General features: G+C 45.6%; 52 protein-coding genes (2 of these 52 cut by a window edge). 17 read left to right on the top strand and 35 right to left on the bottom strand.

Features of this window, described 5'->3' with window-relative positions; translation table 11 throughout:
- The 10 genes in view from gspL to gspC are tightly spaced (at most 59 nt apart) and all read right to left on the bottom strand, a layout consistent with a single transcriptional unit that may run on beyond the window.
- A protein-coding gene (gene gspL, locus R7Z10_RS16815) for a type II secretion system protein GspL (RefSeq protein WP_047103744.1) crosses the window boundary here: on the bottom strand, nucleotides 1-757 show its 5' portion. The gene continues 446 nt to the left of window position 1, outside the view; only the first 757 of its 1,203 coding nucleotides appear in the window; it begins with the start codon at nucleotides 755-757; its stop codon lies beyond the left edge, outside the window.
- Nucleotides 726-1,736, bottom strand: coding sequence for a type II secretion system minor pseudopilin GspK (gene gspK, locus R7Z10_RS16810; protein WP_005382999.1), 1,011 nt, complete (start codon nucleotides 1,734-1,736; stop codon nucleotides 726-728). The genes gspL and gspK overlap by 32 nt, the downstream gene beginning before the upstream one ends.
- Nucleotides 1,729-2,406, bottom strand: a complete 678-nt coding sequence (gene gspJ, locus R7Z10_RS16805; RefSeq protein WP_047103742.1) for a type II secretion system minor pseudopilin GspJ — start codon at nucleotides 2,404-2,406, stop codon at nucleotides 1,729-1,731. The genes gspK and gspJ overlap by 8 nt, the downstream gene beginning before the upstream one ends.
- A complete protein-coding gene (gene gspI / locus R7Z10_RS16800; protein WP_017820691.1) occupies nucleotides 2,393-2,782 on the bottom strand; it encodes a type II secretion system minor pseudopilin GspI in 390 nt (129 codons plus the stop codon). The genes gspJ and gspI overlap by 14 nt, the downstream gene beginning before the upstream one ends.
- Nucleotides 2,769-3,368 carry a GspH/FimT family pseudopilin gene (locus tag R7Z10_RS16795; RefSeq protein WP_017635010.1) on the bottom strand — a complete coding sequence of 200 codons (600 nt, stop codon included), beginning with the start codon at nucleotides 3,366-3,368 and terminating at the stop codon, nucleotides 2,769-2,771. Before R7Z10_RS16795 ends, gspI begins: the two co-directional genes overlap by 14 nt.
- Before the next feature lie 29 nt (nucleotides 3,369-3,397).
- A complete protein-coding gene (gene gspG / locus R7Z10_RS16790; RefSeq protein WP_005379298.1) occupies nucleotides 3,398-3,841 on the bottom strand; it encodes a type II secretion system major pseudopilin GspG in 444 nt (147 codons plus the stop codon).
- Nucleotides 3,842-3,900: 59 nt separating this feature from the next.
- The gene (gene gspF, locus R7Z10_RS16785; RefSeq protein WP_005379297.1) at nucleotides 3,901-5,118 is read right to left on the bottom strand and encodes a type II secretion system inner membrane protein GspF; all 1,218 of its coding nucleotides are present in this window, start codon (nucleotides 5,116-5,118) and stop codon (nucleotides 3,901-3,903) included.
- Nucleotides 5,118-6,620: a type II secretion system ATPase GspE gene (gspE, locus tag R7Z10_RS16780; protein ID WP_005379296.1), complete on the bottom strand. Its 1,503-nt coding sequence runs from the start codon at nucleotides 6,618-6,620 to the stop codon at nucleotides 5,118-5,120. The genes gspF and gspE overlap by 1 nt, the downstream gene beginning before the upstream one ends.
- Entirely contained in the window at nucleotides 6,620-8,638 is a 2,019-nt protein-coding gene (gene gspD / locus R7Z10_RS16775; protein WP_005379295.1) for a type II secretion system secretin GspD, read from the bottom strand. The genes gspE and gspD overlap by 1 nt, the downstream gene beginning before the upstream one ends.
- Nucleotides 8,639-8,674: 36 nt before the next feature.
- On the bottom strand, nucleotides 8,675-9,601 hold the full coding sequence (gene gspC / locus R7Z10_RS16770; protein WP_005379294.1) for a type II secretion system protein GspC: 927 nt from the start codon (nucleotides 9,599-9,601) through the stop codon (nucleotides 8,675-8,677).
- A 253-nt stretch (nucleotides 9,602-9,854) separates the two neighbouring features.
- Here gspC and hslR point away from each other — a divergent pair, with 253 nt between their 5' ends.
- From hslR to R7Z10_RS16750, 4 genes are all read left to right on the top strand, one after another.
- Nucleotides 9,855-10,241, top strand: coding sequence for a ribosome-associated heat shock protein Hsp15 (gene hslR / locus R7Z10_RS16765; RefSeq protein ID WP_005379292.1), 387 nt, complete (start codon nucleotides 9,855-9,857; stop codon nucleotides 10,239-10,241).
- 31 nt (nucleotides 10,242-10,272) lie between these two features.
- The gene (gene hslO / locus R7Z10_RS16760; protein WP_258480476.1) at nucleotides 10,273-11,148 is read left to right on the top strand and encodes an Hsp33 family molecular chaperone HslO; all 876 of its coding nucleotides are present in this window, start codon (nucleotides 10,273-10,275) and stop codon (nucleotides 11,146-11,148) included.
- A gap of 336 nt (nucleotides 11,149-11,484) precedes the next feature.
- The gene (gene pckA / locus R7Z10_RS16755) at nucleotides 11,485-13,113 is read left to right on the top strand and encodes a phosphoenolpyruvate carboxykinase (ATP) (protein WP_225466417.1); all 1,629 of its coding nucleotides are present in this window, start codon (nucleotides 11,485-11,487) and stop codon (nucleotides 13,111-13,113) included.
- Nucleotides 13,114-13,303: 190 nt separating this feature from the next.
- Nucleotides 13,304-15,421, top strand: coding sequence for an AsmA family protein (locus R7Z10_RS16750; protein WP_258628024.1), 2,118 nt, complete (start codon nucleotides 13,304-13,306; stop codon nucleotides 15,419-15,421).
- Here R7Z10_RS16750 and R7Z10_RS16745 read toward each other — a convergent pair.
- The 3 genes from R7Z10_RS16745 to R7Z10_RS16735 all read right to left on the bottom strand — a co-directional run bounded on the left by R7Z10_RS16745 (nucleotide 15,407) and on the right by R7Z10_RS16735 (nucleotide 17,781).
- Entirely contained in the window at nucleotides 15,407-16,324 is a 918-nt protein-coding gene (locus R7Z10_RS16745) for a bifunctional GNAT family N-acetyltransferase/hotdog fold thioesterase (protein ID WP_005379283.1), read from the bottom strand. The genes R7Z10_RS16750 and R7Z10_RS16745 overlap by 15 nt on opposite strands.
- A gap of 106 nt (nucleotides 16,325-16,430) precedes the next feature.
- Nucleotides 16,431-16,865, bottom strand: a complete 435-nt coding sequence (dtd, locus tag R7Z10_RS16740; protein WP_005379282.1) for a D-aminoacyl-tRNA deacylase — start codon at nucleotides 16,863-16,865, stop codon at nucleotides 16,431-16,433.
- Nucleotides 16,837-17,781 carry a virulence factor BrkB family protein gene (locus R7Z10_RS16735; RefSeq protein WP_005379281.1) on the bottom strand — a complete coding sequence of 315 codons (945 nt, stop codon included), beginning with the start codon at nucleotides 17,779-17,781 and terminating at the stop codon, nucleotides 16,837-16,839. Before R7Z10_RS16735 ends, dtd begins: the two co-directional genes overlap by 29 nt.
- 34 nt (nucleotides 17,782-17,815) lie before the next feature.
- Here R7Z10_RS16735 and R7Z10_RS16730 point away from each other — a divergent pair, with 34 nt between their 5' ends.
- Entirely contained in the window at nucleotides 17,816-18,457 is a 642-nt protein-coding gene (locus R7Z10_RS16730) for a DUF2959 domain-containing protein (RefSeq protein WP_005382972.1), read from the top strand.
- Nucleotides 18,458-18,488: 31 nt separating this feature from the next.
- Here R7Z10_RS16730 and R7Z10_RS16725 read toward each other — a convergent pair whose 3' ends face one another.
- Both R7Z10_RS16725 and typA read right to left on the bottom strand, forming a co-directional pair.
- A complete protein-coding gene (locus R7Z10_RS16725) occupies nucleotides 18,489-19,031 on the bottom strand; it encodes an AAA family ATPase (protein ID WP_005382971.1) in 543 nt (180 codons plus the stop codon).
- Nucleotides 19,032-19,103: 72 nt separating this feature from the next.
- Complete coding sequence (typA, locus tag R7Z10_RS16720; RefSeq protein ID WP_005379276.1) at nucleotides 19,104-20,933, bottom strand: translational GTPase TypA; 1,830 nt, start codon at nucleotides 20,931-20,933, stop codon at nucleotides 19,104-19,106.
- A gap of 530 nt (nucleotides 20,934-21,463) precedes the next feature.
- Between typA and glnA the strand changes: the two genes are divergently transcribed.
- The 6 genes from glnA (at nucleotide 21,464) to add (ending at nucleotide 30,090) form a co-directional block, all read left to right on the top strand.
- Nucleotides 21,464-22,873, top strand: coding sequence for a glutamate--ammonia ligase (gene glnA, locus R7Z10_RS16715; protein WP_005379275.1), 1,410 nt, complete (start codon nucleotides 21,464-21,466; stop codon nucleotides 22,871-22,873).
- A 195-nt stretch (nucleotides 22,874-23,068) separates the two neighbouring features.
- Nucleotides 23,069-23,650: a DUF4124 domain-containing protein gene (locus R7Z10_RS16710; protein WP_047103732.1), complete on the top strand. Its 582-nt coding sequence runs from the start codon at nucleotides 23,069-23,071 to the stop codon at nucleotides 23,648-23,650.
- A 132-nt stretch (nucleotides 23,651-23,782) separates the two neighbouring features.
- Nucleotides 23,783-24,829: a nitrogen regulation protein NR(II) gene (gene glnL, locus R7Z10_RS16705; RefSeq protein ID WP_017821940.1), complete on the top strand. Its 1,047-nt coding sequence runs from the start codon at nucleotides 23,783-23,785 to the stop codon at nucleotides 24,827-24,829.
- Between the two features lie 56 nt (nucleotides 24,830-24,885).
- Entirely contained in the window at nucleotides 24,886-26,289 is a 1,404-nt protein-coding gene (glnG, locus tag R7Z10_RS16700) for a nitrogen regulation protein NR(I) (RefSeq protein WP_005379267.1), read from the top strand.
- Nucleotides 26,290-26,391: 102 nt separating this feature from the next.
- Nucleotides 26,392-28,938: an EAL domain-containing protein gene (locus R7Z10_RS16695; RefSeq protein WP_262631836.1), complete on the top strand. Its 2,547-nt coding sequence runs from the start codon at nucleotides 26,392-26,394 to the stop codon at nucleotides 28,936-28,938.
- A gap of 147 nt (nucleotides 28,939-29,085) precedes the next feature.
- The gene (gene add / locus R7Z10_RS16690; RefSeq protein WP_005382965.1) at nucleotides 29,086-30,090 is read left to right on the top strand and encodes an adenosine deaminase; all 1,005 of its coding nucleotides are present in this window, start codon (nucleotides 29,086-29,088) and stop codon (nucleotides 30,088-30,090) included.
- Between the two features lie 69 nt (nucleotides 30,091-30,159).
- Here the strand turns inward: add and hemN are convergent, their stop codons facing one another.
- From hemN to R7Z10_RS16665, 5 genes are all read right to left on the bottom strand, one after another.
- Nucleotides 30,160-31,551 (bottom strand): oxygen-independent coproporphyrinogen III oxidase, encoded by a 1,392-nt coding sequence (gene hemN / locus R7Z10_RS16685; protein ID WP_025768296.1) that lies wholly within the window; start codon nucleotides 31,549-31,551, stop codon nucleotides 30,160-30,162.
- Between the two features lie 184 nt (nucleotides 31,552-31,735).
- The gene (locus R7Z10_RS16680; protein ID WP_005379254.1) at nucleotides 31,736-32,224 is read right to left on the bottom strand and encodes a DUF2489 domain-containing protein; all 489 of its coding nucleotides are present in this window, start codon (nucleotides 32,222-32,224) and stop codon (nucleotides 31,736-31,738) included.
- 7 nt (nucleotides 32,225-32,231) lie between these two features.
- Nucleotides 32,232-32,774, bottom strand: a complete 543-nt coding sequence (gene yihI / locus R7Z10_RS16675) for a Der GTPase-activating protein YihI (protein ID WP_005379252.1) — start codon at nucleotides 32,772-32,774, stop codon at nucleotides 32,232-32,234.
- Nucleotides 32,774-33,412 (bottom strand): class I SAM-dependent methyltransferase, encoded by a 639-nt coding sequence (locus R7Z10_RS16670; protein ID WP_005379250.1) that lies wholly within the window; start codon nucleotides 33,410-33,412, stop codon nucleotides 32,774-32,776. The genes yihI and R7Z10_RS16670 overlap by 1 nt, the downstream gene beginning before the upstream one ends.
- 839 nt (nucleotides 33,413-34,251) lie before the next feature.
- Nucleotides 34,252-34,869, bottom strand: a complete 618-nt coding sequence (locus R7Z10_RS16665; RefSeq protein WP_005379248.1) for a cytochrome c — start codon at nucleotides 34,867-34,869, stop codon at nucleotides 34,252-34,254.
- Nucleotides 34,870-35,028: 159 nt separating this feature from the next.
- Between R7Z10_RS16665 and yihA the strand changes: the two genes are divergently transcribed.
- Nucleotides 35,029-35,688: a ribosome biogenesis GTP-binding protein YihA/YsxC gene (gene yihA / locus R7Z10_RS16660; RefSeq protein ID WP_017635019.1), complete on the top strand. Its 660-nt coding sequence runs from the start codon at nucleotides 35,029-35,031 to the stop codon at nucleotides 35,686-35,688.
- A gap of 747 nt (nucleotides 35,689-36,435) precedes the next feature.
- Here the strand turns inward: yihA and polA are convergent.
- The 3 genes from polA to hemB all read right to left on the bottom strand — a co-directional run bounded on the left by polA (nucleotide 36,436) and on the right by hemB (nucleotide 41,465).
- Nucleotides 36,436-39,222 carry a DNA polymerase I gene (polA, locus tag R7Z10_RS16655; protein ID WP_132936672.1) on the bottom strand — a complete coding sequence of 929 codons (2,787 nt, stop codon included), beginning with the start codon at nucleotides 39,220-39,222 and terminating at the stop codon, nucleotides 36,436-36,438.
- A 619-nt stretch (nucleotides 39,223-39,841) separates the two neighbouring features.
- Complete coding sequence (locus tag R7Z10_RS16650; RefSeq protein ID WP_005379245.1) at nucleotides 39,842-40,276, bottom strand: GNAT family N-acetyltransferase; 435 nt, start codon at nucleotides 40,274-40,276, stop codon at nucleotides 39,842-39,844.
- A 127-nt stretch (nucleotides 40,277-40,403) separates the two neighbouring features.
- Complete coding sequence (gene hemB / locus R7Z10_RS16645) at nucleotides 40,404-41,465, bottom strand: porphobilinogen synthase (protein WP_031777176.1); 1,062 nt, start codon at nucleotides 41,463-41,465, stop codon at nucleotides 40,404-40,406.
- A gap of 184 nt (nucleotides 41,466-41,649) precedes the next feature.
- Here hemB and R7Z10_RS16640 point away from each other — a divergent pair, with 184 nt between their 5' ends.
- On the top strand, nucleotides 41,650-42,411 hold the full coding sequence (locus R7Z10_RS16640; protein ID WP_047103721.1) for a TatD family hydrolase: 762 nt from the start codon (nucleotides 41,650-41,652) through the stop codon (nucleotides 42,409-42,411).
- A 460-nt stretch (nucleotides 42,412-42,871) separates the two neighbouring features.
- Here the strand turns inward: R7Z10_RS16640 and tatC are convergent, their stop codons facing one another.
- The 7 genes from tatC to rmuC all read right to left on the bottom strand — a co-directional run bounded on the left by tatC (nucleotide 42,872) and on the right by rmuC (nucleotide 49,060).
- A complete protein-coding gene (gene tatC / locus R7Z10_RS16635) occupies nucleotides 42,872-43,624 on the bottom strand; it encodes a twin-arginine translocase subunit TatC (protein WP_005379234.1) in 753 nt (250 codons plus the stop codon).
- A gap of 68 nt (nucleotides 43,625-43,692) precedes the next feature.
- Entirely contained in the window at nucleotides 43,693-44,091 is a 399-nt protein-coding gene (tatB, locus tag R7Z10_RS16630) for a Sec-independent protein translocase protein TatB (RefSeq protein WP_017635021.1), read from the bottom strand.
- A 3-nt stretch (nucleotides 44,092-44,094) separates the two neighbouring features.
- The gene (gene tatA, locus R7Z10_RS16625) at nucleotides 44,095-44,340 is read right to left on the bottom strand and encodes a Sec-independent protein translocase subunit TatA (protein WP_005382958.1); all 246 of its coding nucleotides are present in this window, start codon (nucleotides 44,338-44,340) and stop codon (nucleotides 44,095-44,097) included.
- Between the two features lie 52 nt (nucleotides 44,341-44,392).
- A complete protein-coding gene (gene ubiB / locus R7Z10_RS16620; protein WP_005379226.1) occupies nucleotides 44,393-46,027 on the bottom strand; it encodes a ubiquinone biosynthesis regulatory protein kinase UbiB in 1,635 nt (544 codons plus the stop codon).
- Nucleotides 46,024-46,659 carry an SCP2 domain-containing protein gene (locus tag R7Z10_RS16615; RefSeq protein WP_005379213.1) on the bottom strand — a complete coding sequence of 212 codons (636 nt, stop codon included), beginning with the start codon at nucleotides 46,657-46,659 and terminating at the stop codon, nucleotides 46,024-46,026. The genes ubiB and R7Z10_RS16615 overlap by 4 nt, the downstream gene beginning before the upstream one ends.
- An 11-nt stretch (nucleotides 46,660-46,670) precedes the next feature.
- Entirely contained in the window at nucleotides 46,671-47,450 is a 780-nt protein-coding gene (gene ubiE, locus R7Z10_RS16610) for a bifunctional demethylmenaquinone methyltransferase/2-methoxy-6-polyprenyl-1,4-benzoquinol methylase UbiE (RefSeq protein ID WP_005379210.1), read from the bottom strand.
- Between the two features lie 77 nt (nucleotides 47,451-47,527).
- Complete coding sequence (rmuC, locus tag R7Z10_RS16605) at nucleotides 47,528-49,060, bottom strand: DNA recombination protein RmuC (RefSeq protein WP_005379209.1); 1,533 nt, start codon at nucleotides 49,058-49,060, stop codon at nucleotides 47,528-47,530.
- Between the two features lie 168 nt (nucleotides 49,061-49,228).
- Here rmuC and R7Z10_RS16600 point away from each other — a divergent pair, with 168 nt between their 5' ends.
- Nucleotides 49,229-50,134, top strand: a complete 906-nt coding sequence (locus R7Z10_RS16600; protein WP_047103718.1) for a DMT family transporter — start codon at nucleotides 49,229-49,231, stop codon at nucleotides 50,132-50,134.
- A 194-nt stretch (nucleotides 50,135-50,328) separates the two neighbouring features.
- Nucleotides 50,329-52,776, top strand: coding sequence for an EAL domain-containing protein (locus R7Z10_RS16595; RefSeq protein ID WP_047103715.1), 2,448 nt, complete (start codon nucleotides 50,329-50,331; stop codon nucleotides 52,774-52,776).
- Between the two features lie 18 nt (nucleotides 52,777-52,794).
- Here R7Z10_RS16595 and R7Z10_RS16590 read toward each other — a convergent pair whose 3' ends face one another.
- From R7Z10_RS16590 to R7Z10_RS16575, 4 genes are read right to left on the bottom strand one after another with little or no spacing between them, the layout of a single operon-like run.
- Nucleotides 52,795-53,865 carry an AI-2E family transporter gene (locus R7Z10_RS16590; protein WP_005379202.1) on the bottom strand — a complete coding sequence of 357 codons (1,071 nt, stop codon included), beginning with the start codon at nucleotides 53,863-53,865 and terminating at the stop codon, nucleotides 52,795-52,797.
- A gap of 45 nt (nucleotides 53,866-53,910) precedes the next feature.
- Complete coding sequence (locus tag R7Z10_RS16585) at nucleotides 53,911-54,237, bottom strand: hypothetical protein (protein ID WP_005379200.1); 327 nt, start codon at nucleotides 54,235-54,237, stop codon at nucleotides 53,911-53,913.
- Nucleotides 54,227-54,739: a phage holin family protein gene (locus R7Z10_RS16580; RefSeq protein WP_047103713.1), complete on the bottom strand. Its 513-nt coding sequence runs from the start codon at nucleotides 54,737-54,739 to the stop codon at nucleotides 54,227-54,229. The genes R7Z10_RS16585 and R7Z10_RS16580 overlap by 11 nt, the downstream gene beginning before the upstream one ends.
- A 48-nt stretch (nucleotides 54,740-54,787) precedes the next feature.
- Nucleotides 54,788-55,036, bottom strand: a complete 249-nt coding sequence (locus R7Z10_RS16575) for a hypothetical protein (RefSeq protein WP_005379196.1) — start codon at nucleotides 55,034-55,036, stop codon at nucleotides 54,788-54,790.
- Between the two features lie 361 nt (nucleotides 55,037-55,397).
- Here R7Z10_RS16575 and R7Z10_RS16570 point away from each other — a divergent pair, with 361 nt between their 5' ends.
- Nucleotides 55,398-55,835 (top strand): DUF2383 domain-containing protein, encoded by a 438-nt coding sequence (locus R7Z10_RS16570; protein ID WP_005379194.1) that lies wholly within the window; start codon nucleotides 55,398-55,400, stop codon nucleotides 55,833-55,835.
- Between the two features lie 148 nt (nucleotides 55,836-55,983).
- Nucleotides 55,984-56,382, top strand: a complete 399-nt coding sequence (locus R7Z10_RS16565; RefSeq protein ID WP_005379193.1) for a hypothetical protein — start codon at nucleotides 55,984-55,986, stop codon at nucleotides 56,380-56,382.
- Nucleotides 56,383-56,584: 202 nt separating this feature from the next.
- On the opposite strand, the gene R7Z10_RS16560 is transcribed toward R7Z10_RS16565, so the two are convergent.
- On the bottom strand, nucleotides 56,585-57,671 hold the 3' portion of the coding sequence (locus R7Z10_RS16560; protein WP_047103710.1) for a diacylglycerol kinase family protein. The gene runs 578 nt beyond the window's last position; the window shows 1,087 of its 1,665 coding nt (coding positions 579-1,665); its start codon lies off the right edge, out of view; the stop codon is at nucleotides 56,585-56,587.

Genomic DNA, 57,671 nt, shown 5'->3' with positions numbered 1-57,671 from the left:
CAATGGTGGCTTTTTGCCAGAGCTTCCAGTATTTACCCCAAGAAGATTTCGGCTTGAAGATCCCAGTCAGCAAATTGACTTTGCTTTCTGTCACCCCCTTCGCCAGTAAAGCCATCGTCATTTCTTCTGGTTGCGGCTCCCATATTTCAGGTAACGCAGATTCCGGGACCGAGCTATAGCAATCGAGCTTCCAACCTTCATGATTTTGTAGATAAGAAGAGAGGTAAAGGTCTAACCAAGAAGCGTCGACAACCGCGCCCTCTGTCGCAGAGTGACGAATTAGCCATTGCTCGCCAATCATTGCAGCACTGCTGTGATCTCCACGAACCGGTAACGCAAGCACATCGGGTAAAATGCGTTTAATGGCGATACCTTGGCTTGAGAAACGTTGCAGTACAGTCTGAATCCAAGCACGTTCAACTGCGCAAATCTGCGCTTTATCCGCTTGTTTACCCAACACGCTAAAGTGCAGGCCATCAACGTCCTGAGCAACTTCGTCTTCCACTAAGTACGGTAACATCGCCTCGAATTGGCGTGTTGCACCAGGCGGTATATCCACTTGCGTCAGGACCACATCATTACTCGCCAACAGCGCCACAACTTGGCGCTGACCAGCATATGAGACCAATTCATCTAAGTGTTCCCACCCGGCGATTTCACCGCTAGCAATCACTTCCTGTTGATCTGTCGACCACACCACCCAAGGAATGGTACTTTGTTGTTCGCTACTCAGCCGAACGGTCAGAAACTCGCTCACTGATCCCTCCAAAACGACGGCGAACTACGGTCACCGTTTCTCTATTTGTACTTTGCAAAAGGCTTCGGATACGTACACGTGATTCATCCACCAACACTTGTGCATCCAATTCAAAAAAGGCGCTATCCACACCCAAATAGCCTTTGGCGTTTTTCTTTACATCTTCACTTAAGCCAGCCATTTCTGACTCTGCTAAAAATTCATCAATGCTATCCCACCCATCAAATGGGCGTTTTTCAATTAGCTGAATCGCATCACTACTGCTTAAGTTTGGTGAGAACATTGCCACCAAAATCGGAGTTTGCTCAACATCAATCGTATTCACGTTTAAACGCCAGTCATCACTTGGCAATGCACAGACCAACGGCTCCAATTTTTGGAAAATTTCACCACTCACCTGATAGACAGCCCGTAACTCGGAAGCATCTGCCATCCAACCATTTGATGCCAAATAGGAAGGTTTCATCGCTTCATATGTGCTGTCTTCAACCCCAGTAGTCGAACGGACAGAGTCATCAGCATCAATGTATTCCCAAGTAGAGTCTGCAATGATTTCTGCTTGATATGGCTCGACATCCAACTCTTCTAATAGGCGCTGCAATACATTCACTAAATATGGTCTTGTAATTTGCTGACCCGTTGGTTGCACACGACTCAATACATTTAGATTAAAGCACGCTTGCTTGTCTCTAATTCGTCCCGCCGCTTGACCATAATCTAACGGATAGACTTGCTCTTTTATCGCCCACGGTTGACTCATATTAATCGTGTCGGTGTCTTTATAACTTTGTTCGATACCCACTTTTGCTAGCGCCTCGACGCCAAGGCTGTACCAGTACGCTTGCTGGTAATTGATTTGATTAGCGCCTCGCTGAAACTGTAAGAACAAACGTTCCGACATGCTGGCGGCAACCGTCGCCATAATCGCCAGCAACATCAACACTATAATCAAAGCAACACCGCGCTGACGGTTAACCATTATTGCTGTCTCCTGAACTTTCCTCTTTCTGACTCAATGTGCCATCAGGAGTGAGATAAGTGCGGGCAATTTCTCCATAGTCTTTGAGAGTGAGAACAACAGAAACCGCTTTCGGCAGCGCTTTTTCTTCAGCCCACTCTTTTTTCCATTGCTTACCATCATAGAAACGCATATCAAATGACTCGACCTGCGTTAGCAATGGAGTAACAGTACCTTGTTGCCCAACCGGCGTATCAGGATAGCGCCACCATACTCGCTGCAGTGTTTCTTCTTTTAAGCGATAGCCAACCTTGGTTACTTCTCCACGAGGGAACTGCTGCTGAGGGTTGTGCCAACCTAAACGGGCAAACATCAGTCCTTTGGTATCGGAGTCCAACAGGTAATCGGACCAAAAAATTAGCCGGCTAGCAGGCTCTTCACCATTAGTACGTGTTTGACGCATCGCCATTTGACGAAAATCGTTATCCATCATCACCATGGCACGCTGAATTTCGTTTAAGCGTTGGGTTCGTTCTTGTGATAGCGCATTGCTACGCTGTACTTGCGATACCACTTGGTACGCAGCGACACTTAAACTGGCAAAGATGGCAATCGATACCAACACTTCAATAAGTGTAAAACCTTTTACCCTTTGGCGCGTATTTGCGCGGGGATTATTATTGCGCCACATAGCTTCGTACCGTTACTACAGGGCTCGCGCTTTTCTCTACCGAGACGCTCACATCAAATGCTTTCAGCAATGGCTGCGTCGTGGCGACTGGCGTGACTTTCCAGAACCAAGTGCGTCCTGCCAGCTCTTCTGTGCCGTTTTTCGCTTTGAGTTCTCCGGTATTCAACATCACATTTGCCATCTGATTATCCACAACCATGGCTGCAAACATTTTTTCTTCTAAATAACTGATTGTATTAATATGCTGGCTCACGGAGCGAATGACACTGATGGCAGCGGTGGCGAAAATTGCCAGTGCGACCAATACTTCCAGTAAGGTCATGCCTCTCGTCCGGCGATGACTCAAATTTGGGTGAGCTTGCTTAAAATTGCGCATTCTCATCCTCTTTCACTTCTTCGCCCGGAGCTAATAACAAAATTTGTCCACTTTCTTTGCCAATGACTCGCCAACCGTCATTAAAGGCATCACCATTTTGCGGAAAAAAAGACAGGGTAAATGGCGTGACTTCGGCGCTGGAAAAGATAAACACTTGCGGTGGCTCAATTTTCTTTTCGTCCTCTTCTTCTGCGAACATGTCTTCATCAAAAAGAGAACCTGGTTTGAATAAGCGCTCATCATTATCCCAAGCACCACCTCCGAGCTCGAGTTGTAGCGTAATATCTTCTTCTAGCTTGGTTTTGCTCGGAATCTGCTTTAATTTCAGAGGCTGCCAACCTTCTGAGGTTAAACTCAGTAGAGCGTAGGTCGATTTGGCATCATCCACTCGAACGCCAAAATCTTTACCGCTCAGCACCGCTTCTTCATTGAGCAGCTGTAAACGCTGAAAAAAGCTTTGAGCATACTGTTTGGAAAGATCTTTTTGGCTAGTCGGTAACGTCGAGATCACGGCCACAGCCGTAAGAGATAGCAAAACCAGCACCAATAGAATTTCTATCAATGTAAAACCGTTATGTTTTCGCATTTGTTTCATTAGTGCTGGCTTAGGCTCAATTATTGGAAGTCTTGCATGTTCCAGTTGCCAATATCTGCAGCTGGACCTTCTCCACCCTCTTGGCCATCTGCGCCTAGAGTGAAGATATCGATTGTACCGTTATCACCTGGGCTTAAGTATTGGTACTGGTTGCCCCAAGGGTCATTAGGAAGACGTTTGATGTAACCACCATCACGGTAGTTGCGTGGCTCTGGGTTAGATGGCTTGCTAACCAATGCTTCTAGACCTTGGTCCGTTGTTGGGTAAACGCTGTTGTCCAACTTGTACATATCTAAGGCATTTTCCAACGCGACAATGTCCGTAATCGCTTTTTGTTGGTCTGCCTTCTCTTTGTTACCCAATAGGTTTGGAACAACAAAACTTGCCAAAATACCCAGGATAACTACAACAACCATCACTTCTAAAAGTGTAAAACCCTGTTGTTTACTACGCTTAAACTTCATTTTTTTCTCCGAAAGTTAGATTAAAGCCATGCCGTTAGTAGACACGTCTTAATTCGAAATTATCCGCTCATCAAGTTATTCATTTCTAGCATTGGCATCAAGGTCGCCATCACAATGAACAACACTAATCCAGCCATTAATGCAATCAGCGCAGGAGTAAACACACCCAGAGCAATATTGACTGTTGATTCAAAGTTTTGATCTTGGTTATCGGCTGCCCGCGTCAACATGCTCTCTAATTCACCACTTTGCTCACCACTGGCGATCATGTGTAGCATCATTGGTGGAAACAAGCGAGTTTGGTCCAACGCCTTACGCAAACTAGCGCCCTCTCGGACGTTATCCGCTGCAAGCAAGACTTGCTGCTTCACATAACGGTTAGACATAACATCTACCGCAACGCGCATACCCTCGAGAATTGGAATCGCACTGGAAGTACAGATCGAAAGTGTTCGTGCGAATCGTGCGGTATTCAAACCTCGAGAGATCTTACCTATTAGCGGTAAGCTCAAGATTTTTCTGTCCCAAGCTAAGCGAAAGTCTGGCTTTTGCAACGCCAGTTTGAGGCCATAGAAAAGCGCCACCAGCACAACGAAAATAATCAGCCCCCAATCTTGCACAAACTCACTGGCTGCCAGTAAAAATTGCGTCGATTGAGGTAACTCTTGGCCCATCTGAATGATGGGTTCAATGATTTTAGGAACCACTGTCGCCAATAAGAACGAAACGATGACAACCGCGAATACCACCAAAACTACAGGATAAATCATGGCTTGAAGCAATTTAGATCGCATCTTTTGGCGGTTTTCGACATAGTCTGCCAAACGCTCTAATACGGTATCGAGGTGACCTGATTTTTCGCCCGCCGCAACCATAGAGCGGTACAGTTCATCAAACACGTGTGGGTAATCGGCAAAACTGTCGGCGAGCGGATAACCCTCGGTTACTTTCGAGCGAACCGCAGCCAACATAGAACGAATCCTCGGCTTTTCAGCCTGCTCAGAGACCGCACGCAAACACTCTTCCAAAGGCATACCTGATTGGACTAGCGTAGACAATTGCCGTGTGATGAGTGCCAGCTCAGATGTTGAGACGCCGCGCTTAAAGCTGACTGAACCTGAAGACTTAGCCGATTTAGCTTTCGTCTCAACCACTTCAATCGGGATCATCCCTTGCTCTTTGAGTCGCTGGCGCACTTGTCGGGCGTTGTCCCCTTCTATCGTGCCTTTTTTATGCTTGCCTTTTGCATCTAGCGCTTTGTACTCAAATGCCGCCATTAGGTTTCCTTCGTCACTCGCATCACTTCTTCAAGTGACGTAATGCCACGACGCACTTTGCTTAAACCATCGCTGCGAATACTTGGCGTATGGGCGCGAACGGCTCTCTCAATTTCTTGCTCACCAGACTCTCGGTGAATCAACTCTTGTACTTGCTCATCAACCATAATGAGCTCGTGGATACCTGTTCGACCTCGGTAGCCTTTTTGGTTACACGCTTCACAGCCTTTTGCTCGGTGCAGTTCTAACGGTTCATGCGCTTCCATACCAAACAGTTTTTTCTGTTCCGCATCGGCTTCATACGGCTCTTTACAGCTTGGACAAAGCGTTCGAACTAAGCGCTGCGCTAGCACCCCTAATAACGAAGAAGAAATAAGGAATGGCTCAATACCCATATCACGTAGACGCGTAATCGCACCCACTGCGGTGTTGGTGTGGAGAGTAGACATTACCAAGTGACCCGTTAAGGACGCTTGCACTGCAATTTGTGCGGTTTCTAAGTCACGGATCTCACCGACCATCACCACATCCGGGTCCTGACGCAGAATGGCACGCAAACCACGCGCAAAAGTCATGTCAACCTTTGGGTTCACCTGAGTTTGACCGATGCCATCAATATCAAATTCGATCGGGTCTTCAACCGTTAAAATGTTGCGTTCGTTGCTATTGATCTCTTGCAAGCCAGCGTACAAGGTGGTTGATTTACCAGAACCTGTCGGGCCCGTCACCAAGATGATACCGTGAGGGCGGCCAATCAAGTGACGGAAGTTGTCATGCACTGAAGGTGTCATGCCCAAACTATGTAAATCAAGACGAGTCGCGTTTTTATCCAACAAACGCATTACCACGCGCTCACCATGTGAGGACGGCATCGTAGATACACGCACGTCCACCGCACGACCACCGATACGCAACGAAATACGGCCATCTTGAGGCACACGCTTTTCTGCGATATCTAGTTTAGCCATAACCTTCACACGAGAAACTAGCAAAGGCGCTAACTTACGACTTGGGGTCAGAACTTCACGCAATACGCCATCGACACGGAAACGAATCGAAAGGGTTTTCTCGAACGTCTCAATATGAATATCCGACGCACCTTCTTTGATCGCTTCGCCCAACATGGCGTTGATCAATTTGATGATTGGCGCATCGTCTTCCGATTCTAATAAGTCTTCATCGTGCGGCAGTTCTTCAGCCAAAGAGAAGAAATCATCGCTATCAGCACCAATATCTTCCATCAACTGACGCGCTTCAGACGAGTCGCGTTGATATGCTTCGGTCAGCTTTTTATCAAAGGCTTCTTTATCGATAGGTTGCGGTACGAAGCTTTTCTTTAATACACGACGGACTTCAACCAGAGCCGCAGGGTTAAGCGGCTCGACATAGTAAAGAATAGGTGGACGCTCAGGATGCTCTGTCTCCAGCACCAGTTTAAAGCGGTTGGCAAAACTGAATGGCAGACGACGCATACTTGGCGCTGTGTCTAACATATCAACCATTAGTTGTTTTCCATTTGATCAATAAACGCTTGAATCTCTGTTGGGTGCTGACGCTCCTGGCCAAAGGCTGGCATAACCGGGATCTTCTCGTCTGCCATCAACTTCAACCCTTGATCCGCTTTATAAAGCTGTTCTGCGCGAATAAAGTTGTATTTACGCTGCGTAATACCGTCAGCCGTCACACCATCGCGAATAATCGTCGGCTTGATGAACACCATCAAGTTACGTTTTTCTGTTTGCGTGCTAGTTGACTTGAACAGGTGACCCAGTACCGGAATGTCACCCAATAGCGGCACTTTAGACTCACTTTCAAGTGCGCGTTCATCGACCAAACCACCAAGAACCAACATCTGACCATCTTGGATCATGACAGAGGTGTTTAACTGTCGTTTAGCAAAGCGAACGTCAACCGCACCGTTTGCGCCTAATACGTTGGAAACTTCTTGTTCAATGTTTAACTGTACAGAGTCACCTTCGTTAATTTGTGGCACTACTTTGAGTTTGATACCGACTTCTTTACGGTCAACCGTTTGGAATGGGTTGTCGTTGTTTGAGCCAGCCGTAGAGCCCGTAATAACCGGAACCTCTTCACCCACAATAAATGATGCTTCGCCATTATCCATTACGGTAATACTCGGAGAAGATAGAATGTTTGAGTTGGAGTCAGAAGCAACAGCACTAATTAGCGCTGTCCAGTCACCCATGACAATACTCATTGCCGCACCATTTACTCCGCTAAGCGCTGACGCTAGCGTAGAGTAGTCACCTGATTCAGTAACATCATATGGCGTTCGTTCGCCATTAGAGTTGGTATAGTATTCAGTGCGGGTTTGATCTTTTGCTTCTTCTAGACCAACCATCACCTGACCAATCGGGGCTCCTGAGTTACCGTACTGAATTACAGCACCCGTTTCTAATGAACCCCACTGAACACCTAGGTTAATACCATCACCTTCAGACATTTCGACAATTAACGCTTCAATAAGAACCTGAGCACGACGAATATCGAGTTGAGAAATGACGTCTTGTAATGCCATCATAATATCTGGTGGCGCTGTTAAAACTAACGAGTTAGTTGCAGCGTGAGCAGCAATGACGACCTCACCACGCGATGCACCTGATGTTTTCTGACCAGCTTGCTTTTCAGCTTGCAGGTTATCGGAAACACCTTTCAATACATCCACCAAGTCTTCAGCTTTCGCATTTTTCAGGTACACAACTCGGTTGTTACCTTTTGTCGCCATTTCAACATCAAGTTGACGAATCAAACGTTTCAAGCGGGCTCTTACTTTTGGATCACCAGAAATTAAAATCGCGTTAGTACGTTCATCGGCCACAATTTTAGGTTCAAGGAACTCTGGCGTGCTTTTCTGATTCGCACTTTTATTCAGTGCTTCGACAATGCGTACCATTTCAGCAGCAGATGCATTACGCAGCTCCACCAATTCAATTTCTTTATCGCCGGCTTGGTCAACACGCTTGATGATCTCTGCTAAGCGATTCACTACTGCCGCACGACCAGTAATCAAGATAATATTCGCTGGATCATAATGAACCACGTTACCGGCACCGGCGTTATCAATCAGCTGACGAAGTAGAGGAGACAACTCACGGACCGACACATTACGCACCGCGACAACTCGAGTGATAACACTATCGCCTTGCGCGCTACCATCACCTAACACAGGGATTGCTGAGGTTTTTGAGTCTTTTGCTTTGATAACCTTAAGTACCCCATTGTCCATCTCTACGACTGCGTAACCGTATACTTCAAGGACATTAAGGAAAAAGCTGTAATATTGCTCTTCGTTAAGTACGTCATAGCTGCGGACATCGATCTTACCGCGTACTGAAGGATCAACAATGATGGTCTTTTCGAGGTTACGACCCACTATGTTGATGAATTCTTGAATATCAGTGCCTTTAAAGCTCGCACTAAATTCGTTTGCCATTGCACCTGGTACGCAGAGTAAACTTCCTGCTAGTAGCCAAGCACTTTTGCTGAACCAATGTTTCACGTATGTCTCCCTGAACTTACGCCGGTTGCCTAAGTCTTACAATTGGATATAGATATCGTACTGTTGGCCGTCTCGCTCAACAGTTAAATTTAATTCTTGCGGATCGCTCATCACTTGCATCAGTTGTACTGAAGAAGACGGATCACTTAAATCGATCCCGTTCAGTTGAACCGCAATATCGCCAGGTTGTAGTCCTACATCATTAAATAATGCGGCATCACGACCAGGTGATACTCGATAACCAACAATGTCTCCGTCTTTTTTGACGGGTGAAATGGTGATGTATTTAAAAACGCTTTGTGGATCTTTCGCAATTTCCTCGCGGATTTGCTCTAATTTCTCTCCAACGTCAGACGTCGCTGCTTCTGCTCGCTGAGCTTGCGCCCTAGCTACCTGCGGCGATTCAGATAGCTTCTTATATTCTATACCTTCCATCATTAAGGTCTCGTCTCGACCTTGGTTATCAATGATGACGCGATCCACCAATACCGCTTTTAGTGTCGCACGTGTCCCTTCGATTTCTTCACCCAAACCGTACGTAGCTTGCTTACCTCGGTTAGCAATAACAGCAAGGCTGGTGTTGGCATCACTACTTGCAACCGCACCGACCAGCGTAAGGTTAAGGCGCGTCTTAGGGGCGTCTTTAACAATAGGCTGTTCTACAACCGCCGCTTTTTGCTCAGTGTATTTACCGAATAGGTTGGCATTCTGAAGGGCATTAAAATCTATCGCGTCGCCTTTATTGCTCGCAGCAACGCTACTCGCCGATGGACGCCATTGCGGCACTTCCGACGATTGAGGTATGGCTAACCACACAATTTTGCCAAGTATCCATCCGGTTATCGCAATAAACAGACAGGTAAGCAACAAGCTAAGTTTGGCTTGAATGGTATAATGATTGGACTTGATCTGAGCCAGTAGCGGTCTGCTTGATAATCCTGCACTTAGCTCTAAACGTTTCACTGAATGGATTCCTTTATTCTAACGTCCGTCATTTAAGCTATAACGATAGCTATCGACTTTAAATTGCTAAATTTGCAATAAAATTATTACTCAACAAAGAGCAGTGAACTATATCACAAGTTGTCTTTCATACCTTTTTCTTATGCAGTTTTTGCCAACTCCCTTGAAAAAAATACGCCTTGACTCCATCTGTAGGTGAATAATCCATCACTCATTGCTGTATTCGGGCAGTGATTAGATAGCGTAGTGTTCTATGAGTTCCCTAAATGAAGCCGTTAGGCTAGATAAATGGCTATGGGCCGCAAGATTTTACAAAACCCGCTCCATCGCGCGTAACATGGTCGATGGCGGTAAAGTCCACTATAATGGCCAACGAAGCAAGCCGAGTAAAATCGTTGAAGTGGGCGCTGAAGTCAGACTTCGTCAAGGCAACGAAGAAAAAATCGTGATCATCGAACAAATCTCAGATCAACGCCGAGGCGCTCCCATCGCACAAACCTTATATCGCGAAACCAATGAGAGTATCGCGAAACGTGAGGAACACGCGACTCAACGTAAGCTTAATGCCCACAACCCAAGTCCGGAACGCCGCCCAGATAAAAAGCAGCGCCGAGACATCATTAAGTTCAAACACCAATAAAAGCCGGAATTACCAACGAGGAAAGCACTCCATGGCAAATAATGTTTTAAACCGCTACCTATTCGAAGATCTTTCAGTACGTGGCGAGTTGGTACAATTGGATGAAGCGTACCAACGTGTTATCTCCAGCAAGGAATATCCGGCAGCAATAGAGAAACTGCTGGGTGAGCTACTCGTTTCAACTACTCTTTTAACTGCCACTCTTAAGTTCGAAGGTTCGATCACCATCCAGCTACAAGGCGACGGTCCCGTGTCTCTTGCCGTTATCAACGGTGACCATAACCAACGTGTTCGTGGCGTAGCTCGCTGGGAAGGCGATGTTGCCGATGAAGCAAACATTCACGATCTAATGGGTAAGGGCTACCTTGTGATCACCATCGAACCGAAAAACGGCGAGCGTTACCAAGGCGTCGTTGGATTAGAAGGTGACACTTTAGCAGAAGTGCTAGAAGGCTACTTTGCAAACTCAGAGCAGTTAAAAACGCGCCTATGGATCCGCACTGGTGAGCATGAAGGCAAAGCACACGCAGCAGGTATGTTGATTCAAGTGATCCCTGACGGCACTGGCTCTCCAGATGATTTCGAACATCTAGAGCAGCTCACTGATACAGTAAAAGATGAAGAATTGTTTGGTTTAGAAGCGAACGAGTTATTGTATCGACTATATAACCAAGACAAAGTACGTCTGTACGAGCCGCAACCTGTCGAGTTCCATTGTGGCTGTTCTCGTGAGCGTAGCGGTGCAGCAATCATCACCGTTGAGAAAGCTGAAATTTATGACATTTTGGCAGAAGTTGGATCAGTTTCTTTACATTGTGATTACTGTGGCACAACTTATACGTTCGACGAATCTGAAGTCACTGAACTGTATGCACAAGCTTCTACAGACAAGAAAACCCTGCATTAATTTACATAGCTTATCAAGCACGTAATTTACCCTACAAAAGGCCAGCTTAATGCTGGCCTTTTTGTGATCAACCCCTCGTAATAACTAGCCTCAAGCGTAATAAAACAACTGCTTAATTTTAAACAATTAATAATGATTTTGCCCTAGCGCAAAGGATTGCGTGCACGATAGACTATTCCCACCAATATGTGACGGGTTACCTAAAACCTTATTGAAATCATGGGCAAATTTTGAGCTATCTCCCTGTTTTCTCCCCGCCCCGTTGCTAGCATGGTGAGCAGATTAAAATTAAAACATTCTTACAAAATCCCTACAAAATCCTTATAAGGAGCACCTATGACCGTTATGGAACATACTAAGGCTGCAACACTTGATCTAACCAAGCACGGACTGCATAACGTAAAAGAGGTTATTCGCAACCCAAGCTACGAAATGTTGTTTGAGGAAGAAACGCGTGAAGACCTAACCGGTTATGAGCGCGGCGTGGTTACTGAACTAGGTGCGGTTGCCGTTGACACTGGCATCTTTACTGGTCGCTCACCAAAAGATAAATATATCGTCAAAGACGCTACGACAGAAGAACATATGTGGTGGACGTCTGATCAAGTGAAAAATGATAACAAACCAATCACTCCTGAAGTGTGGGACGAGCTAAAAGAACTGGTCACAAACCAGCTTTCTAACAAACGCTTGTTTGTTGTTGACGGTTACTGTGGTGCAAACCCAGATACACGTTTGAGCATTCGTGTTATCACAGAAGTCGCATGGCAAGCGCACTTCGTTAAAAACATGTTTATTCGCCCGACGGAAGAAGAGTTAGCGATATTTGAACCAGACTTCGTAGTAATGAATGGCGCAAAATGCACTAATCCAAAATGGGAAGAGCAAGGCCTGAACTCAGAAAACTTCACCGTATTTAACCTAACCGAGCGCATGCAACTTATCGGTGGTACTTGGTACGGCGGTGAAATGAAGAAAGGTATGTTCGCCATGATGAACTACTTCCTTCCACTAAAAGACATCGCATCAATGCACTGTAGCGCTAACATGGGCAAAGATGGCGATGTAGCGGTATTCTTCGGTCTATCTGGTACGGGTAAAACGACCCTGTCGACTGATCCTAAACGTGCGCTAATTGGTGATGATGAGCACGGCTGGGATGATGACGGTGTCTTCAACTTCGAAGGTGGTTGTTACGCAAAAACCATCAAACTTTCGAAAGAAGCGGAGCCGGACATCTACAACGCAATTCGTCGTGATGCACTGCTAGAAAACGTAACAGTACGTGGCGATGGCTCTATCGATTTTGATGATGGTTCGAAAACAGAAAACACACGTGTTTCTTACCCTATCTACCATATCGATAATATCGTTAAGCCAGTATCAAAAGGCGGTCACGCGAATAAAGTGATCTTCCTATCAGCCGATGCATTTGGCGTACTGCCTCCAGTATCTAAATTGACACCTGAGCAAACTAAGTACCACTTCCTGTCTGGCTTTACCGCCAAACTAGCGGGAACAGAGCGCGGTATTACTGAGCCAACACCAACTTTCTCTGCTTGTTTCGGCGCGGCGTTCCTAACGCTCCACCCAACAAAATACGCGGAAGTACTGGTTAAACGCATGGAAGCAGCAGGCGCTGAGGCTTACCTAGTGAACACAGGTTGGAACGGTACTGGCAAACGTATCTCGATTCAAGATACACGCGGAATTATTGATGCGATTCTTGATGGTTCGATTGAAGATGCACCAACTAAGCACATTCCTATCTTCAATCTTGAAGTACCGACTTCACTACCAGGTGTGGATCCTAGCATTCTAGACCCTCGCGACACGTACGTTGACCCACTTCAGTGGGAAAGCAAAGCGAAAGATTTAGCAGCGCGCTTTATCAATAACTTTGATAAGTACACAGACAACGCTGAAGGTAAATCTCTGGTTGCGGCTGGTCCTCAGATTGATTAAATCGAGTAACAGCGACGTCGCGTAAACTCAGTGAAAAGTTGGCATTAACTTATCACCTTTACGTAGGCCAAGTTACAAAAATTGCTTCAAGCCCCTCTTTTGAGGGGCTTTTTATTGAATACCACAGAATATTGATACAAGCTAAAGCCTATCTAGTTTTATTTAATAACACACGTAGGTTCTAGCAAAGATGAAAACAGCGCGTCGAGTTCTACTTCTGTTACTGGTTATCTTAGTTGCCATTCCGGCCGCTACGATTGCGCTGCTAACAACATCTTACGCGGACGCAACCTGGCGCTTGCTGTCAAACACCTTTTCTCTTCCCTTCCGGGCCGGAAGCGTGCGTTATGGCTTTCCCTATCACCTAACTTTACAACGCGTGAACACCAGCGGAGACGATGCGTCTTACATCGAGCAAGTCGATTTATGGATGAATCCCGATGTTTATCGCGATGGTAAATGGATCGTTGATAGTTTATTGATTGATGGTATGAGCTTGCAGTATGGCGCACCAAAGCTCCCACCTTTAGACAACGTTTTATTCCATCAAATCGCGCTCAAAAATATTGATTACGCCGACGAGCAGTTCTCTGCCAATGGCATTGACCTTCAAATTCAATCACCACAATGGAATGGTCAATTAATACCATATGGCGAAGTTCAACTTGCGGCCGACCAACTCTATTGGAATGGCGAAGCCTTTAATCAAGTCTTAGTCGATATAGACTACAAACCGCAAGACAGTACGCTTTATGGCACCTCTTTTAACTGGCGTAACAGTCAAATATCTGGGCAAGGGGAGCAGTATCCTCAAGGCTGGTCTTTAGTAAATGTGACCATCAACAAGCTGAAACTGAGTAATACGCAGCGCCAATCACTGCTTGCAAAACCTTGGCACGATCTACCATTTAGCATTAATCATATTAATAGCTTAGATTTGCTTAACGCCGATATTGAATGGGGCGACTGGCACTGGCAGAACTTGGATCTTTCTGTGGAAAACGCCACACTGCCACTGTCTCTCTGGAAGACAAAAGCTCAAGTGTCATTGCAGGCGGATAGCGTTCGATTCCAGCAGCAAACCGCAATAGAGCCACGTTTGAGTGCCGCTATCGAGCCAGGAGTAATCCAGCTCAACGAGCTCAGCTTAGATTGGCAGCAAGGTCGAGTGCAAGTTTCTGGATTGTTCACGCCAACACAATGGAAGCTCAAAGAAGCCTCTATTCAAGGCCTCAAGTGGGCAACACAGCCAGAAGACAACCTAAATTGGTGGCACGCCGCCACCAGCGAGTTAGAGCATGTTGCAATCGAACGACTCGACATTGAGCGCAGCCAAATTATCCAGCTATCTCACGAACCTTATTGGCAACTTTCCGGTTTAAATATCGAAGGGCAACAGCTTGATATTAAACAGTCGGCTCAACGTTGGGGCCTTTGGCAAGGCGAATTGGAAGTCAGCGTTGTCAACGCCAGCTATGACCAAATACTCACGTCTCACGCAGCACTTGCCATGCAAAGCAAAGATGGCTTTTGGCAATTGACTCGCCTTTTTGCGCCACTCGAGCAAGGCTACGTAGAAGGCATCGGACAAATAGATTTGAGTACCCCGAGCCAACCTTGGGCGCTCAACGTCAATGCTGATGGTATTCCCTTATCGCTCTTCCACGATTATTTTTTACCCGACACACTGGCTATTGATGGTTTTTCCGATCTCAGCCTCGATCTACAAGGGTTATCAGGTGATCGCAACATGCTGGCCTACAGCTTATCGGGTGAAGTGGAAGCCAATCTCCGAGATACCCGCTTGAAGTCCCAAGCGGATCATTCGCTCAAAGCCATTACCTTAAGTCCACTGCGTTTAAGCGCGCAACGAGGGGAAGTTGCCATAAAGCCGGTCACCATCTCAGGAAAAGCCATAAGTGGTAAGGTTTGGGGAACATTTGATATGGCCAACAACCCGCTAAGTGGCATTACTTATCAATTGGAAGAGTCGTGCGGAAACATTGAAGGCGATCTACTAAGTGGCGAAACCCACCGTAATGAGTGCGTGAACGCATCAAAACTGGCCGAGCCTATTGATATTGAGACTCCACAGAAAAATGAACCTTCCATCGAGCAGCCAATCGTAATTGATAACATCAATTTGGAGACTCAAGAGGAAGAGCTTTACGAAGAAGTTATCGAAGAAGATGAAGTACCCGACACGAATTCCGCAGCAGAACAAACCCTCTCACCGACAGAGCAAGAAGGTGAAACAGATAAGCGCCCAGCAGATCAGTCGGCGCTTACCCCATCAGCAACTGAGTAACTGCGAGTAGTTCGGTATCAGCATATAGGTACCGACAAAATCAACAGCTGGCGTGTCACCACTATAAATCACTACGTGAATAACGATGCGTGCTTTGCGTCCCGACTCCAATCGGTCTAGGTCACCACTGATCCCATCCAACGAAGTACTCGCCACGGGGTTTTGTTCGACTGGTTGACGATAGCGAATCGAGCTGTCGGCCAACACAATATCACCGTGCAGCCCACGCTCTTTAAGCAGCAGCCACGTCATCCCCCACCCTGTCAGGGTTGCTAAGGTAAAAGCTGACCCAGCGAACATGGTGTTATGCGGATTAAGGTTAGGATTAAGCTGCGCACAGCATTCAAACTGGTAACCCGTGTACTGGTTAATCTTGATCCCCATTTTGTCGCTAATTGGGATTTGTTGCTCCCAGCGCTGTTGAAGCTCAGTACACCATTCAGGGCGACGTAACACATTGGCCATCGGATCCAGTTGCTTCACCATTTGCTGATGGCGCACAGGGCCACGCTCATCGGTCAGCTCACCTCGACGCTCAAAGCCATTTTTTTCATAAAAGGCGATGGCATCTTCACGGGCATTACACACCAAGCGTTTCGCTCCTTCCTGGCGTGCTAACGACTCTAGTGCAACCAAAACCAGCGAACCCATCCCTTTGCTACGGCGATTATTTTTAACCGCCATATAGCGGATCTGGCCATCATTGTCCGGCGTAATGTATAAACGGCCAATCGCCATAGGACGACCTCGACCATCAACAATCATGCGGTGATGACTCATTTCGTCGTATTCATCGCGCTCTGAGCCGATCGGCATACGCCATGGCTCACGAAGCAGTTGCCAGCGAAACTGATAATACTTGTTTATCTGATTATCGGTTTTGGGAGTAATGAGTTTGAACATATCAATCCTTTGAAAGCACAACACTAATCAGTGTCGGAAAAATTACTCCAAGCCAATTCCATGAGCTTGGAGTTAAAGCTTAGACTATGGCGCCTGTGTTACCAGATTAGACCTGCAACCAAAACGTCACTGGACCGTCATTCACCAAAGACACTTTCATATCGGCAGCGAAGCGGCCACGCTGTGTGGGTAAGACTTCTTCACACAAGTCAGAAAAGTAATCATACAAGCGCTCTGCATCAACAGGATGCGCACCGCGAGAAAAGCCAGCTCGCGTGCCTTTTTTTGTATCCGCAGGCAGCGTAAATTGAGAAACCACCAGCACTTTACCTTCCACCTGTTTAACGTTCAGGTTCATCTTGCCTTCGTCATCTTCGAACACACGGTAGGTTGTAACACGCTCCATTAAACGCTTTGCTTTAGCTTCATCGTCGTCCTTCTCTACGCCCAATAAGACCAGCAGACCACGATCAATTTCTCCTACGACTTCACCATCCACACGGACGGCTGCTTCACTGACTCGTTGAATTAGCGCTATCACTACTCTCGCTTCCTTCATCTGTTAACTGAGATTCAGCGGTCGAGTGTATCATGTCTAAATCTTCACTCCAGTGCTCTCGCTCACCAAGCGCAGCCGTAACTTCCGCCCCCAATAACACGATCATCCAGCATAAATACACCCAAACAAATAAGATAGGAATCGCCGCTAACGCGCCGTAGATGAGCTGATAAGACGGAAACTGAGTGATGTAGAGTGCAAAGCCTTTTTTACTCAACTCGAACAGTATCGCGGCGACTGCTGCCCCCATGGCACCATGAGCGAGGTGTACTTTTTTATTCGGCACTAGAATATACAAGCCAAGAAAAGCAAAAAAGGACAGCAACAACGGTAGCCAACGCAGAAATAAATTAAACGCACCAGATAATGTCTCGTTCTCTAAAATTTGCAGCGAAGTCACGTACGACGTTGCCGCAATACTCGCACCGACCATGATCGGCCCTAACGTGAGTACCATCCAATACATAGAGAATGAAAAGACTAAACGGCGCTTGTCTTTAACTCGCCAAATGTAGTTTAAGTTCTTATCAATGTTGGAAATCAGCATGACCGCTGCGATGAATAAAAACCCACCGCCAACCGCGCTCATTTTGCCCGTATTCGCCACAAATTCCTGTAATGCCGTATGTACAGCTTCTCCAGAAGCTGGCACAAAATTCTCAATAATGTAGCCTTGCAGCACTTCACCAACGTTCGCAAAAACGGGAAATTTCGACAATATTGATAACAATACCGTCAGCATTGGCACGATGGATAACAAGGTAATGTAGGCAAGATAGCCCGCGTTCACATTCACACGGTCATGCGTTAATCGCTTAAGAAGATACTTAAAAAACGCGACGCAACTTGGCAGTAGATTGATTAATCTCGCCTTGTAACTCTCTGATAACTGGTTCATAGTTCATCCCATAATTAGCGCCGAGGACATAAGAATGCCTTATTTATTAGCAATTGTACTATCAATTTTCACTTTAACAGGGTGTCAATCTGCTTATTACTCAGCAATGGAGCAGGTTGGGTATCATAAACGAGATATTATGGTCGACCGCGTCGAAGATGCCAAAGAATCTCAACAAGATGCACAAGAAGAATTCACCAGTGCACTTGAAGCCTTGTCTGCGATCACCAACTTTGATGGTGGTGAGCTAGAAAATGTCTACAACAACATCAATGACAAATACGAAGATAGCGAAAAAGCGGCTCAAGACGTACGTGACCGTATTGCTGCGATTGAAGACGTATCCGGCGCACTGTTTGATGAGTGGCAAGATGAGCTAGAGCTGTACTCGAGTGCGAAACTGCGTCGTTCAAGCGAGCAAAAACTACGTGAAACCAAAGCCTCGTACAAAACCATGCTTAGCGCTATGAAGCGTGCAGAGAAAAAGATGACACCGGTACTGGATACGCTACGTGACAACACGTTGTACTTAAAACACAACCTTAACGCCAGTGCGATTGGTTCTTTGCAAGGTGAGTTCTCTAGCTTAGAGAAAGACATTCAGTTTGCGATCAAACAAATGAACGAAGCGATTGCAGAGTCCGATAAATTCCTACAAAAGCTCAATCAAAAGTAAATGATTTAGACCTCCTCCTAGTGAGGAGGTTTTAGTCGGCGACCTTACCGAGTAAACCGATGACTCTTCGAACAAAGCCTACTCTCTCTGGCACAGTTCCCCATGGTACTTCTATCACTTCATAACCCAACTCAGTATAGACACTCACTAACGACTGATGAATCTCCAATGCTTCTTCAAAGCTGTGCGGACGCACTTCATCTTGTACGTAAATGGATGCTTCAGGTCGACAAGTAAACACCTGACTATGGTACCCAGCGCTTTCGGTTAAGAAAGCTTGGTCAACCTTACAGCCGCCCACTTGTAGGTATGCAATGATGTCGGGGATGGCGCGATCAACAAACGCAACATCATGACAACGCGCATCACTCTTTTGTTTGTCCATCAACCCAAGGCATAACTTGGCAAACTCAGGTAAATTCGTCCACGGCAAAATACCATTTTCTAACTGGCTTTGCTGCTCAATCAAGTCGCGGGACCCTTCAGGAAACGTGGCGTAACCACACGCGTCTAGCGCATTCAGCAGTGTTGTTTTTCCCGCACCAGGCCCACCGGTGATAATAATCGGGTTCATATTCAACTCCAGAAAACAAAAAGCCCCGAGCATAACTCGAGGCTTCTTCTTAATTGAATCGCTTAACGAAAATTATTTCGCGCCACGAGAAGCACGCTTACGGTCGCTTTCCGTTAGGAACTTCTTACGGATACGGATGCTTTCAGGCGTTACTTCTACTAGCTCGTCGTCATCGATGAATTCTAGTGCTTGCTCAAGAGTCATCTTGATTGGCGGAGTAAGAACCTGTGCGTCATCGGTACCTGATGCACGAACGTTGGTTAGCTGCTTACCTTTCAGTGCGTTTACCGTTAGGTCGTTGTCACGGCTGTGAATACCGATAACCATACCTTCGTAAACTTCAACACCGTGACCGATAAATAGACGACCACGCTCTTGAAGGTTGAACAGTGCGTTAGTTAGCGCTTTACCCATCGCGTTCGCGATTAGTACACCGTTTACACGTTGACCGATGTTACCGCCTTTGTGAGGGCCGTAGTGATCAAACGTATGGTAAAGAAGACCTGAACCTGAAGTCAGTGTCATGAATTCCGTTTGGAAACCGATCAGACCACGTGATGGCATAACGAAGTCCATACGCACACGACCTTTACCGTCTGGAGACATGTCTTTCAGCTCACCTTTACGTAGGCCGATGTTCTCCATGATGCCGCCTTGGTGCTCTTCCATTACGTCGATAGTTACCGTTTCGAACGGTTCCATCAACTGACCATCTTCTTCTTTGATGATTACTTCTGGACGAGATACTGCTAGCTCGAAGCCTTCACGACGCATGTTTTCGATCAGGATAGAAAGGTGAAGTTCACCACGACCTGATACGCGGAATTTATCTGGATCGTCTGTTTGCTCAACGCGTAGTGCAACGTTGTGTACCAGTTCCTTCTCAAGACGCTCAAGGATGTTACGTGACGTTACGAACTTACCTTCTTTACCCGCGAATGGAGACGTGTTTACTTGGAACGTCATTGTTACTGTTGGTTCATCAACAGACAATGGTGGTAATGCTTCTACTGCGTTTTGTGCACAGATAGTGTCAGAAATTTTCAGCTCGCCAAGACCAGTGATTGCGATGATATCACCCGCGTTCGCTTGTTCCACTTCGTGACGCTCTAGGCCAAGGTAGCCCATTACTGTACCCACTTTACCGTTGCGAGTTTTACCATCAGCACCAATAATGGTTACCTGCTGGTTTGGTTTAACGCTACCACGAGTTACGCGAGCCACGCCGATAACACCAACGTAAGAGCTGTAGTCTAGCTGAGAAACTTGCATCTGTAGTGGACCATCAAGGTCAACATTTGGCGCGTCAACAACATCAACGATAGTTTGGAATAGTGGTTCCATGTTCTCGCCAGTTTCGCCTTCTTCTAGAGAAGCCCAACCGTTAAGTGCTGATGCGTAAACTACTTTAAAGTCTAGCTGGTCATCAGTTGCACCTAGGTTGTCGAACAGGTCGAACACTTGGTCCATAACCCAATCAGGACGTGCGCCAGGGCGGTCAATCTTGTTGATTACAACGATTGGTTTTAGACCGTGAGCAAACGCTTTTTGTGTTACGAAACGCGTTTGAGGCATTGGACCATCAACTGCGTCAACGATAAGTAGTACAGAGTCTACCATCGACATGATACGCTCAACTTCACCACCGAAGTCCGCGTGTCCCGGAGTATCTACGATGTTGATACGGTAATCGTTCCAGTCGATTGCTGTGTTTTTAGCAAGAATGGTAATACCGCGCTCTTTCTCGATGTCGTTCGAGTCCATGACTCGCTCTTCAGCTTCACCGCGAGACTCAAGCGTGCCTGATTGTTGTAGCAGCTTGTCAACCAACGTGGTTTTACCGTGGTCAACGTGCGCGATGATCGCGATATTTCTTAATTTATCAATCTGTGGAGTAGCCATGGATATTGATTCACTTAGATAGATGAAATGCCCCCACGCTGAGAACGGGTGCTCTCTGGCGACATTTGCTGATTAAAAAAACGGCCATAATGTACCAGATTTTAGCAAAAAGCCTAGAAATATGTGATCTACTCCCGAGCATTTCTGCGATTTTTACGCTTAATGCCCATTTTCTTCCTCAGAACGAATTGATTAAACGCAACTTTATTCTAATCGATGCATAATTCAAATTGACTCTTGCTCAAAAACTGGGCTGAATACGCAATGTACCTGTCACATTATGGTGCAACAATGATTTTTGGCACCATAATAGTGCAAGCAAAGATCATTTTGGTGCAAGCAACTGCACCAAACTAGCATCCAAAAACACAATTGCTTGAAATTAATGGAATATTTTTTTTGGCACGGTTTTGGCTTTAGTTAAAACAGCATCGATTAATGAAAAGTCAAATTGATTAATCAATGCCAGGTTTCATGAATAATTCATAAATCGAGCTTTTACCGCTTATTAACACTGGAGGTTATCCAAGATGTCAGTAGAAAACGTTCTATCGCTGATCCAAGAAAACGAAGTTAAGTTTGTTGACCTACGCTTCACTGATACAAAAGGTAAAGAGCAGCACATTTCGATCCCTGCTCACCAAATCGACGCAGACTTCTTCGAAGAAGGTAAAATGTTCGATGGTTCATCAGTTGCTGGCTGGAAAGGTATCAACGAATCAGACATGGTAATGATGCCTGACGCATCTTCTGCTGTGCTTGACCCATTCACGGAAGACGCAACACTAAATATCCGTTGTGACATCTTAGAGCCTGCAACAATGCAAGGCTATGACCGTGACCCACGCTCTATCGCAAAACGCGCTGAAGACTTCATGCGTTCTACAGGTGTTGCAGATACTGTACTTATCGGTCCTGAGCCAGAATTCTTCCTATTTGATGACGTGAAGTTCTCGACGGACATGTCAGGCTCTTTCTTCAAGATCGACGACGTAGAAGCGGCATGGAACACAGGTTCTGACTACGAAGAAGGTAACAAAGGTCACCGTCCAGGCGTTAAAGGTGGTTACTTCCCAGTAGCTCCAGTAGATTCATCTCAAGACATCCGTTCTGCTATGTGTCTAGTAATGGAAGAAATGGGTCTTGTTGTTGAAGCGCACCACCACGAAGTGGCAACGGCGGGTCAAAACGAAATCGCAACTCGTTTCAACACGCTAACAACCAAAGCTGACGAAATCCAAATCTACAAGTACGTTGTACACAACGTTGCTCACGCGTTTGGTAAAACAGCGACGTTTATGCCTAAACCACTTGTTGGCGACAACGGCAGCGGTATGCACGTTCACCAGTCTCTAGCAAAAGATGGCGTAAACCTTTTTGCTGGTGACAAGTACGGCGGTCTATCTGAAATGGCGCTTTACTACATTGGTGGTATCATCAAACACGCTCGTGCAATCAACGCATTCGCTAACCCATCAACAAACTCGTACAAACGTCTTGTACCAGGCTTCGAAGCACCAGTAATGCTAGCTTACTCAGCGCGTAACCGCTCTGCTTCAATCCGTATCCCAGTGGTACCAAGCCCGAAAGCACGTCGTATCGAAGTTCGTTTCGGTGACCCAGCGGCGAACCCATACCTATGTTTCGCAGCAATGCTTATGGCTGGTCTTGACGGTATCAAGAATAAGATCCACCCAGGCGAAGCGATGGATAAAGACCTTTACGATCTTCCAGCTGAAGAAGCAGCAGAAATCCCAACTGTTGCATACTCACTAAAAGACGCGCTAGCAGAGCTAGATGCTGATCGTGAGTTCTTAACAGCGGGCGGCGTATTCTCTGACGACTTCATCGATTCATACATCGACCTTAAGTCTCAGGACGTAGAGCGTGTGAACATGACAACTCACCCTGTTGAGTTCGAACTTTACTACTCTGTGTAAGGTCGACACTGTGTAAAATGTAAACACAGCAATAAAATATTAGGCTCGCCTCGCAGGCGGGCCTTTTTTGTATTCGCCACTCAAGCTTCGACGTTTAACATGAGGGGATAATAAAAATACGCTTAGAATTTTTCCTTACAGGTCAAAGAGCTAAGCCATTGAAACGTGAAATCATCGAACAAGAGAAGGTGAGCAATGAAAGTTCAGCTTATTCCATCACTGTGTGCACTCAGCGGATTGTTAATCGCCTCTATCGCCTTCGCGCAGGTCGCGTATACGTGGGTAGATGAAAATGGCGTGGTTCACTTTAGTGATACGCCAAACAAAGGAGCAAAAGCGATCGCACTGCCAAACCTTGAAGCCAGCGCACCAGCTCCTGAGGTAGAAAGTACTGAATCGCTCGCACCTCAGACTACGCCATCTACTGCATCACAAAACAAGCCAGAGAAAACAACCGAGAAGCCTCTTCCATTAGAACTCTCGATGCTGACTCCCAAGCACAACGAGACCATCCGCAGCAATCGAGGCATCATCAATATTCAATTAGAAACCAATCGCAAGCTTGGTATCGGTGAGCAATTGCAATTGTTACTCGATGGAAAACCTTATGGTGCACCACAAAACCATATAGTGTGGCAGTTAAACAATATTGACCGAGGCACTCACACACTTGCTGTGCACGCGAAAAGAAGCGGCAAGCTTATTGCATCTACTAGCCCTATAACGGTGCATTTACATAGAGCAAGTGTTAAGCCGACCGTAAAAGGGGCAAAATAGAATATCTGGTGAAAAAAATCACATCACAGCGGTGCTTTTCACTTTTTCTTCTAAGATTTATTCGCCATACTTAACGTTCAATTGCACCATTATTGTGCATCGCACAATCTTAAAGCAAAACAAGGACGTAATGTGGATACCAGTCTTCCTAGTGCCATTCTCAACAATATGGTGACAGCAACGCTGATTCTTGATGATGGATTGGCCATCCGTTATGCCAATCCGGCTGCCGAATTGCTGTTTTCTCAAAGCGCCAAACGAATTATTGAACAATCACTTTCTCAATTGATTCAGCATGCGTCGCTGGATCTCGCGCTGCTCACTCAACCGTTGCAAAGTGGCCAAAGCATCACCGACAGTGACGTCACTTTCGTTGTTGATGGCCGCCCTTTAATGCTAGAGGTGACGGTTAGCCCTATCACTTGGCAAAAGCAGTTGATGCTTCTGGTCGAGATGCGCAAAATTGATCAGCAGCGCCGACTCTCTCAAGAACTGAACCAACACGCCCAACAACAAGCAGCGAAGCTGTTAGTCCGAGGGCTTGCACATGAGATTAAAAATCCGCTTGGCGGCTTACGCGGTGCGGCGCAATTGCTAGAAAAAATGCTGCCAGAGCCCTCTCTCACCGAATATACACACATCATCATTGAGCAAGCAGACCGTTTAAGGGCGCTCGTGGATCGATTACTAGGACCGCAAAAGCCAGGTAAGAAGACACAAGAGAATCTGCACCAAATTCTTGAAAAGGTTCGCCAACTGGTTGAATTAGAGTCACAACGCTCAATCATCATTGAACGAGATTATGACCCAAGCTTGCCAGAGATTTTGATGGATACAGACCAAATCGAGCAGGCAATGCTTAATATCGTCAGCAACGCCGCACAAATTCTTAGCCATCAAGAGCACGGGAAAATAACCATTCGCACCAGAACGGTGCATCAAGCCAATATTCACGGCAAACGCTGTAAACTCGCTGCTCGTGTCGAAATCACAGACAACGGCCCAGGTATTCCACCGGAACTACAAGACACGCTGTTCTATCCCATGGTCAGTGGCCGCGAGGGAGGAACTGGATTAGGGCTATCTATTTCGCAAAATTTGATCGACCAGCACAATGGAAAAATAGACGTAGAAAGCTGGCCTGGTCACACAACATTTACTATTTATCTGCCGATCTGAGTGCGCTAATAGACTTCAAGTCGCGTCAGTTTTCGGTTTGCTGCAAGGATTACTACATGAGTAAAGGATATGTTTGGGTCGTTGATGACGACAGTTCAATTCGCTGGGTAATGGAGAAAACGCTCTCCTCTGCCAACATCAAATGTGAAACCTATGCCGATGGGGAAAGCGTGTTAATGGCGCTCGAACGCGAAGTGCCGGATGTTCTAGTATCAGACATTCGCATGCCAGGTATTGATGGGTTGGAGCTACTAAAACAAGTACAGCGCGATTACCCAGACCTTCCCGTGATTATCATGACCGCGCACTCAGATTTAGATGCAGCAGTGAATGCGTACCAAAAAGGTGCTTTTGAATATTTACCAAAACCTTTTGATATTGATGAAACTTTAACTCTGGTTGAACGAGCCATTGCACACAGCCACGAAAACAAACGCGAGCAGCTCTCTCCAGAAGACATTCCAGCAGAAACGCCTGAAATTATCGGTGAAGCACCAGCGATGCAAGAGGTGTTTCGCGCCATTGGTCGTCTTTCTCGCTCCTCTATTTCAGTCTTGATTAACGGTGAATCGGGCACGGGTAAAGAACTCGTTGCTCATGCACTGCACCGTCACAGTCCACGTGCTAACAAACCTTTCATTGCGCTCAATATGGCGGCGATTCCCAAAGACTTGATTGAATCAGAACTGTTTGGCCACGAAAAAGGCGCGTTTACGGGGGCAAACAATGTTCGTCAAGGACGATTCGAACAAGCCAATGGCGGCACTCTATTTTTAGACGAAATCGGCGACATGCCATTGGACATTCAAACTCGTTTACTACGCGTTCTAGCTGACGGGCAGTTTTATCGAGTGGGCGGTCACTCTCCGATCAGTGTCGATGTACGAATTGTCGCGGCAACACACCAGAACTTAGAAAAGCTGGTGCACGAAGGTGACTTTCGTGAGGACCTATTTCATCGCTTAAACGTGATTCGCGTTCAGATCCCGGCACTGCGTGAGCGTAAGCAAGACATTGAAAAGCTTACACAGCATTTTCTTATCCGTGCAGCTGATGAGCTTGGTGTGGAAACAAAAACTCTCCACCCGTCGACCGTGGAGATTCTTAACCGCCTTGATTGGCCTGGCAACGTTCGTCAATTAGAGAATATTTGCCGTTGGTTAACCGTTATGGCCAGTGGTAGCGAGGTGTTACCAAATGACTTGCCAAGCGAACTACTCGAAGAGAAAAAATCCATTTCAGACTCTGCACATGGTAGTTGGCAAGAACAATTGGCGGATTGGGCACGGCATTCACTCGCAGCAGGAGATAAAGAACTACTTTCTTACGCTTTACCAGAATTTGAACGCATTTTATTAGAAGCAGCCTTAGAGCACACTAAAGGTCATAAGCAAGATGCCGCTAAAGTATTAGGCTGGGGGCGAAATACACTCACCAGAAAATTAAAAGAATTGTACTGACAATCACTTACGTGGTGCGTTAACAACGAGCGTCGTTTGTCACTCGATATTAATAAAAACATCAGTACAATTGTGGCGCACCACCATCTATGTGATTAGGCGATGTCTACTGCTACGACTCAAATTACACTGCGTACTGCTGTTCTGATTCCATTTGTCATGATCTTCTTACTGGCGATCGGTGTCATTGTCTACGTCCAAAAACAAAGTTACGAAGAAGTGGTCACGGATATCAGTGACAAGCAACTTTCCGTGTTAACCGAAAGTGTCCACGACCACCTCAATAGCTATCTACGTAAGCCTTTTACTGCGGTTATGGCTCTCGCGCACAACGTCAGCTATCACAACCTTTATCGCCCTCACGATACCTCAGACATTCAAAACTACCTGCTGAGTGCATTCAAAAATCTTTACCAATCGATACCGCAGTTGGATGTAATCGCATTTGGTTCAGAAAACGGCGACTTTGCAGGCTTTCGCCGCGAGCTTTCCGACGATTACACCTTAATGGTGCAAGATCGCTACACCGATGGTGATCTGGTTATTTATGGAACCAACCATGTGAGTAACAACATTCGAACGGTTATCTCCCAATACGATCCTCGCACTCGCCCATGGTATAAGCCCGTTGCAGAGAGCCAAAACGCCACTTGGTCTGAAATTTATACCAACGCTGATGAACGCCAGGATATTACGCTATCAGCCATGACGCCGGTGTACAAACACGACCAATTTGCTGGTGTTTTGGTGACAGACATTCGTATCAATACATTCAACGAGTTCCTGCGCGAGTTAAAATACAACACTAAAGCGTCGGTCTACATCATGGACCCAGATCATCGTTTAATCGCTCACTCAGGCCCGGGAAGCGTCATCTCATGGGGCACAAAATTTTCGGATAAAGGGCAGCGTTTGCTTGCCGCTGAAAACGCAGACCCGATCATCAAAATCAGTGCGAGCCGAGTCCGGTCTTTCGATCTCAACAACACGAAGCAACCTTATACTTTTTCATTTGAACATGATGGCCAACGTATTTTCAGTCGGCTAACCCCGTATCGAGACCAAGACGGCTTAACATGGTTTATCGGCACCTCCATTTCGGAGTCTGAGCTTCTCGGCCTGTTACCGAAAAGCCAGCAAGAGAGCTGGCTCGTTGGCATTATTGTAAGCCTATTTGGGATCGTCATCAGTTGGATCATTTTCAACCGAGTTACCAGACCAATTAACGCGACGGCCGCCGCCGCTCAGCACCTGGCAAATGGGGATTGGGATAGCGGCATGCCAAAGCCTGGTTATGTGTATGAGACAACCGTACTGGTTCATGCTTTTAATGAAATGGCGAACAATCTAAGAGCGTCATTCAAAGCATTGCGTGAACAGTTGGTTTATGACTCTCTGACACGCTTATATAGTCGTCAGGGTTTGGTCGAAATCTGTGAAAATCAGTCTCATCTTTGTCACGGCAGTTTATTTTTACTTGGTATCAACAAATTTAGAGATATCAACGACAGTGTGGGTCATCACAACGGCGACCAGTTGTTGGTCAGCATCGCTGAAAGGCTAAAACAGCAGTTTCGTGACAACGCATTATTGGCTCGGATTGGTGGTGATGAGTTCGCGGTGTTTCTCTCAAATGTCGACACTGAAACCAAAATTAAACAAACCGAACGTCGATTACAGCAACTCTTTTCCACCCCATTTATGGTGGAAGGCGAGAATGTAGTGATGAAGATTTCACTTGGTATTGTACAAACCCAGCCAAACGAAACCATGCCTTTATGGTTACGCAACGCCAGCATCGCATTAAGTTACGCTAAACAAGACTCACTGACTGGTGTTTGTCACTACAGCCCAGAACTAGCGAGCGCTTCAAAGTTTCGTACGCAAATGCTGACCAAGATCCAAACTGGCATTGAAAACCGAGAGTTTATTCCTCATTACCAACCGATTGTGGATCTCGTCAGTGGCACAGTGTGTGGCGCCGAAGCACTGGCGCGTTGGCATAGCGACTCAGGTATGGTGTCACCATTAGATTTTATTCCAATCGCGGAAGAAAGCGGCATGATCAAAGCCATCGGCCAACAGATTCTGTTACAAGCTTGTCGCGACACTTACCAAGCGATCGAAAGCAAACAGTGGCCGTCGGACTTCCAACTGCATGTGAATATCTCCGTTAATCAACTATCTTGCCCAAGTTTTGTCGATACGGTGATAAGCGTATTGGATATCACGAAATTACCAGCAAGTAACCTCACACTAGAGATCACAGAATCACGCATCATTGATAGCGCACCGACAACACTAGAAAATATGACTAAACTGCGTGAAATGGGTATTGGTATCGCGATAGATGACTTTGGCACCGGCTACTCATCACTGGGTTACCTCCACTCTCTGCCGTTTACCTGCTTGAAGATTGATCGCACCTTCATCAATCAACTCACACAAGAAAACTTAAACAGTTCAGTCGTCGCTGCCGTCATCAATATCACAGCAGGTCTCAAAACTAATGTCGTCGCGGAAGGTGTCGAGGATAGCAATCAAGCACAATTACTGCGCTCTTTAGGCTGTAATCAGGTGCAAGGCTTCTATTACAGCCGCCCTATGCCACTAGAAGAATGGCCAACACATTTGGTGAACATGAAGTAGAAAAGAGCGAGAATCGTTGATTTCCTAGTCATCCTCTACTGACAATCTACCCAACTGTTATTTATACTTAACTGCAAATCTTACCCATGTATTGTCACAGATGATGTTTGGGCCCTGTTCCAGTTCATAACTATCCGGATCGACAAAATGATAACGAAGAACCTTCCTCTTACTGATTTGCACCGTCACCTCGACGGTAACATTCGTACTAAAACGATTCTTGAGCTAGGCCAAAAGTTTGGCATTGCCCTACCAGCGTACGATATTGAGTCTCTCACTCCTCACGTTCAAATTGTCGAAGCGGAACCCTCTCTTGTTGCTTTCCTTTCTAAGCTCGACTGGGGTGTTGCTGTACTGGGCGATCTAGATGCATGTCGTCGTGTCGCGTACGAAAACGTAGAAGACGCGCTAAACGCACAAATCGATTACGCAGAGCTGCGTTTCTCTCCTTACTACATGGCGATGAAACACAAACTACCAGTAGCGGGGGTTGTTGAAGCCGTCGTGGACGGTGTGCAAGCGGGTATGCGCGATTTTGGCGTGAAAGCCAACCTGATCGGTATCATGAGTCGCACATTTGGCACTGACGCATGTCAACAAGAACTGGACGGCATTCTGAGCCAGAAAGATCACATCGTTGCCGTCGACCTTGCGGGTGACGAGCTAGGCCAACCGGGTGATCGCTTTGTGTCTCACTTCAAGCAAGTACGCGATGCTGGCCTTGGGGTAACGGTCCATGCTGGTGAAGCAGCAGGTGCAGAGAGCATGTGGCAAGCAATCAATGAGCTGGGCGCAACTCGTATCGGTCACGGCGTAAAAGCGATTCACGATCCAAAACTGATGGATTACCTAGCAGAAAACCGCATTGGTATTGAATCTTGCCTGACGTCAAACTACCAAACAAGTACGGTAGAAACGCTAGAAAACCACCCTCTCAAGCAGTTCCTAGAGCATGGCGTTCTTGCGTGTCTGAACACTGACGATCCAGCGGTTGAAGGTATCGAACTGCCATACGAATACGAAGTAGCGGCACCAGCCGCTGGCCTGAGCCAAGACCAGATTCGCCAAGCGCAAATCAATGGCCTTGAGATTGCGTTCCTTTCAGAAGCAGAAAAATCGGAACTGAGAGAAAAAGTAAAAGATCGCGCTTAAATCCAGCGAAAACATAAAAAAATGCCAGCATCTGCTGGCATTTTTTATATCTTGAATCTGTATCTCTGATTAAATAACACGAGAGAACTGTTGCTGACGTGCCTTTGCTCGTAGGTATTTATCGAAGCTCATACAAATATTACGGATCAACAAACGACCTCGCAGCGTCACACGAATTTCATTGTCATCCACTTCCACCAGCTCATCGTTAATAAAGGTCTGAAGTAGCTGCAAATCTTCTTTAAAGTACTGTTCAAACCTCACTTTAAACTCAGACTCAATGGCTTTCTTGTCTAACTTGAAGTTACAAATCAGCTGCTTAATCACTTCGCGACGGAGCAAATCATCGGAGTCCAGAGAGACCCCTTTCCATAGAGCGTGACGAAGTTCGTTGACTTGAGCGTAGTATTTCTTCAGCTCTTTCTGGTTTTGCGCGTACGCATCGCCGATCATCGAGATTGCAGAAACACCAAAGCCAACCAAGTCACATTCACCTTGTGTGGTGTAGCCTTGGAAATTGCGATGCAAAATACCTTCGCGCTGGGCAACAGCAAGTTCATCGTCCGGCAAAGCAAAGTGGTCCATACCGATAAATTGGTAGCCAGCACCAGTCAGTGTCGCGATGGTGTCTTGCAGAATCGCCATCTTCTCTTCTGCCTTTGGCAGGTCTTCGTCTTTAATCTTACGCTGCGCTGCAAATAGCTGTGGCATGTGCGCGTAGTTAAACACGGATAGACGGCCCGGCTGCATCTCTAGCACTTGTTCTAGAGTCTTGGCAAAAGATTCTTTGGTCTGCTTCGGTAAACCGTAAATTAAATCTAGGTTCGTCGAACGAAAGCCTAACTCTTTTGCGCGCGCAACCATCGCAACGATGAACTCTTCATCTTGCTCACGATTCACCAGCTTTTGCACTTCTTTGTTGAAGTCCTGAACACCGATGCTCAAGCGATTGAAGCCTTCACTACGCAGATGATCCAGCATGGTCAGCTCGATTTCACGCGGGTCAACCTCGATACTGATTTCAGCATCGCTACTAAAAGTAAACTCTTGGCGTAGCAGGCTCATTACACGCGTGATTTGCTTTTCAGAGAGAAACGTCGGTGTACCACCACCAAAATGCAATTGCGTCACGGTGCGACCAACAAGTAATGCAGCACGTTGACGAATTTCGTGTTCAAGCACGTCGAGGTATTCATCCGCTTTGTGCGAATGGCGTGTAATGACTTTATTACATCCACAGTAGTAACAAAGCTTGTGACAGAACGGAATGTGTACGTACAGCGATAATGGGCGTTCTGGGTATTGAGTGCATGCCATATCATAATCAGAAATGGTGAACGCTTCATGAAACTCCAGCGCCGTTGGGTACGACGTATAACGAGGCCCGGAATAGTTGTACTTATCCAATACCGCTTGATCCCAGACGATTTGCTGTTTCGATTCAGTGTGTTGATTCGACATGGTGGTACTTTCCGTTAAATGCTAGGGCAACGAAAGCCGTCACCCGATATTCAGAGCCGCTATTTTGCCATACGACGATGACAAGCGTGGCAACGCCGACTGGCTTTTTAAGTATAAAACTAAAGAAGTGCTAGCGTGATCACGATACCCCCATTAGTCATAAGGAGACTATTGGGGGTCGCGCTTAAATCATCTGAATATTGATTTGATTATTCAGTGGCTGGACGTTTTTCTGCAACACTTTGAGCTCCTCAATAATCGCATCAGTGAGGCGGCTTTCCGCTTTATGACGCGTCAAGTTCTGTTGCATACGCTCTTTCTTGGCAAGTTGTTGGCGTTCTTCGCCACGCGCCATATCTTTCACTATGTGGTAAAGCTCAGAAATCGCAGGGTACGTTTTATCGAAATCAACGCGGTCTTCACCTTGTACATAATCCATGATGTTATACACACGGATACTGATTTCAGATAAATCGCACTGCCCTTGAATGCCCGCCTGACACAAGGTATGCACATTCTCAAAAATGTTGGCGTTACGTTTGTCTATCGCCAATTTTTGATGCTTCAGCTGCAATTCCTTTTGCTTTTTCAATTGAAGCAGAAGGTAACCTGCATAAGAAGCGAGTGCGATGATAATCACAACACCAGCAATAGCTAATAAGGTTACATTCATAGCTTAATTATCCTTTATAGTCGTCGAAATTAATGTCGTCGAAATCTGCCAGCAAGTCATCATCGTTGCGCGTGCTTTTCTCAGCAGGTGCAGTGAAGTCTTCCTCTTCTTCAGGTTCCAACAAGCCTAGTTGGTCCATTAGCTTCTCAATGCGGTCGAGTTTCTCATCGACGAATTTCTGTAGACCTGTGCCCAGGTTTTCACCCGCTTCAATACGGTCTAGCAACACGTTCAATTGCGCGTCATTTTCTAGCATCTCTAGTTCTTGCTCTGCCGACAAACGACGCTCTTGCTTCGTCATTTTCTTCGCAGGTTCAACAATCAGAGGTATTTTCTTTTTGCTGCCTAAGCGCGGGTCGCGATTTTGTGCAGCAGCTTGCTTTTTCTGCTCGTTAACTTCTGAGTTACGGTTACCCGTTTTCAGACCTTTACGCTTTTTAGCACGCTTGCGTAAACGGCCTTCCACATCAGATTCTGTACGGTTACGAGTTACAACAAACTCAGGTGCACCAGCGGCACCCGGTTTTCTAGATTTTTTACTACGGCTCATTACTGGGGTTTCCTCAGTAAAATTACATCATTACCAATAAATTCGAGTTCGAGCTTATCCCGCTCTGCTAGGAACTGGAACGTGTCACGACTAAAGAACACTACGTGAGTGAGATCGTTCTTATAATGCCATGATTTGAAAGCCTCCACGTCGATGACCATTTTCGTCATCAGGCCTATCCAGCCCCCTGGCTTAACTAAATTCAACCATTGCTTCCACACCAAATCTGGGTGGTAGAGGTGCTCTATCACCTCTGTTGCTGTCATGAAGTCGTACGTTTTTTCTAAAACCGACGTATCAGGGTGGTAGTAGAGATCGTACAACGCCATGTTGTGCCCCGCCTCTTCCAGCATCAAGGAGAGCGTTGGGCCAGGACCACAACCAAAGTCGATACCATTTGATTGTGGAGAAATTCGCTCTGTGATCGGGTCAGCAATACGCGACAAAAAGCGTCGGTAACCCAAATCATCGGGGTTGTTCTCATGCAAATCATAGTGAGCTTTTTCGCTTTCCGCATCCAAACGTTGGTCTGGATTTACGAATACCAAGCTGCACTGCTCACATTGAAGATATTCACGACGCTTATCTTCAAAATAATGGTGAGTGCGCTGATTTTGGCATAAAGGACAGGTATGCATGCTGACTTCCTCAAACAGGGATGCGAAACATACCAGAAAGTGAACTCGGATTGGAGTGTTGTTGAGTATTTTTTCAGCAATTTTTATTAAAAAACTTTGTTTACAACCTATAAAGCTAAAGTAAGTGCTGTAATCTCAATTCAAGTTACGACTGAGCAAGTCAACGGATATAAAAAAAGCGACAGTCAGACTGTCGCTTTCTAAGTGCCATCAATTGGCGAAACTGTGTTGCACACATTTGGTGCACCAATGATCCCTTTGTTTTTAGAGCTTTCCCTGCCAAAAAGAGTTGTTTTTCATCTTCCTGATGAGTTTTGGCTATCCGTTTACTTCCTGTCTACTGAGCAACTTCCTGTGCCTGATCCGTTTCACTGTCTTAACCGTCAGACGAGATGACCATCCTTATCTGATAGGCTCCCTACCTATCTAAATCCCTTTCTAAATCACCAAGCATCCGAGCTACATCCTTGGAGACCTAAACCGTGGTCTTAAATCCTTACATTCACCCCCTGTGAACGACTTCTACTTTACGCCATCCCGTTATGCTCACAAGTAATGGATTGAAAAAATAATCCGCCTATTTTTCTAAAAAATCAAAATTATCATTTAATCAAAAACTTAAAAACACTAACAAGAAAAAGCCAACATCAAGTATGGCAAATGTCTCACAAACTGCCGAGCCAACTATCGCTTTCGTATCCAAACTCGACTGTGATATCTGTCACGAACAAAAATGCCCTAGTGGATTCACTAGGGCATTTTTGTACAAGTTGCTCGAACGATGTAGGGACATCTACCCAACCAGCTCAAGATGCAGGATCTTGAGCGATTTAGGTATATTAGTGCAGACCGCCAACGTATTTAGACAGCACTTCGATATCTTCGTCTGTCATTTTCTTCGCGATGTCGCGCATCATGGCATTCATATCATTGCCACGGTCGCCATCACGGAATTTTTCTAGCTGAGCTTTGATGTAGTCAGCATGCTGACCAGAAATTTTCGGGAAACCTGAAAGCTCAGTACCATTGCCACGAGGACCATGACATGCAATACATGCGGTTAGGCCACGCTCGGCATCACCAGCGGTATAAAGCGTTTTGCCTTTTGCTACTACATCTTCAGGTGTTGAGTTTTCTGAAACTGGTAGCGAAGCGTAGTAAGCAGATAGGTCTGCGATATCTTCATCGCTCAGTGGCATTGCCATACCACTCATTACAGGATCGTAACGACCTTGTTTACCACCACTTGTCATGCCTAGCTTAAGTTCTTTTAACTGCTTCTCAAGATACTTAGCGTGTTGGCCTGCGAGTTTCGGGTACGTTGTTATTGCACTGTTGCCATCTGCTCCGTGACAGGCGACACAGGTTTGTGATTTTGCTTTACCAGCCTCAATATTACCTTGGGCCCATACTGAGCAACTGGCTAAAAGACTCAAAATTAGCGCTAATTTCTTCATGACATTCCATTATAATTATCAAGCTTCCAGTACCACGGAATGTGAACATACCGCGTACACTCATGGTACAATAGGCGACCTTATGCCGAGCACGGTTATTTTACACATTTTCACAAAAAAGTAATCAATCGACTACACAAAGTCGAGATGGAGTTAACAGTGAGCGTAAAAATTCATTACCAAAATACGCATTTCATCACCAGCGCACCCGATATTCGTCACCTGCCGGAAGACGAAGGTGTCGAAATTGCGTTTGCAGGACGCTCAAACGCTGGTAAATCGAGTGCACTTAACCGTCTAACTAATCAAAAAAGCTTAGCCAAGACATCAAAGACACCTGGTCGTACGCAATTAATCAACCTTTTCAAAGTAGAAGAAGGTTGTCACATTGTCGATCTACCTGGATACGGTTTTGCTCAAGTACCGGTAGAGATGAAAAACAAATGGCAGAAATCTTTGGGTGAATACCTACAGAAACGCGAGTGCCTAAAAGGCTTAGTGGTTCTAATGGACATTCGTCATCCAATGAAAGATCTCGACCAACAAATGATTTTCTGGGCCATCGATAGCCACATTCCTGTGCAAGTTTTGCTAACCAAAGCAGATAAACTAAAAAGTGGTGCACGCAAACAAACTCTACTGAAAGTTCGTAAGCAAGTAGAAACTTTCGGTGGTGACGTTTCTGTTGATGTGTTCTCTTCACTGAAAGGATTAGGTGTCGATCAGCTACGTGCAAAACTGGATACCTGGTTTGCACCAGCACTAGCACACCTGATAGAAGAAGACGAACAAGAGATACCAGCGAGCGATGAAGAATAATTAACAATATTTGTTAAATTTCTTCGACACGGCCCTGCCATTTGGTGGGGCTTTTGTTTATCTGAACTAAATAACAGGCAATAAAAATCCCCGCCTTCCTGGCAGGGATAACGGGAGAGAAAAATTGGTAATTATTGTTATGTGACGAAGCATTGCTGAACTGAGATTCGATTTCAATAGGTTAAAAAGCGCTCTTGTTTCCTGTTTATCACCAAACATTCACTCCCAAAACACCCAATAGCATTACAATTCAGACAGTTAAGCCAAGCAAAGCTTCAAAAAGATGTAACTTAGTTTCTTTCAAGAAAAAATAATAGTGTGACTGGCGTAAATTTACAGGATGAATAACGCAATAAATTTGAAGGAAAAATCGAGATTTTGCAGTGACTTAGAAAGGTCAAAAAAGAAGGTTTTTAAAGGCTTACTTTAAGCTACTGATCTAAAAGAATAATTTTCTTTCGCCCAATAAAAAACGCCCCAGTCAAAAACTGACTGGGGCGGCTGAATCAGCCTAATCCAATAACGTGAAACAAAAGGTCTGAAAGATAGAACATCTTACCTCTGTACCCTACGAGTATTAATGTACAACAATTGGTCAGAATTGCAAAGAATTTTTGTAGTTTTTTTTCATGAAATTTTTATTAAGCAACATCAAAGTTAACTTTGCGCTAGCTTTTTTAATCTCAAAAAAAAGCCAGCGTTTGTGCGCTGGCTCATAATTAATTGGTTATTTTGGTCTAAAAGTGACTAATGAGCTTGATCCCAGTTATCACCGTGACCTGCTTCTGCAACCAACGGTACTTTTAGCTCTGCTGCAGATTCCATCAATTTCTGTACTTTACTTTCAATTTCGGACAATGATGACTCTTCAACTTCAAAGACCAATTCATCGTGTACTTGCATTAATAACTTCACACGACCATTGCCTTCTTCCTGAATCCACTGATCAACCAACAGCATCGCTTTCTTAATGATGTCCGCTGCCGTACCTTGCATTGGTGCGTTGATTGCCGCACGTTCAGCAGCTTTACGACGCATCCCGTTGCGCGATTTGATTTCTGGCAAATGCAAACGTCGACCAAAAATCGTTTCAACATACCCTTTATCTGCTGCTGTGCTGCGTGTGTCTTCCATGTACTGCATCACGCCTGGGTAACGTTCAAAGTATGTATCCATGTACGCTTGAGCCTCACCACGAGGAATGCCCAATTGCTTCGCCAAACCAAACGCACTCATGCCGTAAATAAGACCGAAATTAACCGCTTTCGCACGACGACGTTGCTCACTTGAAACGTCCTCAATAGAAACACCCATGATTTCTGCTGCGGTTGCCGCGTGGATATCTTTGCCATCACGGAATGCATTCAATAAAGCTTGGTCGCCAGAAAGGTGCGCCATGATGCGCAGTTCGATTTGCGAGTAGTCGACCGCTAAGATTTTATACCCTGATGGCGCGACAAACGCTTGACGAATACGACGGCCAGCTTCGTTACGAATTGGAATGTTCTGTAAGTTCGGATCAGTAGAAGATAGACGACCCGTTGCAGTCACTGCTTGGTGGTAAGAAGTATGCACGCGTCCCGTTGATGGGTTGATCATCTTCGGCAGTTTGTCGGTGTAAGTTGATTTTAACTTCGCCAGACCACGGTATTCCAAAATCAGCTTTGGTAGTGGGTAGTCTAGCGCGAGTTCTTGCAGAACTTCTTCATTCGTCGATGGTGTGCCTGATGGCGTTTTCTTCACAACCGGTAAACCCATTTTTTCAAATAGGATGGCTTGTAATTGCTTTGGCGAGTTCATATTAAACTCTTGCTCAGCAATTTCGTACGCTTTCTTTTCAAGCTCATCAAGGCGAGCGGTAATCTCGACTGACTGCGCACTCAGCTTCATTTCATCGATAAAGACCCCAGTGCGTTCAATGCGCGAAAGAACTGGCACCAACGGCATTTCAATCTCTTCGTAAACTGTCTTCAGGCTTTCATCCTGCTCGATATTAGCAAACAAGCGATTGTGCAGACGAAGGGTCACATCCGCATCTTCTGCCGCGTATGGCGATGCTTGTTCCAGTTCGATTTGGTTAAACGTAAGCTGATTTTTGCCTTTACCTGCAATTTGCTCAAAAGAAATGCAGCTGTGCTGTAGGAAGCGAAGCGCCAAGCTGTCCATATCGTGTTTACCGCCGACACTGTTGTAGATATACGATTCCAACATCGTGTCGTGCTTGATACCTTTTAGCTCAATGTCGTAACGAGCGAGTACAGACGCATCATACTTTAAGTTTTGACCGACTTTTGCTTTCGCTGCATCTTCAAGAATTGGCTTCAGCTGTTCTAGTACCCAATCACGATCAAGCTGTTCAGGCGCATCTAAATAGTCATGTGCAACTGGCACATAAGCCGCAATACCTTCATCGACAGCGAATGACAAACCAACTAGATTCGCTAGCATGTAATCTAGGTTATCGGTCTCCGTATCAAATGCAAACAGCTCAGCCGTTTGAAGTTTATCTAGCCAAGCATTGAAGGTTTCTTTATCCAGAATTGTTTCATATTGGCTGCGATCGATTGTTACCGCAGAAGTTTCCATCTCGGCTTGAGAAGAAGAAGCTTGTGAAGATCCTGCAAGCTCTACGGCCTCCACAGATCCAGAACCGCCTTCAAGTAGTTCATTCAACCAAGATTTAAACGTCAGTTGGCCATACAGCTTCACTAATTCGTCTTTATTTGGTTCCGCTTTCAGCAATGATTCTGGCGTTTCCTCAAGCTCAACATCCAATTTGATGGTCGCGAGCTCATACGAAAGCATGGCATTTTCTTTGTTGTCGATGAGCTTTTTCGCCATGGTTTTAGAACCACGGAAACCAAGCCCTGCAATATCATCGAGGTTTTCATACAACTTCGTCAGACCACCAATACCTTGCAGTAGTGCGGTCGCCGTTTTATCACCGACACCCGGTACACCAGGAATGTTATCTACTTTATCGCCCATCAGTGCTAAGTAGTCGATGATCAACTCAGGTGGAATGCCAAACTTTTCAACCACACCTTCACGATCCATTACGACGTTCGTCATGGTGTTGATCAAGGTAATGTTATCATCCACTAGCTGCGCCATGTCTTTATCACCAGTACTGATCAATACAGGCATGCCCTTTTGTGATGCTTGGTATGCTAACGTACCGATGACGTCATCCGCCTCGACGCCAGGAACACAGATCAGCGGCAAACCCATTGCACGAATAACATTGTGTAATGGTTCAATCTGACAACGCAGGTCATCCGGCATTGGCGGACGATTCGCTTTGTATTCTGCATACATATCATCACGAAAGGTTTTTCCCTTTGCATCGAAAACCACCGCGATGCGCTCAGACGCAAACTGACGCATCATGCTGCGTAACATGTTCACGACGCCGTAAACGGCATTAGTTGGAATTTCACCATTGCTCATGGTGCCCGGGTAGGCGTGAAAAGCGCGATATAGGTAAGAAGAGCCGTCGATAAGGATCAACGGATTTTCAGGAATACTTGCCATAATTGTCTGTATCCAATTCAGTACTTGAGAGATCTGCCTAGGATGCCATGACTGCTGATCCGAATCTATCTTGTTCGCTCGATCTAGGTCGCGTAAATTTTTCCGACTTTATTCACGAAAACACCACCTCCTGTGGATAACTCTGTTTATAGAAATTATCCACTGGTTATCCAATAACAAAAAACACAAGAAAACACCAACCCAAACTATTGATTAATAACAACAAATTCGCATAACGGCGAGAAGATCAACGATCCTAAAATGATCATCGCATGTGGAAAAGATATTAATAGTGACGTCAAATAGAAATCGTAGAAAAGAAAAAAGCGACCCGAATGGGGTCGCCTAGCAGAAGTGGTAAAGCAAATTCTGTAAATAGAGCAGCTTAACCAAGAAGCTATAAATTACACTGGAAGCAATGTGAGCAATGTCGTGTCAAAAAGAATTCGTGCAAGTTCTCGGAAAAATGTTTCATCACTTCTCAACTTTCAGTTAATTAACTTCTGTTAATAAGTCACTCAACGTCCTTGTGAACTTTCCTCATTCCCTAAGACAGGTTTAATAATAATGATTCTCATTTCGTAGTCAACAGTTAAATGAGAAAAAATCTCATTTATTTTCACATTGCTTTAATGAAATGCACTCGAGATTCTCGAAGATTTACTTTTTCTTCAAACTTTTCAATTATATAGCCATTTCTCAATAACAAGCGAAGCATAGCCGGAAACTGGTTTCGAGATTTCACTTTTAATGTGTTGTAGCCTTGTTCTGCCACCCAATCCTCTTGAGCTTCCAAAAGCAGTTGTGCCACGCCTTCATTTCGAGCTTCAGGGACAACACCACCTAACCAGCTATAGAAAACACCATCCTCTAATTCGTAACCTATTTTGAAGCCGACAATCGTGCCATTTTTTTCTGCAACGAGGATTAAACTGTTTTTCTCTTCTAAACGTTGAGTCATGGAGTCTACCGTTTCTCCTTTCGAAAACTCGGTAACACGCGCCACAACTTGAAGTGCTTCTTCCAATGTGCCTTCACGAATCAGCATTGTCATTATTCTCTTCTCCAAAATAAAAATACCCAAGCACCTTGGATTGTTACTGTTGTAATCCGCCTGAGGTTACTTGGGTATATACAGACGAACAACTCTTGTTGGTCTGGTATTTCTCACTGAGCGATAATTACTCTTCTGTCGCTTCCGGAGTACGATTTAGGTGTTGAGCAGTTTGTGCATTCTCTTCTGCCAACCACTCAGCAACGTCTTTCGCAAAGTATGTTAAGATGCCATCTGCACCTGCACGTTTGAAGCACAATAGTGATTCCATCACAATTTCACGCTCTTTGAGCCAGCCATTCATGATCGCCGCTTTATGCATCGCGTACTCGCCAGAGACTTGATAAGCAAATGTCGGTACTTGAAGTTCAGTTTTTACTCGGCGAACTACATCTAAGTATGGCATACCAGGTTTAACCATCACCATGTCCGCACCTTCATTGATGTCTAGCGCCACTTCGTGAATCGCTTCATCAATGTTTGCTGGGTCCATTTGGTAGTTTTTCTTGTTGCCGCCTTTTAGATTTGAAGAAGAGCCAACCGCATCACGGAATGGTCCGTAGTAGTTCGATGCGTACTTAGCCGAGTAAGCCATGATTTGAGTATGAATGTAGCCCGCGTTTTCTAATGCTTCGCGGATCTTACCAATTCGGCCATCCATCATGTCTGAAGGCGCGACTACGTCAGCACCCGCTTCTGCATGAGACAAAGCCTGCTTAACCAATACTTCTGTGGTTTCATCATTCATTACGTAGCCATCTTCATCGATGATGCCGTCTTGGCCATGTGTCGTGAATGGGTCGAGTGCCACGTCTGTGATTACACCAATTTGAGGAATGTGTTCTTTAAGTGCTCGTACTGCTCGCTGAACCAAACCTTCTGGGTTGTAGGCTTCAGTAGCACATAAGCTTTTAGCGTCTTGGTTTACGACAGGGAAAAGCGCGATTGCTGGAACGCCTAGATTTGCAAGGTATTGTGCTTCTTCTAGCATTAAATCAATCGACAAACGCTCTACACCCGGCATGGACTCCACGCTCTCACGACGATCTTTACCCATAAGAATGAACATTGGGTAAATCAGATCATTAACAGAAAGTTGGTTCTCAGCCATCAAACGACGACTAAAATCGTGCTTACGTAAACGACGCATACGGCGTGCAGGGAATGGACCTTGAATTGATACAGACACCATTTTCTCCTTGTCTGGACGGTTATGATGATCAAATCATCTGGTGAACAAAATCATATCACTCTTGATGCATGTTGCGAGTGACAATCTGGAAAAAGGTAATGAAAAAAACTGAAAATGACCCAGCACTCACACTCAAGTATACTTCGAATACGAAACCAACCATGAAGCACAGAGAGTAACGATGATCGATACCCACGCGCACATCTATGCCAGCGAATTTGATAACGACCGCGATGAAGTAGTACAACGCGCCTTAACGCAAGGCATTAATAAAATCCTGTTGCCAAACATCGATCTGGACTCAATTGAGCCCATGCTAAAAACCGAAGCGGCATATCCTGACGTATGCCACTCAATGATGGGGCTGCACCCTTGCTATGTGGATAACAACGTTGAGCAAACGTTGGAGATCATCCGCGGCTGGTTTGAGAAACACAAGTTTATTGCGGTGGGCGAAATCGGTATCGACCTGTATTGGGACAAAACCTATCGTGCTGAGCAAGAAATGGCGTTCGTAGCTCAACTTAACTGGGCAAAAGAGATGGATTTACCGGTCGTTATCCACACTCGTGATTCGATTGAAGAAACACTCACTTTGCTACGACAAGAGCAAAATGGTCGTCTGCGTGGTGTATTCCACTGTTTTGGAGGCAGCTTAGAAGAAGCACAAGCAATCAATGAGCTAGGCTTCCACTTAGGCTTAGGTGGCGTATCAACCTTTAAGAATGGCGGGATGGATAAAGTCATTCCACATTTGGATATGCAGTGGGTCATTTTAGAAACCGACTGTCCATATTTAGCGCCGGTGCCACACCGTGGTAAACGTAATGAACCAGCCTACACTTCTCTCGTTGCACAACGTGTTGCCGACTTGCGTGATGTCGACATCGCAACCATCGATGCCATAACGACTGAGAATGCCAAAAAGCTGTTTAATATTTAATTCACGAGAATTGAAAAAAGCGACGAAATCAACGTCGCTTTTTTATCACCTAAACTATTGAATGAACGATTCAACCCGTTGAAATAGTAGAACAATCCATACAAAATTATTGATAAACATAATAATTAACTAGCAACTCTACTTACTTCTCATATCGTCACTTTACTTCGTCCGCTTTGCAAAACTGTCGACAACTCGACACATTATTTTTCTATACTGATTTACGCCCATTAATTAGCACAAATGTAAAACAGCATGAATATGGAAGTTGAAGTGTGTACACATGGTGCTTACTTACAACGCGTACCGCGCAGTTTTTTTCAAAAGCTGCTGGGCATCAAGGAAGTATACGTATGCACAAAATGTGGTTACGTCATGAAAGTTAAGTAATTAGCCCAAGAAAAAACCAACCGCAAAAAAAAGCGGCTCAATTGAGCCGCTTTTCACATCTAGATTAGCCTTATTCTTCGGTTTCCGCTTCTACTTCTTCGCTTCGACGAGTATAAAAACGCGCGAAGAACAAACCGACTTCAAACAGTAAACACATCGGAATAGCGAGTAAGGTTTGCGAGATCATGTCTGGTGGCGTTAACACCATACCTACGACAAACGCAGCCACTATAATATAAGGACGTTTCTGTCTTAAATCTTCTGGTGTAGTGGCCCCAGTCCAACACAACAAAATAATCGCAACAGGCACCTCGAATGCGATACCAAACGCCATAAATAGCGCCAGCACAAAGTCGAGATAACTCGAGATATCAGTTGCAAACTCTACTCCACCAAGAGAGATGGCGGTAAAGAAGCCAAACACCAATGGAAATACCACGAAGTAGGCAAATGCCACTCCACAGTAGAACAATAGCGAACTAGAGAACAGCAGTGGCATGATCAATCGACGTTCATGCTTGTACAAACCTGGCGCTACAAATGCCCACACTTGATACAAGATAAACGGCACCGCAATAAATACCGAAGCAATTAACGTCAGCTTAAGTGGCGTAAAAAAAGGTGACGCTACATCCGTAGCAATCATGGTCGCGCCTTCAGGTAGACGTTCTACTAAAGGTGCGGAAACAAACTCGTAAATGTGGTTAGAGAAATAAATTAGTCCGACAAACACGACCAACACTGCGAGGATTGAGCGCAGTAGTCGGTTGCGAAGCTCCAACAAATGACTAATTAAAGGTTGTGTCTGCTCGACGGTAGACATGGCAAACCTCTTATTAAAAACCAGATCAAAAAGGAGCTACCAATCACTAGTAGCTCCTCCTAATGAGACTATTCGGCTTTCTTATCTGCCGCTGTAACCTTGCTCTCTTGCGCTTTCACGGCCTCTTCGACTGCTGGCTCTGTTTTTACAGGCTCAGCCTCTGAATCGGTGTTCTTTGCGTAAGGACGATTTACAGATTGCGCAGCCTTCTTCAACTCTTCAACTGAAGATTTCAACTCAGGGGACAAATCATCCATCCCCATTTGTTCTGCTTTGCGCAAGTTTTCTTGCAGCTCTTGGACTTTCAGCTCGTGTGACAATTCGTCTTTGACGCTATTTGCCATACTCTTAGCGGCACCGATAAAGCGAGACACGCTGCGAATAGCATGAGGCAAACGCTCCGGCCCAAGAACGACCAGACCAACAACAGATATTAATACCAGTTCCCAAAAACCGATATCAAACACGTTTTACGCCTGCTCTTTGTCTTTTTTCGTTTCAGGAGCAGCTTCTTTTTTCTGCTGCTCTTCTAGACTTTTTGGTTCGAAGTCTGCGTCTTTGTCATTTTTCGCAGGTTCATCTTCGCTCATCGCTTTTTTGAAGCCCTTAACGGCACCACCCAGATCGCCACCGATACCGCGTAGTTTCTTTGTTCCGAATAGCAATACAACAATTACAGCAATGATTAGAAGTTGCCAAACACTGATACCACCCATTCTCTTTACCTCGGGTCTTTAAACAAACAAAAATATTTCAAGAGTTTAACGTCTATTGACGATAAGCTCGCCAACTAAGCAGCCAAAATGTGACACCTGCGATACCGCAGGCCAACGAAAGCTGCTCAAAAGCATCGTTCACCAATATTGCCGAGCATACGACTAAAGTCGCGCCAACGCCAAACAAAAACTTTCCTGTCGCCTGCTGGCGCTTGCTCTGGCGATACCCTTGATAAAGCTGATCCATACGTTGATTCATCGCTTTACCTTGTTTCAGGCTATCGTAAAGTAGCTCTGGCAGTTCAGGTAATTTCTCTGCCCAAAATGGTGCGCGGTCTTTAATCGCATTCACTAGAGCTTGCGGCCCAACTTGATTCATCATCCATTCTTCCAGGAATGGTTTTGCGGTCTCCCACAAATCAAGTTGAGGATATAGCTGCCTACCAAGCCCTTCCACGTACAACAGCGTTTTTTGCAACAGTACAAGTTGTGGCTGAACCTCCATATTGAATCGACGTGCCGTGTTGAACAAATTCAACAACACATGACCAAAGGAGATTTCGCACAATGGCTTAGCAAAAATAGGCTCACACACAATGCGAATCGCGAACTCAAACTCATCGACATTGGTATCCGCAGGCACCCACCCTGAATCCACATGTAACTCCGCCACTCGGCGGTAGTCACGATTGAAAAACGCCAGGAAGTTTTCCGCCAGATAACGCTTGTCTTCGCTATTAAGTGTACCAACGATTCCGCAATCTAGCCCTATCCACATTGGGTTCTCTGGATGTTCGGGTTTGACGAACACATTACCCGGATGCATATCGGCATGGAAAAAGCTGTCTCGGAACACCTGAGTGAAGAACACACTCACACCGCGTTCCGCGAGCAATTTCATATTGGTGCCATTTGCTTTCAAGCCTTCAATATCAGAGACTTGAATGCCATATATTCGCTCAGAAACCATGACAGTTTCATTACTGAAGTCGGGAAAAACTTCAGGAACATACAATTCTTCGCTGCCCTCAAAGTTGCGGCGCAACTGAATGGCATTCGCCGCCTCACGTCGCAAGTCGAGTTCATCAAGCAGGGTTTTCTCGTACTCACGCACGACTTCAACTGGTTTTAAACGACGTGCTTCAGGCATCGCTCCGGCGACTATACGCGCCATTCGGTGCATCAGTTTTAGATCTGAATCAATGACTGGGCGAATATCTGGGCGGATAACCTTTAATACCACTTCTTGGTTAGTGTCTTTTATGCGCGCAGTATGTACCTGAGCAATCGACGCAGACGCCAGTGGTTTGATATCAAACTCGGTAAACCATTTTTCTAACGGACCACCTAATGCTTGCTCCATCTGCTTTTTTGCCAACTCGCCATCAAAAGGCGCGACTTGGTCTTGAAGTAAAGCTAGGGGATCAGCGATATGCGGAGGAAATAAGTCACGGCGCGTCGACATCATCTGACCGAACTTAATCCAAACCGGCCCCAGCTCTTGCAGTGCTAAACGCAGACGTTCACCGAGTGGTTTTTCTGGGTGCTTGTTCTTAATCCAAAACAAGCTTTTGCGCAGTAAAAGCGGAGCTTTGGTCAGTTGGTGATCGGGAAGCAGCTCATCTAAACCGTATTCCAGTTGTACTTTGGCGATGTGGTATAAGCGCTTTAGTTCTGCTGGCGTCATGGTTTCTCCAATGCAGGCTTATCTGCATCCAGCTTATTCAGCAAAGCCGTTAAACGAGCTTCAATGCGAGAAGCCTGGCTGCGAACCTCATCAACTTGGTCACAGAAATAGGCCACTTCTAACGGAGCGGGAGCCAGTTTCCATTCTTCAGTCACTACTTGCGCAAGATGACGCTGGTGTTTTTCTGCTTGAGACGCAAGAAAGTTGCCGATGTTTTTTGAACCTTGCACAAAGGTATGTGCGGCGACATCGCCAGTCACGCGAGACAACCACTCTTCAACATCTGGTTTGCAATCCACCATCAACTGAGAGAATTTCTGCGCCAATTGAATATCGCCTTCGAGTTCAAGTTTATCTTGTTTAATAAGACGAGTGATGTTGGCCTGATCGCGCAGCTCTGGTAACACACTCAAGTTGAGCGATAGATAGCAGTTAGGCTGCCCTTCGTAATGACCAAGCACATCAATTTGCTGACTAAAAACGAATGTCAGTGTTTTATTGATCTCTTTCAGGTGAACTTGAATAACTTGACCTTTTAGACGCGCTAAACGACGGCCCAATGCAGGGTCGTCTTTGATCAGTGTATTCAGTGACGTTTCAATCACAGCGGTGATAAGTGGTTCAAATGGCATGCCGTTAACCCTTAGAATTTATAACCGCGATGCAAAGCCACAATACCACCAGTTAAGTTGTAGTATTTGGTGTTTTCAAAACCTGCGTCTTGCATCATGCCTTCCAGCGTTTCTTGGTCTGGATGCATACGGATTGACTCCGCTAGGTAGCGGTAACTCTCTGAGTCATTCGCAACTAGCTCACCGATTCTCGGCAACAAGTGGAATGAATATGCGTCATAGACTTTAGATAACGGCTCTAGCACTGGTTTTGAAAATTCCAACACCAATAGGCGGCCGCCTGGCTTCAGTACGCGGAACATTGAACGAAGCGCTTTGTCTTTGTCAGTCACATTACGCAAACAAAAACTGATGGTGATGACATCAAAATAATCATCTGGGAACGGCAGTTCTTCTGCGTTGGCTTGAACGTAATGCACGTTACCCACAATACCGTTATCACGCAGTTTATCGCGACCAACGTTAAGCATTGAGTTATTGATATCGGCAAGGATGACATGGCCTTCATCGCCAACAATGCGCGAGAATTTCGCCGTCAAATCCCCCGTACCACCACCTAGGTCAAGAATACGTTGGCCAGGGCGAGCGCCACTACAATCGATAGTGAAGCGCTTCCAAAGGCGGTGAATACCACCTGACATCAGGTCATTCATGATGTCGTATTTTGTTGCCACGGAGTGGAATACTTCGGCAACCTTAGTCACTTTTTCGTCTTTTGCCACTGTAGAGAAACCAAAGTGAGTGGTTTCATTCTCTAACGCTGTATTGGATTGCAAACTTGTGTCCGTCATTCTAATTCCTCTTAGGCAGCGCTTTCCTCTACGGGGCGTTTGTTGACAAATAAAATCGCCCACTGCACTGCGGGCGATTAGTTTACTTTATCCTCAGCCGGATGTCTTTCTACTAACGGGTCATTTTCTGAAAATGCATCACTCTGCGCTAACTGCGCGAGGTCGGAAGAAATCGGTCGTTTAATTTCAACTCCCAAGTGTTTAAAGCTTTCGGCTTGACGAATCACATTTCCGCGCCCTGTGGCAAGCTTGTTCATCGCACCTTGATAGCTTTGATTCGCCTTATCCAGCGCACCGCCGAGCCCCTCCATGTCGTCTACAAACAATCGTAATTTGTCGTAGAGTTTTGTCGCACGCTGCGCAATCATTTTGGCGTTTTCATTTTGGCGTTCATTGCGCCATAGATTATCAATGGTGCGCAGTGCCACCAGCAACGTTGTTGGGCTCACCAAAATGATGTTTTGCTCCATCGCGTCTTTAATCAAGCTCGGATCGGCTTGAATCGCGACTTGGAACGCCGGCTCAACCGGGATAAACATCAGAACATAGTCCAAACTCTGAATACCTTTGAGTTTGTGGTAGTCCTTCATGCTTAACCCTTTGATATGTGCACGTAGAGCGGCTAAATGCGCATTCAAAGCCTGATCGCGCTCAGCATCAGTTTCGGCGTTGAAGTAGCGCTCATAGGCAACCAGCGCCATTTTAGAATCCACAACCACTTGTTTGTTTTGTGGGAGATGAACAATGACATCAGGTTGGTAACGCTTGCCTGCTTCATTTTGTAAGTTCACCTGAGTCTGATATTCGTGCCCTTCACGCAAGCCAGATTCGGCAAGTACCCTAGCGAGCACCACTTCGCCCCAGTTACCTTGTTGTTTGTTGTCCCCTTTCAACGCTTGGGTCAAATTAACCGCTTCGCGCGTCATTTGCTCGTTCAAACGTTGCAGGTTTTTCAGCTCATGCACTAGGGTATGGCGCTCTTTAGCTTCTTGGCTAAAGCTGTCATTAACGTGCTTTTTGAACCCTTCTAACTGTTCTCTAAGCGGTGACAACAAGCCTTCTAAACTCTGACGGTTTTGCAAATCGACCTTCGCGGTTTTTTCTTCAAACAGTTGATTGGCCAAGTGCTCAAATTGTTGTTTCAAGCGTGCTTCTGCTTGTTCTAAAATTTGCAGTTTTTCGGCATTGGCTTGGTTAATTTGCTCATGGCGAGCTTGCTGTTCACGCAGTTGCGTTTCTAGACGTGATTTGTGTTCACGCATTTGACCAAGCTCATCAAAGTATTGCTGGCGCTCTTGCTTTACGGCCTCGAAGTAACGCAGTTTTTCCATAGCTGCCATCAGCTTTCCGTGTGTTTGACGCACTTCAAACGCGGCTTTATCGCGCTCATCATCTAATTCATCCAACTCTTGCTGGGCATCGGCAAGGCTTTGCTTGACCTGTTCAAGTTGCTGTTGATGAAGCTGTTTTTCTGAAACAAGTTGTTGCTCGAGAAGCTGAGTTTGGGTGATAAAACGCTGTTTCACCCACCAACCGGCAGCGACACCACTAAGCGTGGCAGCACAAAGAGAAGAGAGAATGAGAGATTGGTACTCAAGAATCCATTGCATAATAGCGAGTTAGCCTGTGTTTTGTATCTATAACAATGGTATTTAGACACTGGATAAATGTCCAGTTTGTTGGATGAAAAATCCTCGCATACACTAGGCCTTCCTATAATATTCTTTCTTCCGCTCAAATTATCCAAACCGAGCGGCACATCATCACGCAGAGGCATCATGAACGAGCGTCGCGCCCTAGGATTTGGGCTCTCAGCAGTATTACTTTGGTCTACCGTTGCAACCGCATTTAAACTCACGTTGGCAGAATTTACGCCGATTCAAATGCTATGCATTGCCAGCATCGTCTCTGCGATTGCGCTAACAGTAATCTGTGGTGTGCAAGGTAAACTGGGCCAGTTAAGCGCTACATTTTTCTCAAACCCTTGGTATTACCTACTGCTTGGGTTGATTAACCCTTTGGCGTATTACGTTATCCTGTTCAAAGCATATGACTTGCTGCCCGCATCCCAAGCCCAAGCGATCAACTACAGTTGGGCCATTACCTTGACGCTAATGGCTGCTGTTTTCTTAGGGCAGAAGATCCGAGCTAAAGATTGGCTCGCTTGCGGTTTTAGTTATGTCGGCGTGATAGTGATTGCCACACAAGGCAATCTTTTAGGCATGGAATTTGAGAGCCCGTTGGGTGTTGGTCTTGCGCTGCTATCAACGCTGCTGTGGGCCGGTTACTGGATTTTAAATACCAAAAATAAGGCCGACCCTGTGGTTGGCGTTCTGCTCGGCTTTTTGGTCGCTATTCCATTCGCCATTGGTTTAAGTCTTTATGAAGGTGCTGACTGGCAGGCAATCTCAGCTAAAGGCTGGGCAGCGGTGACGTATGTCGGACTGTTTGAAATGGGGATCACTTTCGTTTTGTGGCTGAGCGCACTCAAATCAACGCAAAACACCGCGCGTATCAGTAATCTGATCTTTGCTTCTCCATTTATCTCACTCATGTTGTTAGCTACCATCATCGGCGAAGAAATTCACCCTTCAACCTTGATTGGCCTGGTATTGATCATCAGTGGCTTAGTCATTCAGCAAGTCTCATGGGGCAAGAAAACCAAAGCGGTAAACGCTTCTTAATCACCTATCAAAAGCCCTAAAAAACGATGCAATAAGTTGGATAAAAAAGAGATATAGATAACATTTTAATGATAGAAAGCACTTTACGCTGCTAGGATTTAGCTACGCGTTGGATACGATACTCACAAAGCCCAATAGCTTACGCTAGATTCTAATATAATTACCTTTGGGCGATTTAGGACTCGTTATTTATTATGTTTCGCTTCGCTATTCCTTCGCCTTTGATGGCAGACTGGCAACACGCTCTGCGACAATGCTGTGATGTAACTCAAGCTCAGGGACAGCTTTATACTCTGAGCGATACTCAGCGGTGGCTATCGACTGAGGTGTCCACCTCAACCCAAAATCATCGTGCTATCGTCGATGTGATAACGCAAGTTGTCGATCACTTTACGCCGACAGATTTTACAGTTAGCCATACCCCCTTTGAAGAGCAAACCTTGAGCATTGGACCGATTTGGCTACCTAATGGCGAATTGCTTGCCGTACTGACACTGACTCACCCTAATGATCAATCAACGGTTGTTTCGGCATGGCTAAGCGCAATGGCGGGGCGGATCAGCTTTGATATCAACTTGTACTGTCAGCAAGAACAAACGCGACATCAAAGCGCGGAAATAAAGCCAACACCAACACTACAAGAGTTTATCGACTGCCTTGAAGACCACGTATGGATAAAAGGCATGGATGGTCTTTATTCGATGACCAACCGAAGCGTAGAAAATGCGTGGCAAAAAACCAACAGTGAAATCATTGGCAAAGACGATTTTGCTCTGTTTAGCCATGAACGTGCGGAAAAATTCATTGATGCCGATAAATTGGTGGTAGCCACGGGCACGCAAAATATTGTTGAAGAATGCCGTCAAATTGATGAAAACAATAACCCCACTTGGCTAGAAACCATTAAGTCTCCTGTCCGTGATCATGCGGGAAACTTAATCGGCATTCTGGGGATGACACGTAACATCACCCGCCGAAAAATGGTAGAAACGCAGCTCTCCTTAGCGTCCCAAATTTTCAACAATTCGCAAGAAGGCATGGTCATTACAGACCGCAATGCCAACATCATTGATGTAAACACGGCTTTTACCCAAATTACAGGTTACCGCTCTGAAGAGGTGATAGGAAAAAACCCACGAATTCTGCGCTCAGGCCATCATGATCAAGGTTTCTATCAACAGTTGTGGCATCAACTCGAAAACAAAGGCCAATGGAAAGGCGAATTCATCAACAGAAAGAAAGATGGCAGCATTTATCCGCAATTAGCGACCATTAGCGCCGTAATGGACGATAAAAACCACCTTATTAACTACATTTGTGTGTTTGAAGATATCTCTGTGCGTAAGGCACACGAAGAAAAGCTGCAGCGCATGGCTTTTTACGATCCATTAACCAATCTACCTAATCGCACCCATTTACTCAGCTTACTCGAACAACACATCGAAACCGGACACAAAAACCAGCAGACGTTTGCCACCCTATTCTTAGATATCGACCATTTCAAACACATCAACGATAGCATGGGCCACTTCTGTGGTGACCAATTGCTGTCTAAGTTAGCGATTCGTCTGCAAGATGTGCTTCACCTCAATGCGCATGTGGCTCGCATTGGCGGCGATGAATTTGTGATTATTTTGCCAGACATCCATAGTGATGTTGCCTTACTGGAAACCGTCGGCGATATTCTAAGCGTATTCCAGCAACCATTCGACTTGGCAAACCACGACTCACTTCGTGTCTCGACCAGTATTGGTATTGCCTTGTACCCAAGAGACGGTCAAGACAGTGAAACCTTACTGAAAAACGCAGACACCGCGATGTACTTAGCGAAGAAAAATGGACGCAACGGCTACGCGTTTTACTCACCGGATTTGACCGATAAATCCGTATCCCATGTACGCATTCAATCCGCTTTGCATCAAGCAATAGAAAAACAACAACTCCGGTTAGAATTCCAACCGCAATACAACTTGGAACGAAATACGATTGTCGGCGTGGAAGCTTTATTACGCTGGCAGCATCCAGAATTTGGCCTTGTACCACCAGCAGACTTTATTCCAATTGCAGAAAAAACAGGGCTGATTCAAAGCATTGGTGAGTGGGTGTTACAACAAGCTTGTTTGCAAGGTAATGCTTGGCTGGACCAAGGCATCGAGTTTGGCAAAATCGCCGTAAATGTTTCTGCGTTGCAGCTTCAGCAGTCAAATTTCATTCAGCGATTAAGTACTATCCTCGATAACACCGGATACCCTGCCCAACGGTTAGATTTGGAGATCACAGAGAGCTTTTTACTGATCGACCCTCAACAAGCCATTGCATCGTTAAATCAATTACGAGAACTGGGTATTGAGATTTCTCTGGATGACTTTGGAACTGGCTATTCGTCTTTGTCTTACTTGAAAGGTTTGCCAATCAACAAACTGAAAATTGACCGCTCATTTGTCAGTGATGTCCCAAGTAATAGCGACAGCAACGCGATTGTGAATGCCATTATTGCCATGGGAAAAACGCTGTCGTTGAAAGTCGTCGCGGAAGGGATAGAAACTCGGGAACAAGCCGATTATTTATTCGAAAAAGGCTGTATTTATGGTCAGGGATATTTATTTAGTCAGCCAGTGAGCGCTGAAAAACTGTTTCGTTGAACCAGCTTGCTCCTCAAGTCACTCTCGCGGTGCCACGTCCGCGGAGGTGATTTGTTTTGCTTGATTTTGGGTTGATTGGCATAGCTCTAGACGATCAACCAAAATATTGATACAAACCAGCAACGGCACACCGATCAATAGTCCCATTCCGCCCCAAAGCCAGCCCCAAAAAACAAGCCAAACAAAAATCACTAACGGGTTTAAGTTAAACCTTTTCCCCAATAGTGTTGGTGTAACAAACTGACTTTCAATCAAATTGAGCAGTAAATAGATAGACACCACCGTCAGCATAAAACTGACCGACTCCAACTGAAGATAAGCAACAAAGCCAAAGCTCACCATGGATATGACAGGGCCGAGGTACGGCGCAAAATTCATCACGCCTGCAAATGCGCCCCATAGAAATGGATCTTCAAGGCCTAGAACAAAAAACACGGCCCCGACACTCAACCCCAGCCCAGCATTCACTAAAGTGATGGTGCCAATGTATCGAGATAGGTCTTTCTGTAGCGCTTTGACCAACTCAATCGCTTGGCGCTGTTTGGCGAACCCATGTAAGTAAGACACTGACTTTCGAAATAAGCTTCGTCCATGATTGAGCATAAAGTAAACCATAAACAGCACGATCATCGCTTGTGTCAAAATCGTCGGCGTAGTGGTCGCGAGCGTTTTTACCAAAGAAAATACGGTGTTGTTCCCGACCTCATCCATACTCATATCGTTGGCGATATTCAATGGAGTATTAAGGTGATCAGCCGAAGCTTTAGTAACTTCGCTTACTTCTTGCGACACATTTTTCACGATACTGGGCAGCTCAGACCACCATTGCTTGGCGGGCTCCGACATGGCGGCAAGACCAATAATTGAAGCGCCAACGAGGAATGACAGCGTCAACACGACGGTAATAGCACGTGGTAAGCCTTTGTCTTCAAGATAATTAATGAAAGGACTGCACAGCAGAGAAATAAAGGTGCTAAGCACAATAGGTAACAATATTGGCTTGGCAAAATACAGCCCTGGGACGAGTAACAGGACGAGAAGCGTTGCACCAATCGCAGTGTTGGCAGGAATGTTCAATTTCGCTGTCATAATAAGCTCAGAATCGGTAAGAAAATTTTGCGGTGAAATCCGCTATTAGAGTGGTTCGCCCTCTGTCGTCGCAGCGTTGCTTACTTGTGTTGCTGCATTTCCATTTTGCTCCGCATCTGACTCATCCAGAGAAGCTGCCGCGACCGGCTTTGTGAGCGAATCGGTAATATCAGACACGCTGCTAACCAATAGCCCCATTGACGAAATAGAAGAAGTCAGTCGAGACAATCGACCTGCTTTTGCTGCGGTAACGGCAACGACAGCACTAATGCCTAATGTCGTCCAAGGGTTTTCTCTCACAAACTTCTTGGTGGTAAACGTGAACATTTCCATCGACAAACAGCATTGCTCTAGAGACGCTTTACCTTCCATCCGCTTGATCCGCATGGCTCGATTGAGCTTTTGTAGCGAGCGCATCCCACCCCTCCTGTAATTGTTCTGTCGTATTTTTGAATCCAAGAAATCCAACTAAACGCTTCTGCCACCAGGCTAAAGCAAATAATGCCAAGCCTAATGATGTGATAAATACACCCACGGCAACATACACGTTGGCAGTTAACTGATAAGCCACCACCCCAGAGGCAAGGCACAAACTGAATACGAACAATACCGACAATAGGGTAAAAACAACGGTACACAGCAAAATCTGACGCACTGCGGACACGTTAACTTTCATCTCCAAGAGGAACAAATCCAACGTTGAACCTGACCATGCTTTTAGCGATGTCGTCAGTTGGTCCAATTGCGCAAGAATGCTGCTCAAACCATTAATGGTTTGTTGGATATCCTGTTCTTCTGCCCCATCAGGGGCTCGGCCGCTGTCTGAAGCCGCCGAGCCTGATTGCTGATTGGTAACTTGCCCTGAGTTATTCATGTGAAGCCTCGCCTTTCTGTTGTGTGGCTTAATCCTTGGTGACCACTATTATTTGATCAGCTTCGAAACCGCCCAACCAGCAAGGAAGGCGCAGCCTATGCTCAGCAATGGGCGCTCCTTGATTACATTTTCTGCCGACTTAGTCGCCTGCTGAACTTGCTGCGCACCGACATCCAGCTTCTCTTTGGCTTGGTCTTTCATCGCGCCAACGGCTTCCGTCGTGGCTTGTTCCGCTAAGTGATATGCTTCTTCTAACTGCTCTTGAGGTTTTACTGTGCTTTCTTTTGTAGTAGCCATAACTAGCCTCCATTAATGAGTTGAATAGTGAATCAAGTGAAACAATGTTTGACCTCACTTACTCCCTACAAAGCCATATCCATGCCAGAATTTTAAATTATTGTTTTTTATTGATTTTATTTTTATTTCGATAAAAAGCCGTATCTGTACGTGTAATTCTTTCCAGGCTTTCCCCGCCATTCTTGTAATTTTTTCTTAGCGCCTTACCGACTGTTAGCAAGTTATTGCAAAACAAGATATTAAGTCACTGATTAATAAGACTTAAAGTTCATTGGCATACAACCTGCAACTGAAGACGAAACATCGTGTTTGTATTCCATACGCTCAAACACCCCTATCACCAGTAAATAAGGAGTGGCATATGAAAAATGAAAACATCGCCTCAATCATTGAGCTTATCGAAAGCGGAAATGAAATTTACAACAAGGCCATCGAGAACATCGACAACACTTCTTTGAATAATGTGTTGGTAGAACTGCTCAGAGTACGTGAGCGTGCAGTCATTGAGCTCACTCCCTACTCTCTAGCAAGTAACAATGAAGAATCTGCCGACGACACTCCGGTTTCCTACACCATCAAGGCGCGTGAGGTCTACAGCGACGTGATGAAGGAAGTGTCCTCTGACAAAGAGTCTATGTATTTAGAACAGCTTGAAGGTGTCGAAAGCAAGGTACTCAAAGAGATTGAGAATTTGATTACTTCCCACCCAGAGCAGGCGGATAACTCGGTTCTGCTGAAAGTTCGTAGCGATATAAAAAGCTGCAAAGAAAAACTCAGCAGCATCAGCCTTATTAGCTAAAACTTGGTGGTCGCCTTTGCAATAAAGCTCGGTATTGATCAAAGAAATGGCCAACTTGCTTTGGCCATTTCTGACAAGCCCACAGGCGCATTAACATAACCATCACGAGAAATGTCCCACGACAATAGTCATAAATAAAGAGGTCACTATGACATTGGATAACAATCGAGTAAGGGAGCTACTCGTAAAAATGACACACCATCGCCAAACGTGTTTGCCTCTCGTTAACCCGCAATCACACATGACACTCGCAAGAGCGGCATATCGATTCGTGAAAATAGAAAAAGTGATGATCAAAAAGATGGCGAAGCTGTTCTTCGATCAAGATGGTGAACAATTCATTGCAGAAAATGCCACCGAATACGGCGTTGCCGAGTTAGGCAATTACAAAGAAATGCATTTTATGAATAAACTACTGTTAGATGATTTAAAAGCCCTGCTTAGAGCCATTGACGACACCAACTTAACCGCACTTGTTTCTTATTGGTTAGCTGCTTTACAAGTTGAAAACGATGAAATTGAAAAGCACTTACCTCAGGGTGAGTAATTGTACTCGCCCTTCTTTCTTTCACTTTGTTTAAACCACATCCCCAATCAACCTAGTAAAAGGTGCAGATAGAAAAAAGCCGCTGCATCTACGCAGCGACCTTAATAGCCTTTTTACGACGCACACCAAATCATCAAACAACACAGAAAAAGCGCCATGTAGAATACGAAGCAAATGGCGCGTTATCCGCGGATTATCTGTGTTAAAGCGAAGCTGATTTACGTCTCTGGCTTGGAACAAATACGTTCAATGACTTTGGACGCAGCTTGATTGCCAGTTGCTCATCAGAATACAGTTCACCATCAATCACATACTCAATCGGTTTATTCGCAGAAATAGTGACGCTCTGAGCCGTCGCGTATTGAAAATGTGTCGATTCTTCCTGTGCGCCTACGCTCGTTAATGTCAGATCCGACAATGCGATAAGACGTCCGCCTAAAGACTCGGTGTTATCTAAATATGTGATATGCAGCTTGCCATCATCAGGCTGCGGCGCATCACCACCTTGGGCAAGCAACGTACTAAATGGAGCGATATTCGCAACGACAAAACTATGGACTTCAAGCGTTTGTGTATTATTGTCGTGGTTTCCATCTCCAGTTGGAGCATCTAACGAAACGGTTAAAGCTTGCGTTTCTTCCGCCACTACAGCATTAAAAAAGCCGGTGAGGTAAGCGAGTTGTCCAAAAACATTTTTCTCTTCTCGCTGAGCGTGCTCGATCATTTTCTGTTCTAGCCCAATGCCTAAGACCAATAAAATAAGCCGCTGATTACATTCCGCAGTATCAATACGTTGGCAGTGTCCGCCAAGCAACGCTTCACACGCTTTTTCGACCGGTGAGAATTTTGCGCCAACGCCATAGAGCACATGACATAACGCATTGGCAGTTCCGAGCGGAACAATACCGAGTTTGAGGTCGGTATCCACCAATTGGCTCGCCACCTCTGTTACTGTGCCATCGCCACCAGCTACGATGATTTGCTTAGCTCCACTTTCTTTTGCCTGTTGTGTTAGCTGCTCGGCGCTGAGGTTTGTGGTGGTTTGATGAATACTCAAGCGATATTTTTTGGTTAGTTCACGAATCAAGTGCTGTTCGTTTTCCTCCCATTTGCCGCCACCTGCAACAGGGTTAACCACCATCCAAGTGGATTGATCCAGCCCCAGTACGCCTTTTTCACTGATCGCTCGTAACGTCCTAATCTGTAATTTATTCAATCTCGCGGTACTGCGTACGTCATTGATTTTTTTCATCACGGATTCAACCGTCAGTGACGGGTCTTTGCTCAGT

It is taken from the genome of Vibrio sp. Vb1018 (genome assembly GCF_033338775.1).
GTDB lineage: Bacteria > Pseudomonadota > Gammaproteobacteria > Enterobacterales > Vibrionaceae > Vibrio > Vibrio alginolyticus.
The sequence above is the reverse complement of the archived record's forward strand: the minus strand, read 5'-3'. Positions and strand labels throughout refer to the sequence as shown.

What these genes read in the sequence shown, in the direction of transcription:
- gspK (WP_005382999.1), bottom strand. Translation starts at nt 1,736, where the DNA reads ATGGTTAACCGTCAGCGCGGTGTTGCTTTGATTATAGTGTTGATGTTG.
- gspJ (WP_047103742.1), bottom strand. Translation starts at nt 2,406, where the DNA reads ATGTGGCGCAATAATAATCCCCGCGCAAATACGCGCCAAAGGGTAAAA.
- gspI (WP_017820691.1), bottom strand. Translation starts at nt 2,782, where the DNA reads ATGCGCAATTTTAAGCAAGCTCACCCAAATTTGAGTCATCGCCGGACG.
- R7Z10_RS16795 (WP_017635010.1), bottom strand. Translation starts at nt 3,368, where the DNA reads ATGCGAAAACATAACGGTTTTACATTGATAGAAATTCTATTGGTGCTG.
- gspG (WP_005379298.1), bottom strand. Translation starts at nt 3,841, where the DNA reads ATGAAGTTTAAGCGTAGTAAACAACAGGGTTTTACACTTTTAGAAGTG.
- gspF (WP_005379297.1), bottom strand. Translation starts at nt 5,118, where the DNA reads ATGGCGGCATTTGAGTACAAAGCGCTAGATGCAAAAGGCAAGCATAAA.
- gspE (WP_005379296.1), bottom strand. Translation starts at nt 6,620, where the DNA reads ATGGTTGATATGTTAGACACAGCGCCAAGTATGCGTCGTCTGCCATTC.
- hslR (WP_005379292.1), top strand. Translation starts at nt 9,855, where the DNA reads ATGAGTTCCCTAAATGAAGCCGTTAGGCTAGATAAATGGCTATGGGCC.
- hslO (WP_258480476.1), top strand. Translation starts at nt 10,273, where the DNA reads ATGGCAAATAATGTTTTAAACCGCTACCTATTCGAAGATCTTTCAGTA.
- pckA (WP_225466417.1), top strand. Translation starts at nt 11,485, where the DNA reads ATGACCGTTATGGAACATACTAAGGCTGCAACACTTGATCTAACCAAG.
- R7Z10_RS16750 (WP_258628024.1), top strand. Translation starts at nt 13,304, where the DNA reads ATGAAAACAGCGCGTCGAGTTCTACTTCTGTTACTGGTTATCTTAGTT.
- R7Z10_RS16745 (WP_005379283.1), bottom strand. Translation starts at nt 16,324, where the DNA reads ATGTTCAAACTCATTACTCCCAAAACCGATAATCAGATAAACAAGTAT.
- R7Z10_RS16735 (WP_005379281.1), bottom strand. Translation starts at nt 17,781, where the DNA reads ATGAACCAGTTATCAGAGAGTTACAAGGCGAGATTAATCAATCTACTG.
- R7Z10_RS16730 (WP_005382972.1), top strand. Translation starts at nt 17,816, where the DNA reads ATGCCTTATTTATTAGCAATTGTACTATCAATTTTCACTTTAACAGGG.
- R7Z10_RS16725 (WP_005382971.1), bottom strand. Translation starts at nt 19,031, where the DNA reads ATGAACCCGATTATTATCACCGGTGGGCCTGGTGCGGGAAAAACAACA.
- typA (WP_005379276.1), bottom strand. Translation starts at nt 20,933, where the DNA reads ATGGCTACTCCACAGATTGATAAATTAAGAAATATCGCGATCATCGCG.
- glnA (WP_005379275.1), top strand. Translation starts at nt 21,464, where the DNA reads ATGTCAGTAGAAAACGTTCTATCGCTGATCCAAGAAAACGAAGTTAAG.
- R7Z10_RS16710 (WP_047103732.1), top strand. Translation starts at nt 23,069, where the DNA reads ATGAAAGTTCAGCTTATTCCATCACTGTGTGCACTCAGCGGATTGTTA.
- glnG (WP_005379267.1), top strand. Translation starts at nt 24,886, where the DNA reads ATGAGTAAAGGATATGTTTGGGTCGTTGATGACGACAGTTCAATTCGC.
- R7Z10_RS16695 (WP_262631836.1), top strand. Translation starts at nt 26,392, where the DNA reads ATGTCTACTGCTACGACTCAAATTACACTGCGTACTGCTGTTCTGATT.
- add (WP_005382965.1), top strand. Translation starts at nt 29,086, where the DNA reads ATGATAACGAAGAACCTTCCTCTTACTGATTTGCACCGTCACCTCGAC.
- hemN (WP_025768296.1), bottom strand. Translation starts at nt 31,551, where the DNA reads ATGTCGAATCAACACACTGAATCGAAACAGCAAATCGTCTGGGATCAA.
- R7Z10_RS16680 (WP_005379254.1), bottom strand. Translation starts at nt 32,224, where the DNA reads ATGAATGTAACCTTATTAGCTATTGCTGGTGTTGTGATTATCATCGCA.
- yihI (WP_005379252.1), bottom strand. Translation starts at nt 32,774, where the DNA reads ATGAGCCGTAGTAAAAAATCTAGAAAACCGGGTGCCGCTGGTGCACCT.
- R7Z10_RS16670 (WP_005379250.1), bottom strand. Translation starts at nt 33,412, where the DNA reads ATGCATACCTGTCCTTTATGCCAAAATCAGCGCACTCACCATTATTTT.
- R7Z10_RS16665 (WP_005379248.1), bottom strand. Translation starts at nt 34,869, where the DNA reads ATGAAGAAATTAGCGCTAATTTTGAGTCTTTTAGCCAGTTGCTCAGTA.
- polA (WP_132936672.1), bottom strand. Translation starts at nt 39,222, where the DNA reads ATGGCAAGTATTCCTGAAAATCCGTTGATCCTTATCGACGGCTCTTCT.
- R7Z10_RS16650 (WP_005379245.1), bottom strand. Translation starts at nt 40,276, where the DNA reads ATGACAATGCTGATTCGTGAAGGCACATTGGAAGAAGCACTTCAAGTT.
- R7Z10_RS16640 (WP_047103721.1), top strand. Translation starts at nt 41,650, where the DNA reads ATGATCGATACCCACGCGCACATCTATGCCAGCGAATTTGATAACGAC.
- tatC (WP_005379234.1), bottom strand. Translation starts at nt 43,624, where the DNA reads ATGTCTACCGTCGAGCAGACACAACCTTTAATTAGTCATTTGTTGGAG.
- tatA (WP_005382958.1), bottom strand. Translation starts at nt 44,340, where the DNA reads ATGGGTGGTATCAGTGTTTGGCAACTTCTAATCATTGCTGTAATTGTT.
- ubiB (WP_005379226.1), bottom strand. Translation starts at nt 46,027, where the DNA reads ATGACGCCAGCAGAACTAAAGCGCTTATACCACATCGCCAAAGTACAA.
- R7Z10_RS16615 (WP_005379213.1), bottom strand. Translation starts at nt 46,659, where the DNA reads ATGCCATTTGAACCACTTATCACCGCTGTGATTGAAACGTCACTGAAT.
- ubiE (WP_005379210.1), bottom strand. Translation starts at nt 47,450, where the DNA reads ATGACGGACACAAGTTTGCAATCCAATACAGCGTTAGAGAATGAAACC.
- rmuC (WP_005379209.1), bottom strand. Translation starts at nt 49,060, where the DNA reads ATGCAATGGATTCTTGAGTACCAATCTCTCATTCTCTCTTCTCTTTGT.
- R7Z10_RS16600 (WP_047103718.1), top strand. Translation starts at nt 49,229, where the DNA reads ATGAACGAGCGTCGCGCCCTAGGATTTGGGCTCTCAGCAGTATTACTT.
- R7Z10_RS16595 (WP_047103715.1), top strand. Translation starts at nt 50,329, where the DNA reads ATGTTTCGCTTCGCTATTCCTTCGCCTTTGATGGCAGACTGGCAACAC.
- R7Z10_RS16590 (WP_005379202.1), bottom strand. Translation starts at nt 53,865, where the DNA reads ATGACAGCGAAATTGAACATTCCTGCCAACACTGCGATTGGTGCAACG.
- R7Z10_RS16585 (WP_005379200.1), bottom strand. Translation starts at nt 54,237, where the DNA reads ATGGAAGGTAAAGCGTCTCTAGAGCAATGCTGTTTGTCGATGGAAATG.
- R7Z10_RS16580 (WP_047103713.1), bottom strand. Translation starts at nt 54,739, where the DNA reads ATGAATAACTCAGGGCAAGTTACCAATCAGCAATCAGGCTCGGCGGCT.
- R7Z10_RS16575 (WP_005379196.1), bottom strand. Translation starts at nt 55,036, where the DNA reads ATGGCTACTACAAAAGAAAGCACAGTAAAACCTCAAGAGCAGTTAGAA.
- R7Z10_RS16570 (WP_005379194.1), top strand. Translation starts at nt 55,398, where the DNA reads ATGAAAAATGAAAACATCGCCTCAATCATTGAGCTTATCGAAAGCGGA.
- R7Z10_RS16565 (WP_005379193.1), top strand. Translation starts at nt 55,984, where the DNA reads ATGACATTGGATAACAATCGAGTAAGGGAGCTACTCGTAAAAATGACA.